The organism is Dyella ginsengisoli LA-4, assembly GCF_000334915.1.
Lineage (GTDB): Bacteria > Pseudomonadota > Gammaproteobacteria > Xanthomonadales > Rhodanobacteraceae > Dyella_A > Dyella_A ginsengisoli_A.
This window is the reverse complement of record NZ_AMSF01000003.1, coordinates 1-57,671: the sequence shown is the minus strand read 5'-3', so window position 1 is coordinate 57,671 and position 57,671 is coordinate 1. Positions and strand designations below refer to the sequence as shown.

Below are 57,671 nucleotides of genomic sequence, written 5' to 3'. Positions count from 1 at the left end.
AGGCGCGCTACATCGGCGCCTCATCGATGTACGCGTGGCAGTTCGCCAAGGCGCAGCACGTGGCCGAGCGCCACGGCTGGACGCGCTTCGTCAGCATGCAGAACCACTACAACCTGCTGTACCGCGAGGAGGAGCGCGAGATGATGCCGCTGTGCCAGGACATGGGGGTGGCGGTGATCCCGTGGAGCCCGCTGGCCCGCGGCCGCCTCACCCGCGCCTGGGACGAAGCGACCGAGCGCACCCGCACCGATGCCTTCGGCAAGACGCTGTACAAGGTGCCCGACGCCGACCGTCGCGTGGTCGAGGCCGTGACCACCGTCGCCGAACGGCGCGGCGTGCCGAAGGCACAGGTGGCGCTGGCGTGGATGCTCACCAAACCCTTCGTCACCGCGCCGATCATCGGCGCCTCAAAGCCGGGCCACCTCGACGACGCCATCGCGGCGCTGTCGCTGCAGCTCTCTGCGGAGGACATCGCCATGCTGGAAGAACACTACGTGCCGCACGCCATCGCCGGGCACTGAGCCCGGCGATGCCTGCCACGGGAAGGCTCAGAACTCCTGCCAGGCCGCTTCACCCGTAGCCGCAACGCTGGCGGGAGCCGGGACCGGGCGCGTGACCTCGCGCATGGGCACCCTGGGCGCTTCCGGCTGAGTCGTTTCGACTGCTGCGCTGGCGGGCGCATCGCCCTCGTCGAGCTGGAAGAACGCCACCTCGCGCAGCAGGAACTGCGCGCGTTCGCGCATGCCGCGGCTGGCGGCGGAGGCCTGCTCCACCATGGCCGCGTTCTGCTGGGTGTCCTCGTCGATCGAGGAGATCGCGTTGTTCACCTGGTTGATGCCCGAGGCCTGCTCCTGGTTGGAGGCGGCGATCTCGGCCACGATGTCGCTGACCCGCTGCACGCCGCTGACGATCTGCTTGAGCGCCTCGCCCGAGCGCTGCACCAGGGCGCTGCCGCTGGCCACCTTGGCCGCGCTGTCCTGGATCAGGCCCTTGATGTCCTTGGCCGCGTTCGCGCTGCGCTGGGCCAGGTTGCGCACCTCGGCCGCCACCACCGCGAAACCGCGTCCCTGCTCGCCGGCGCGCGCCGCTTCCACGGCGGCGTTGAGCGCGAGCAGGTTGGTCTGGAAAGCGATTTCGTCGATCAGGGTGACGATATCGGCAATGCGCTTGCTGGAGGCGTCGATCTCCTGCATGGCATCGATCACCTCACCCACCACCTGCTGTCCCTGTTCGGCGGTGGAGCGGGCGCCGCGGGCCAGCTGATCGGCCTGGGTTGCATTGGCCGCGCTCTGGTGCACGGTGGAGGTCATCTCCTCCATCGAGGAAGCGGTTTCCTCCAGGCTGGCCGCCTGGTTCTGCGTGCGGCGCGAAAGGTCGTCGTTGCCGTCAGCGATCTGCGCGGCCGTGGTCTCGACCTCGTCGGCCACGGTGCGGATGGAGGAGACGATGCGCTTGAGCTCACCCTGCATCACGCGCAGGCGGCCGAGCACGGAACTCTCCGCGGCGTCGGCATGCGAGCCGTCCTCGCTGAAATTGCCGGCGGAGAGCTTTTCCACCACCACGCGCAATTGCTCCGGGTCGGCACCGAGTTCGCGTCGCACGTTGCGCAGGCTCATCCAGGCTCCCGCGCCGAGCACCAGCATGATGACCAGACCCAGGCCGCTGTTGACCATTCGGGTGCGGTCGAGGCCCACGCTGGCACCGCTGATGCGCGCGTCCACCGCATTGCGGGCCTGCTTGAGGCCACCGCCGATCAGGTCTTCCACGGCTTTCTGGCTGGCCTGCATGCTGGCGATGTTGGCACTCATGTCGGCGGCCTTGCCCGACAGCATGGCCGTCGCGGCGGCCCGGGCTGCCGTGACATAGGCGGCGTACTTCTGCTCGATCTCGGCGCTCTGCCGGTCGTGGCCCTCGAGCGCCGCCAGCACCTTGGCCTTGGCGCCGAAGCGCGCGGCGATGCCGGCCACGTCGTCCAGACGCGCGGCATCGCCTTCGGCCGCAGCCGACTGCACGGTCTGCGTGGTGGCCTGTACCAGTGTGTCCAGCTCCTTGAGCGCTTCCAGCGCGGGATAGTCCGTTTCGTGCAACGAGGAGACATCGTGCATGGCATGGGTGGCGACTGCCTGATTGACGGCCCAGCCGGCAGCGAATACCCCGATGGCGATCATCGGGAACATCATGATGCGCGTTTTGAATTTCATGCGAACGGACTCTTGCAATGGAGCGAACGGGCCTGCGGTTACGGCAGGTGGGCAACCACCTTGACCGAACCGTTGGCCGCACCCGAGGCGACGTAACCAACCGCCTGCGGATCGGCCGCGACGGCCTTCACCATGGCAGCATCGTCGTGGACTTCGGTCGGCGGCACCGCGCGGCCGCTGAACACCAGACGCGACCAGACCGCCTTCACCTGGCTGGCCGACTTGCCGGTGGCCGCGGTGTAGAACGCATCGCGTCCGGCATTGCCGTCCGGCAGGTCATACAGCTTGGCCTTGCCGCCGCCAGGCAGGTTCTGCGTGCGCCCCAGGTAGAGCGCACTGACATCGTCCTTGCTCATCGAGGAGGCGTTGCTGTGCGCACTGACGATCACGTCGATGCCGGCCAGCGCAGGGACGGACACCATCATCAGGATCAGTGCGGCGATCGTGTTCTTGAGCATGCTTTTCATCGTCGGCACTCCCTCAGAACACGAAATCGACGACGGCGGAGTACACGTTGACCGCCTGCCCGTGATAGCCCGGCTGCACGTTGGTGAACGTGCCGCCGTAGACGGATGGCATCACGTGGTCGACCTGTGCCTTCAGCGCGATGTTGCTGTGCAGATCCCAGCGCGCGCCCAGCGCGACGTCGTGCTGCGAATCCTGCTGGACCAAGCCCTGCACGCCGACCGACAGCGGCACCAGCGGGCCGACCATCGGCACCGAAGCCTCGTTGCTGTCGTTGCGCTTGTAGTAGCCGGCATAGGTGACGTACGGCATCACGTTGCCGAAGCGATAGCCGCCGGTGACGTACCAGCCATGCGAGTGGCCCAGCAGCAGGCTGGACGAGCGACGGTCGGCGTACTCGCCGGTGATCATCACGTTGTTCGCATCGTAGGTAGCGCCGATGCTGGCAAAGTTGGTGCGCGAGTTGCGCAGGGCCAGCTTGTGGGTGACGTCGCCAAAGCCGGTGAAGTCGAGGCCGGCGTACAGGCCATCGAGCGTCTGGGTGGTGTAGCTCACCTTGCCCGTGCTGATGCCGCCACGCATGCGCAGATTGCCGATCTCGTAGGTCGCGTAGGCACCCATCAGGCTGTTCACGCGAAGCTTGGCGGAATGGTTGGAGCTATCCGGCAGATCGTTCTCGGCATGACCGCCGAGCACCTTCAGGGTCAGGTAGCCGCTACCGACGCTGTGCGTCCAGTCGACGTCCGCGCCCTGGAAGTTGTCCAGCGCAGCGAGGTTGTAGACCTCCAGCGGCGGACGCAGCCAGTTGTTGGCGTAGCCGACATAGCGGAAGTCCGACACCAGGTAGGCCGGCCAACCGAGCTGGCCGACACGCACCGACACGTCATTGGTGAGGTTGTAGCGGACGAAGGCCCACTCCAGTCGCGGCCTGAACTTGCCCTTGGCGTCCTGCAGCGCGATCGCCTGCACGGTGGCGCTCAGGCGCGGATTGAAGGTGAGGTCGAGCTGACCGCCGAGGCGCGAGTCGAGCAGGAAGCTGCCGGACTTGTCTGCGCCCTTGAGCTGCGAGCCGTTGGTCATCAGTACGTCGTTGCTGTCGGTCTGGGCATAGCCCAGGGTGCCGAAGCCGGAAAACCGGTAGGAAAAGTCGTTGTCTGCGGCATGCGCAGAAAAAGCGGCCGACAGGCTCAGTGCGAGCAGAGCCGGGCGAAGGGCGAACTTGGACATGGACTACCTCGGGAGGGGAAGGTGCTGCTTGTGACCGAATTAACGGCGTTTTACGTAATTTCTTGAGTCGCCCGTCGCATGGCAGCCCCGTACGGCCGGTTCGCGGAACCGGAAACAGCCCGCTGGTCACTCGCCCGGCACGCCCGATCGCACCGTCCGGCGCTTCCGATTTTTCTTCCCCCCGCGGCAAGCCGGGAGTAAAATTCAGCGCGTCGAGTCCCTGATTCCATACACGGCCATGAACACCTCCAATCCGCGTTGGGCCATCTTTGCCAGCGGGCTGTTTGCCACGCTGACCGACGTCCCTCCAACGCGCTGACCCTCTCCGCGTCGTGAGTCGCGTCCCCCGGCGAAAGCTCGCCTGATCCGGACGACGGCCGCCCCTCGAACCGCTTGCATGCCGCCCCGGTGCCGACGCGCCGGTGGACCGCGTGCAGTCCATTCCCGCGAGCCCGCCATCGATTCATGCCGCAGCGCCTTGCCGCCGCCGGCGGCGTCACCGCGCGCGAGCCAGTCCCTGCCCCGCGCGCCCATCACCAGGGGAGAAACACCGATGGATCCGCAACCGCGTCACCGCCGCGCCAGCCCGTGGCTGTTCGCCGCCTGCGTGGCGCTTTACCTGGGCCTGGTCGGCCCGTGGCTGATCTCCGCCGCCAGCACGCTGGCGGTCACCGTTGGCCTGGTTTTGCTGGTCGCCCTGCTCGCCTGGGCTTGGCGGCTGTTCGGACACACCTTCACTCAAGGAAAGTGACATGAAGACGATTTTCTCCGCCCGCCTGTTCGTGGGCATCCTCGTACTCGCCCTCGCCTCGCTCTCGCTGACCCAGTGCAGCAAGGTGCCGGCCGGCAACGTCGGCGTGAAGTTCAAGCTGTACGGCGACGGCAAGGGCTCGCTGCAGGAGCTTCCGCCGGGGCGCTACTGGGTGGGTTGGGGCTACGACCTCTATACCTTCCCCACCTTCACCCAGAACTACACCTGGACCCGCAGCCCCACCGAAGGCTCGCCCAATGACGAATCACTGACCTTCCAGACCGTGGAGGGCCTGTCGGTGAACGCGGACGTGGGCATCACGTACCACATCAACCCGGACAAGGTGACCACGATCTTCCAGAAGTACCGCAAGGGGGTGAACGAGATCACCGACATCTACCTGCGCAACATGGTGCGCGACGCGCTGGTGAAGGAGGCCAGCGTGCTCGGCATCGAGTCGGTCTACGGCCGCGGCAAGGCCTCGCTGATCCAGTCCGTGCAGGACGACATCAGCCACGAGGTGGCGTCCACCGGCATCGTGATCGAGAAGATCTACTGGATCGGCGAGCTGCGCCTGCCGGCGACGGTGGTGCAGTCGATCAACGCCAAGATCCAGGCCACGCAGATGGCCGAGCAGCGCAAGAACGAGATCGCCCAGGCCCAGGCCGAGGCGGCCAAGGAAGTGGCGATGGCCGAAGGCAAGGCGAAGGCCCAGCTGGCGATCGCCGAAGCCGAGGCGCAGGCGATCCGCATGAAGGGCGACGCCCTGCGCGCCAACCCCGACGTCATCCACATGACGGCGGTGGAGAAGTGGAACGGCCAGTTGCCGATGTACACCGGCGGCAACTCGGTACCGCTGATCCAGCTGCCGCAGGCGAAGTAAGTCATCGGCGGCGACGGAGCGATCCGTCGCCGCTTTTGTTTCCGGGCGACCCGGCGACCTGTCTCGACTGTGGGAGGGGCTTCAGCCCCGACACCTCACCATGGCGCAGCGGGAGCGTCGTGACTGAAGTCACTCCCACAACCACTCGCACAACCATGCTCGCAACGGCAGTCGCGCGACTGGAGCAGTCTCACCGCGCAAGACCGGCTAGCAGGGACTTGCCGACGGCTTCGGGGCCACCGCCGGAGCGACTCCCCCGCCCCACCACCATCGCGCCCTCCAGCGCCGACAGCATCAGCTCGGCCAGCGCGGCGGGCCGCTGGCCGCTGGCCACTCGCCCGCTCTGCTGGGCGTCGCGAAAGGCCGCGGTGAGCCAGTCGAGGTTGAGCCGGAAGAAGCCGGCCACCGCGTCGGCGACCTCGCCCGGCAGGGCGTCGACTTCGGCGCCGAGCATGCCGCAGACGCACAGGCGGCCGTCCTGCGCATAGGTGGTGGCAAACAGGCGGACATAGGCCCTCAGCCGCGCCATGGGATCGCGGCGGGCCACGTCGATGGCCGCCAGCGCCGACTCGAAGCGCTCGGTGTAGCGGCGGGCGAGCGCGGTCACCAGGTCGGCCTTGGTGCGGAAGTGGTGGTGCACGCTGGGCTTGCGGATGCCCACCGCCTGCGCCAGGTCGTCGAAGGAAAAGCCGCCGTAGCCGCGCTGCTGGATCAGCGACTCGGCCACGTCCATCACCCGCGTCGCGGTGCCGGCCACCGCGCTCACGCGGCGGCCTCGGCGTCGGTGATCAGGTGCCCGGTCTTCACCAGGATGATGCAGCCCTCGCGGCTGAACGGCTTGTGCTGGCTCAGGTGCGGGCTGCGGATCCAGCTGCCGGCCGGATAGCGGCCGTGCTCGTCCTCGAACGTGCCCTCGACCACCAGGATCTCCTCGCCGCCGTAGTGGCGGTGGGGATTGAAATACGTGTTCGGCGCCCAGCGCACCAGCGCGGTATGCGCGGTGCGGAAATCGTGCAGCGGCATCACCGACAGGCCCGGCACCAGGCCGGGGAGCCACGGTTCCTCGCGCGTGTGCACCACCACCCGGGCGAGGTCGTCCGGATCGAAGTAGCGCAGCTTCACGAACAGCACGCAACCGGTGTCCGACCACGGCGCATGCGAGGAGCCAGGCGGATTGCGGATGTAGCTTCCAGGGCCGTAGCGACCGGTTTGGTCGCAGAACTCGCCGTCGAGCACGAACAGCTCCTCGCCCAGCGCGTGCACGTGGCTGTCGAAGCGCGAGCCGGGCGCGTAGCGGACGATGGACGTGGCGCGCGCCACCTCGTCGCCGTCGCGCTCGAGCATCTTGCGCTCGACACCGGCCGCGGGTGACGGCACCCAGTCCAGCGCGGAGGCGTCGACGACTTCCCGGCGGGACCAGTCGGAACGCAGCTGCATGATCGTTTACCTACCTATTGGAAGGTAGGCATCATGCACCCGCATCCACCGGCAGGCAAGCCGACGTATGAACGCCTGTCACCTGTTCTCACCGGTCATTCACCGATCCCCGACGCTCCTCGGAAAACGCTGGAGCGTCCGGAACCTGGAGCCCGCCACGATGATCCGCCACCTGAAAGTCGCCGTGTTCGCCGTCCTCGCCTGTGTCGGCCTGAGCGTGCATGCGGAGCCTCTGCCCAACCGCCCGGTGCCGCAGCTCGACCTGGACCGCTACCTGGGCCAGTGGCACGAGATCGCGCACCTGCCGATGTTCTTCCAGCGCCAGTGCATCGACACCATCACCGCGACCTACACCCGTCGCCCCGACGGCACCGTCGGCGTGCACAACGCCTGTCGTACCGCCAGGGGCATGGATGCGTCCGACGGCGTGGCACGCCGCGTGGACGACCGTTCCGGTGCCCTCAAGGTGCGCTTCGCCCCGGCGTGGCTGGGCTGGCTGCCGATGGTGTGGGCGGATTACTGGGTGGTGGAGCTGGACCCGGACTACCGCTGGGCCGTGGTGGGCAGCCCCAGCCGCAAGTACCTGTGGGTGCTGTCGCGCGAGCCGCACATGGACGCGGCCACGTTCCGCGGCATCCGCGAGCGCGCCGCGGAACGTGGCTATCCGGTCGACAAGCTGGTGATGGCCGCCCCGCTGGATTGACGGCGACTTGATCGGGCTTCCACGGGCATCGCGGCATGCTCGGGTTTTGCACGGAGCCTGCCGATGCCGGAGCGGCTGCACGTCCTCGCCCTCGTCTCGCTTGTCGTCGCCGCGGCCTGCGCGGCACTCATCGCCCTGGACATCGCGCTGGGCCGCCGCCAGCGGATGGCGATCATGAACCTGGTGTGGCCGATCACCGCGCTGTACGCCGGGCCGCTGGGCCTGTGGGCCTATGCGCGTATCGGTCGTGCACCGAAGCACGGCGGACACGGCCACCCGGGTGAACGCCCCTTCGCGCAGAGCGTGATGCTGGCCGCCAGCCACTGCGGCAGCGGCTGCACGCTGGGCGACCTGACCGCCGAGAGCCTGCTGCTGGCGGTGCCATTCACCCTGTTCGGCAGCGCGCTGCTGACCGGCTGGACGCTGGACTTCGTGTTCGCCTTCGTCATCGGCATCGCGTTCCAGTACTTCACGATCAAGCCGATGGGGGAGATGTCCGCGCGGGAGGCCCTGCTGGCCGCGCTGAAGGCCGACACGCTCTCGCTGGTGTCCTGGCAGGTGGGCATGTACGGCTGGATGGCGATCGCCACCTTCGGCCTGTTCGACGGCGCGCTTGACAAGGCCGGGCCGGTGTTCTGGTTCATGATGCAGATTGCGATGCTGGCGGGCTTCGCCACCGCCTGCCCGGTGAACGCGTGGCTGCTCAAACGCGGCATCAAGCATCCGATGTGATGCCGGGCCGCGTACCGGACGCACCCCTCCCCGAGCTGTTCTCATGTCCGAGCATCTGCCGCTGATCCACGGCCTCGACGGTCCCGCCCACGTGCTGGTGACCGGCGCCAGCCGCGGCATCGGGCTGGCGATCACTCAAGCGCTGCTCGCCCACCCGCAGGTGGCCAGCGTGACCGCGGTCGCCCGCCACGCCTCCGGCAGCGCCGCGCTGGCGAGACTCGGCGAAGCCGCACCCGGGCGGCTGCACCGCGCGGACGTCGACCTCACCGACGAGGCCGCGCTCGACGCCCTGGCCGGCGCCCTGGTGACCCGACATCCGTCGCTGGCGCTGGTGGTGAACGCGGCAGGCGTGCTGCACGGCGACGGCCTGCGGCCGGAAAAATCGGTGCGCGAGGTGCGGCGGCAGTCGCTGGAGCGGGTGTTCGCACTCAACGCGTTCGCGCCGGTGCTGCTGGCCCGCGCCCTGCTGCCGCTGCTGGAGCGCGGCCCCGCGGTGTTTGCCTCGCTGTCGGCGCGGGTCGGCTCGATCGGCGACAACCGGCTCGGCGGCTGGTACGCCTACCGCGCCTCGAAGGCGGCGCAGAACCAGTTGATGAGAACGTTCGCGATCGAGTGGTCGCGCCGCAACCGCCTGGGCTGCTGCCTGCTGCTGCATCCCGGCACGGTGGACACGGCGCTGTCCGCGCCGTTCCAGAAGAACGTGCCACTCGCGAAGCTGTTCGAACCGGCACGGGCGGCTCGCCAGTTGCTGGCGATCATCGCCGGCGCCACGCCCGCCGACAGCGGGCGCTTCATCGCCTGGGACGGCCAGGACATCCCCTGGTGAAGGAACGTCCCGGCCGCGACGCTCAGTGCGTCGTGGTCGCGGCGGCCGGTGCGGCGGCTTCCTTGCGCAGGCCGCTGCCGACCAGCCGCGCGCGCAAGTCGCGCAGCTTGGCCTTCACCGCCGCCTCGTTCTCCGCGCCGATGCGCACCATGGTGCGCTGGCCGATCGACAGCGACTGCAGCGACGGATCGGCGTAGGCGAAGCCCTCCTTGTACGGCACCACGGCCAGCGGGCCGGTCGGCTCCGGCGCGGCCAGCAGGTGGTCGATCACCGCGATCAGGCGATCGTTGAAGTACGCATGCGGGTAGCCCAGCTCGCGATAGGCCTGCTGGAACAGCGGGTAGCTGTGCACGTACCAGTCCACCAGCGCCTGGCTGTCCACCGCCTGCATCGCCTTGACGTAGGGCGCGTAGCGCGCGGCGTTCGCCGCGTCGATGACCTTCTGGCCGTTCGCGCCCTGCGTCTTCAGGCTGCCCTTGGCCGGGCGCACCGGCAGGATGAACGGGCTGAGGTCCTGGCGCGGCATCGCGTCCACCGTCGCCACGATGCGCGGAATGATCGACTGGTGCACCAGCCAGCTGCCGACGTCGCTGCCCGGCGCGAGCGCCGCCAGGCCTTGCAGCACGCTGGCATCGCTGTCGCCCAGCGCCGGCAGCGGTGCGGTGCTGGCCGCGGCGGGGGCCGTCTGTGCCTGTTCGATCGGATGCGCGATGACCGGGGCCGTGCTGGCCGGAGCCGGAACCGGTGCCGTGGCAGCCGCGACCGGAGCCGGACGGGCCTGATCGGCCTTGCGGGCACGCTGCACCAGGAACCAGGCAGCGAACGCGATCAGGACCACTGCGATGACGGCGAATACCCAGCCACCACCGGAGGAACGCTTGCTCATGACTTTGACCTTTGGCTGTGACCCGAACCACTCGACCCGGAGCGGCTGGATTCGTTCATTTGCATTCGTATGGAGTGACGGCATCCGGCCGACCTCCTCCCCGGTGCCATGCCCGATGGCGCGCGTGCCGGCCCGGGAAAAGAGCCGCAGCTTTTGTCGCGGGCTTCGGTTATCGTGGCACGGCAGGGGGGAGGCCCACATGGTAACAATCAGGAAGCGCTAGGGCATGGTCGAGGCTGCAGGTCACGCCGTCTTCGGCTACTACACGGCTGCGCTCGTGGCCACTGCCTGTATTGCGGTCACGTCCAGCATCCAGTTCCTGATCATCGGCCTGCGCCAGCAGCGCGATCGCCTGTACCTCTCCTACGCGATGCTGTGCCTGTGCATCGCCGGCCTGTCCTTCTTCAATGCCCTGTTCGGCCTGTCCAGCGACCAGGGGCGCGCCGTGCAGATGCTGCGCGTGATGTGCACCTCGGCAGCAGTGTCGTTTCCTTTCTTCTTCACCTTCGTGGGCACCTATACCCGGCGCGCGCTCGGCGCGAAGACGCTGCTGACGATCACCGCCATCGCCGTCGCGTTCGCCGCCTACAACCAGTTCGCCCCCGGCACGATGTTCTATTCGCACATCAGCGGCATGCAGTCGGCCGAACTGCCCTGGGGCGAATGGATCACCAAGATCAACGGTGTGCCGTCACCGGTCGGCTGGACCTTCCATCTGCTGACCTACCTGGCCTTCGCCTGGGCGCTGCTGATGACCGCGCTGCAGTTCCGTCGCGGCGAGCGCCTGCCGGCCACGCTGCTCGGACTGTGCCTGCTGACCCAGTTCGCAGCGCTGTTGTGGGGCGACATCGTGATCGACCTGATGGGCATGCCCTACCCCTACCTGGATGCGTTCTCGTTCCTCCCGTTCGTGTTGCTGATGGGCCTGTCGATGGCCAGCCAGCTGCACCAGCGCACGCTGCAACTGGAGCGGACCACACGCCACCTGCGGGAAGAGGCGGCGACGCGGGAACAGGCCGAACTGAGCCTGCGCCACCTGGCCTACCACGATCCGCTGACCGGCCTGCCCAACCGCCGCAGCGTGATGGACATGATGGCCGAGATGGCGGCCGAGGCGAGACGGCATCGCGGCTTGTGCGCCGCGATGGTGATCGACCTGGACAACTTCAAGACGATCAACGATGCACTGGGCCACCACGTCGGCGACCGCCTGCTCGAAGCGGTCGCCGATCGTCTGCTCGGAGCCATCCCAGCCGGTTCCGCGCTGGGGCGCCTCGGCGGCGACGAGTTCGTGGTGGTCATCGGCCAGTTGTCGGTGGAGGAAACCACCGCGGCGAGCCACATCGAAGCGGTGGCCCAGCAGATACGCATGCGGCTCACCGCGCCGGTCAGCGTCGACAGCCGCGTGCTGGCCGTGGGCGCAAGCGTCGGCGTGGCGCTGTTCGGCGGCCGCGACGGCGAACCGAACGACGTGATCCGCCGCGCCGACATCGCGCTGTACCGGGCCAAGGCCGCCGGGCGCAATGCGGTTCGGCTGTTCGAGCCGGACATGCAGGTGGCTGCCGACGAGCGGCTGGAGCTCGAGCGCGGCCTGCGCGCGGCGGTCGAACACCTGGACGAGGAGCACTCGTTCCAGCTGCATTTCCAGCCGCAGGTGCGGATGAATGGCCAGCTGATGGGTGCCGAGGCGCTGCTGCGCTGGCGTCACCCCACGCTGGGAGACGTGTCGCCCGAGGTATTCATCCCGATCGCCGAGGAAACCGGACTGATCCATGACCTCGGCGCCTGGGTGGTCCGCCAGACCTGCGAACACATCCGCACCTGGGACGCACAGCGGGTGGATTTCGGCGAGCACCTGGCGGTGAACGTCAGCCCCTGGCAACTCTCCCACCCCGGCTTCGTCGACTCCATGGAACGGCTGGTTCGCGAAGCGGGCGTGCAGCCGGGACGGATCACCCTGGAGCTGACCGAGAGCGCACTGCTGCAGGGCTTCGAGTCGGCCCTGCAGACAATGTACGCGCTGGCCGGCATCGGCTTCCGGCTGGCGCTGGACGACTTCGGCACCGGCTACTCCTCGCTCGCGTATCTGAGCCAGCTGCCGCTGCACGAGCTGAAGATCGACCGCTCGTTCATCTGCGGGCTGCGTCCGGAAGCGCCCAGCCCACTGGCCAGCTTCATCGTCGACGTCGGCCACCGCCTGGGCATGACCACCATCGCCGAAGGCGTGGAAAGCGAGAGCCAGCGCGCCACGCTGGCCGCGCTTGGCTGCGATGGGCTGCAGGGCTACCTGATCTGCCCGCCGCTGCGACACGACGCCTTCGCACAATGGCTCGAGAACCACGAAAGGACACGGCAGGCGGCCGCCCAGCAGACGCCATGAAGCGTCTTCAGTCGATGCTCGCCGCAATCGACAGCCGATTCCGTCCGGACTGCTTGGCCTTGTAGAGCGCTTCGTCGGCGGCACGCACGATGGAGCGGGCCTCGACCGGCGCGGCTCCGACCCAGGCCAGTCCGAGGCTGATGGTGACGTGCAGCGACGCATTCTCCGGCCCCCATGGCAGCGCCGCCACCGCCTCACGCATGGCATCGAGGCGCAGCTGCGCCTCCCGCACGCCGATGCCCTCCATCACCAGCAGCAACTCCTCGCCACCGTAGCGCCCCAGGGAATCGGTCGAGCGCAGATGGCGCAACAGGCATTGCGCCACCCCGTGCAGCACCTGGTCGCCCACCGGGTGGCCATAGCTGTCGTTGACCTGCTTGAAATGGTCCAGGTCGAGCAGCGCCACGGCGACGCCTCGGCTGCGCCGCGCGTCGTCGGCCAGCACGCTGGCAAGCTGCTCGAGAATCGCGCGCCGGTTCAACAGGCCGGTGAGTTCGTCGAAGCGGGCCTGCACGTAGAGGCGCGCCCGCGCCTGCTCCAGTTCCCCCTTCTCCCGCCGCAGCTCGCGCGTGCGCTGGCGCACCATGGTGTCCAGCCAACGGGTGCGGCGCAGCAGTGCACGTACCCGCCAGCGCCACGCCAGCGCAATCAGCACCGCCACCACCAGCGCCCACGACGACAGCGCCCACCAGCGCCACCACCACGGCGGACGCACGCTAAAACTGAAATCAGCCACCGGTGAAAGCGTGCGCAGATCGTCGTCGATCGCCTGGATCTCGAAGCGGTAGTCACCGGCGGGGAGCGCCGACACCACCACCTCGTTGGCATGCGTCTCGACCACGCCGGCACCGGTGCCCCGCAGCCGATAGCGATACCGCGGCGGTGACCCGGAAGCGCCCCCGACGCGGGCGAAGCGGAACACCAGCGGTGCACGCCGTCCGTCCATCGAGATCGACTCGCCCGCAACCAGGCGGTGCTCGCCCATGCTGACGGCGGTGAGCACCACCCGCCGCGGACGCTCGCGGAACAGTGCCTGCGGGATGCGTATGTGACTGACACCGATCGCCGAGCCGATCCAGACCGAGCCGTCGGCATCCTCGAAGAAGGCGTTCTGGTCGGACTCGTCCCACAGCAAACCGGCGTCCTGCGAAACATGCACCCAGCGACGGCCATCGAACACGTCGACACCCGCACTTCCCCCTACCCACAGCCAGTTGCGCCGATCGCGCCGGACGAAATAGGCCAGCGTATTGTCCAGCCAGCGATCGGCGACGCGCCGCAACCGGACCGAGTCACCGTGCACCTCGCCGCGGAACAGCCCGGGTTCGTTCGCCCCCAGCCAGACCGTGCCGTCGGCAGTGGCGGCGACGCCGATATATCCCCCGGGCACCGTATCGCCGTGCGCCGCGAGCAAGGTCCAGCGCCCCTGCGCCAGACGCAGCAGCCCGGCGTTGCAGGCGAACCAGAGCGTGCCGGGGGCCGATTCGGCGATATCCGAGCACTGCGTGGCCGGAGCCCCCTCGGCCGGTTGTGGCCGGTCGTCGCCCGGCGACATCGAAAACACGCCCTTGATCGTGGCGATCCACAGTCGACCGCTGCGGTCGAAGCGGATCGCCTTGATGAAGTGCGGCAAGGTGGCAACCAGCCGCGTGGCCCGCCCGTCGTAGCGGAACAGGCGGCCGTCGTACGAGGCCACCCACATTGCGCCGTCCGGGCCGGCCTGCATGCTAAGGTTCTGCCGCGCCGGGGGGCTCGCGTCGAGCGGCCATGGCGCAAGCCGGGGCGCTCCGGGATCGCGGACATTGCCCCCCATCTCGTTGGCGAACCACATGCGCCCCCGCGCATCGCGCGCGATCGACCAGTTCGGCGCGGTATCCATGCCTTGGGCACGGGACCAGCCCTCGATCGCCCCGTATCCGCTCCACAGCGCCACGCCACGACCGTAGGTGCCCAGCCACAGCTCGCCTTCGCGGTCGAACATCAGCGCGGTGATCCCGACGTCCGGAAGGCCGTTGGCGGGGCCGAACAGCTGCCAGCGCTGTCCGTCCCAGCGGGCAAGCCCATGATCCGTACGGGTCAGTATGTGACCCTGTGGGTCCTCGATCACGCCGATATCGTCGGTGAGGATGTCCGTCGGCGTGCCTGGCACATCGCGCCGAACGAAACGTCCGCCACCTGCCGGCCGCACCCGTAGGACATGGGTGCCGCGCAGCCAGACCGAGCCCCGGCTGTCGCGAAAGATCCCCGACCAGACATCCGCAGGCACGCCGTCGTCGGGGCCATGCACCCGCACGTCCGCCCCCTTCACTTCGCAGACCTGGTGTCCGCAGCCCAGCCACAGCGCCCCATCGATGACCTGCACCGCCGACACATCCTCGAGTCCCGGCCAGGCCCGGCGGAGGGCTCCGGAGAAACGCTCGCCCACACGCCAGCCGCCCTCGCCGTCGGCCCTCACCTCCAGCAGATGTCCCGCGCGCACCAGCAGCACGCCGCCATCCGGCAAGGCGACGAGCCGCCGTCCGGCGTCGGGCACCAGCGGTGCGCCGCCCGGTGCGACCGGGCGGAAATCGAGCCCGTCGCCTACCCGCAACCCGGACTGGGTGGCCACCCAGAGGCGGCCGTCCGGGGCTTCGGCGATCGCATTGACGAACTCGCCGGAGGCAAACCCCTCCGCCCTGGCCATGCGATGGAACTGGGCGCCGTCGAAGCGATACAGCCCCATCTCGGTGCCTACCCAGATGAAGCCCCGCCGGTCCTGCAGCATGGCGTTGACGGTCTGGCTCTCAAGACCGGACTTGCGCCCGTAGTACTGGACCGGGAACTGCTGCGCCGGCACCGGCGCGCAGACCAGCCACCCGCACAGGGCGAGCACGGCGAGCCAGACGAAGCGGGCGTGGCGGAGACGGAAAAACGGCATATGCAGCGATGAAGCACGGAACGCGCCATCGGCCCGGCCCTGCCCCTTTCGCGCGCCCGTGCTACGTTGCATCCACCGCGCCAGCACGGGCGCGTGCACGTGCAAGGAGCCCGACTTGCCCCGCCGTCCCGCCTGCCAACTGGCCGTCCTGATCGTCTCGATCATCCTGCTGTGCGGCTGTGCCACCACCGGCGACCCGCGCCGCCCGATCCCCAGCCGCCTCATGCCATCCCCGACGCGCGCGACGCAGTTGGTCGTGGTGCTTCCCGGCCGCGGTGACAGCATCGACGCGTTGCTGCGTCATCGCGTGGCGGAACTCGTGCAGCGTCAATGGCCCGACGCCGACGTGCTGCTGACCGGCCTGACCCTTCCCTACTACCGTGCCGGGGAGGCGATCCCCCGGCTGGACCAGCAGATCGTCAGGCCGGCGCTCGGCCGCTACCGGAGGGTCTGGCTGGTCGGCATCTCGCTGGGCGGCCTGGGCGCCCTGCTCTACGACCAGGCGCACCCGGGAGTGGTCCATGGACTGCTGCTGTTGTCGCCCTACCTCGGCGACGCACCGATCCACCGCGAGATCGTCGCCGCTGGGGGCCTTGCCTCCTGGAAGCCGGGCCCGGTCCGGCCGGTCGGTCCGCAGACCTTCCAGCGCGAGCTCTGGCGCTCCCTGCAGCAATGGCGGCAACGCCCCGCCCGCACCGCCACGACATGGCTGGCCTACGGCGACCGCGAACGCTTCCGCGCACCGATCGAGCTGATGTCGCCGCTGCTTCGGCCGGATCACGTGCTGATGCTTCCCGGCCACCACGACTGGACGCTCTGGTCGACCGCGCTGCCGACACTGCTGGAACGTGCCGGCGGATCGCCGTGAGGTGAGCTTCGAAAACGGCACGCATCATGCATGCGCCCCCGAGTCCCCGAACAAACCGGCATGCCTCCGACCATGACTCCCCCCGGCTACCTCCCCCCATTGGCCAACGTGATCGATCTGCTGGTCGATGCCGTCTGTGTGGTGAACGACCAGCACGAGTTCGTCTATGTCAGCGCGTCGAGCGAACAGATCTTCGGCTACCGCCCGGAGGAGATGATCGGCCGCCCCATGGCCGACTTCATGCATCCGGACGACTGCGCGCGCACCTTCGCCCAGGTGGCTTCCATCGTGGATGGCACCGCCTCGCCGCACTTCGAGAACCGCTACGTGCGCAAGGACGGCAGCGTGGTCGACGTGATGTGGACCGCCCGCCACTCGCCGGAGGACGGCGTGCGGGTGGCGGTGGCCCGCGATGTCACCGGCCGCAAGCGGTCCGAATTGCTGCAGTCCGCGCTGTACGCCATCTCCGAGGCGGCCCACGCCGCGGCCGACCTGAGCGAGCTGTTCGGCCGCGTGCACGAGATCATCGGCGGCCTGCTGCCGGCGCGGAACTGCTTCGTCGCCCTGTACGACGAACTCGAGGGAACCATCAGCTTCCCCTACTTCGTCGACGAATTCGATGCCCCTCCCGAACCGCGCCGGCTCGATTCCGGAACGCTCAGCGGAGAAGTCATCCGTAGCGGAAGACCCTTGCTGTTCCGATCCGACGATGCCGAACATCCTTGCGAAAGCGTCCGTGCGGTCATCGCCCGCCGCCCGCCCGGCCACGCGCCGCTGGCCTGGCTCGGCGTTCCGCTGATCGCTCCGCGCGGCGTGATCGGAGCGCTGGTGGTGCAGAGCTACAGCGGCGAGGTGACCTACGGGGAAAGCGATCTGCAGCTGCTGCAGTTCGTCTCCACCCAGGTCGCGGCGGCGATCGAACGCAAGCAGATCCAGGCCCAGCTCAACCATCTGGCGCTTTACGACCACCTCACCGACCTGCCCAACCGCACGCTGCTGCGCGACCGGCTGGCGAATGCGCTGTCGCTGGCCCGGCGTGAGGTCAGTCGCGTCGCCATGCTGTTCCTCGACCTGGACTGCTTCAAGGACATCAACGACCAGCAGGGCCACAGCGCCGGCGACCAGTTGTTGCAGGAAGTCGCCAGGCGCCTGACCGGCTGCGTACGCGAATCGGACACCGTGGCGCGCCTGAGCGGGGACGAGTTTGCCGTGCTGCTGCCACGGATCGAGCAGCACGAGGACGCACTGCGCGTGGCCGAAAAGCTGCGCCGCGCGATGCACCAGCCGTTTGCCATGAAAGGCGGACCGGTGCGTGTATCGGCCAGCATCGGTATCGCCCTGTATCCCGACCACGGAGAGAGCGAGGACGCTCTGCTCAGGCTCGCCGACGACGCCATGTATGCGGCGAAACGACGCGGCGGCAATCGCCTGCTGATGAGCATGGTGCCGCCCGCCATGGACGACTAGATCGGGCGCGACAGACGCCATTGTTGACCGACATCAACAAGGCCCGGGAGGCGGGCGCGATAGTGGGGCATCCGACACCCCACATGGAGCTGCCGTCATGCGCCGACCCGTACTGTTCTCTCTCGCAGCCGTCACCCTCTCGCTGGCCTGCAGCCTGCCGTCACCGGCCATTTCCGCTGGACAGCAGGGCCGCCCCGTTGCCGGCAGCACCGCCGGCGGCAACGCCATCTATGGATCGCAGCTGATGACCCCCGCCGAACGCAACGCGTACCGGCAAAAGATGCGCAGCCTCAACACGGTGCAGGAACGTGAGGCGTTTCGATCGCAGCACCACGAGGAGATGCGCAAGCGCGCCCAGGAGCGCGGCATGCAGTTGCCCGACATGCCTCCGATGGGAGGCGCGCGCGGTGGCATGGGACCGGGTATGGGCCCAGGCATGAACAAAGGCATGGGCCCCGGCATGAACAAAGGCATGGGAAGAGGGATGAACCAGGGGATGGGGCCGGGCATGCAGCCCATGCAGACCCAGCAGGAGACCCGTGAGCGCACCCAGCCGCAGACGCCGGCGTCGTCCGGCAAGGGCGATCCGTCGCGCACGCAGACCGAGCAGGAACAGCGCGAGCGCAGCGCGGGTGACAACAGCGGCGGCAACTGAGCACACGCACGCTTTCCCGTCCCACGGTCGGAGGAACGATGTCATGCGATCACTTTCCCTCATCGCGTCACTGGCGCTGGCCAGCCTGCTGGCCGCACCCGCCTGGTCGCAGTCGGACCTGCAGCGGCAGGCCCAGCAGCTGTTCAAGCCGATACCCTCGACGCCACCGGCCCTGCCGGGCAATCCGGCAACGGCGCAGCGCGTGGCACTGGGCAAGATGCTCTACTTCGATCCGCGCCTGTCCGAGAGCCACGCGATCAGCTGCAACTCGTGCCACATGGTGGGCATGGGCGGTGTGGACCTGCAGGAGACCTCGCTCGGCCACCGCTGGCAGCACGGTGGTCGCAACGCGCCCACGGTGTACAACGCGGTGTTCGACGTCGCCCAGTTCTGGGACGGACGGGCCAAGGATCTCGAGCAGCAGGCCGGCGGGCCATTGGTCAATCCGGTGGAGATGGATACCACCGAGGCCCACGTGGTCGAGCAGCTGCGTGCCATTCCGGGCTACGTCCAGGCATTCGCCAGGGCGTTCCCCGGCGGATCCGAGGCGATCACGTTCGACAACATCCGCCGCGCGATCGCGCTGTTCGAAGCCACGCTGATCACCCCGAACGCCCCGTTCGACCGCTACCTGAAGGGCGATACCAAGGCGCTGGACACCGCCCAGCGCGAGGGCCTGGCGCTGTTCATCAACAAGGGCTGTGCCGCCTGCCACGCCGGCATCAACGTGGGTGGCGCCATGTACGCGCCGTTTGGAGTCGTCGAGCGCCCCGGTGCGGAGATCCTGCCGCCGGACGATCGCGGCCGCTTCGCGGTGACCAAGACGGCGAGCGACGCCTACGTGTTCCGCGTACCGTCCCTGCGCAATGTCGCGCTGACGCCGCCGTACTTCCACTCGGGCAAGGTGTGGGACCTGCGCCAGGCCGTCGCGGTGATGGGCAGCAGCCAGCTCGGCGCGAAGCTCAGCGATGCGGAGATCGACAGCATCACCGCTTTCCTCGGCAGTCTCTCCGGCGATCAGCCGCAGGTCACCTTGCCGATCCTGCCGCCCAGTGTCGCCACCACGCCACGCCCCAAACCCTGAGCCCGAGGTCTCCGACCGATGCATGCACCTTCGCGCAACCGCTACTCCGCGACAGTCCGCTGGGCCCATTGGCTGACCGTGCTGGCCGTCGTGGCGGCCTACCTGCTGGTGGAACTGGGGGATGATGACGAGCATGGCGGCAGCACCGGGCTCGCGATGCAGGGCCACTACCTGGCCGGGCTGCTGGTGCTGGGCCTGCTGGTGGTCCGCGTCCTCGGCATGGCACTCGGGCCCCGGCCGCCCATCGTTCCCGCACCCGGCCATCTGTCCGAGCTGGCGGCGCGGATCACGCACCTGGCGCTGTACCTGTTCCTGCTGGCGCAACCGGTGCTCGGCATCCTCGCCGTGAACTACGCCGGCGAGTCGGTCACCCTGCCGTGGTCGGGCACGCCGCTGCCTGCGCTGGTGCATGCCGACCCGGGCGCGCGCGAGTTCGTCGAGGAACTGCACGAGTCGCTGGGCGAGATCTTCTACTGGGTGATCGGCCTGCACGTGGCTGCTGCGCTGTGGCACCACTTCGTGAAGGGAGACAACACGCTGCGCCGGATGCTTTGACCGCCGCCGATCAACCGGCCCGCCGCCGCGCCTCGTACGCCTGCAGATGCACCCAGGCCAGATCCAGCAACGGCGCCCGCTGGCCGGCTGTGCGCGCCCTCCGCAGCATGTCGCCGACGATGTGCGCGCCTTCGGTGCGCTGGCCGCTCTCCAGGTCGCGCAGCATCGATGCGGTGACGCCCGATCCGGGCTGGGTCAGCATGCCCAGTGCCTTGTCGCGCGCCTCGACGGGAATCGGCTGGCCCGCCGCCTCGGCGACAGCAAGGCATTCGCCGTACAGGGCCTCGATGAAGGCACGCCCACCTTCGGCAGCGACGATGTCGCCGACACTCGCCCGCATCAGGCAGGTGGCGCCGGCCAACGCGGTGAGGAAGGCGAACTTGATCCACTGGTCGCGCGCGATGTGTTCCGAATAGTGGTGATCCACCCCGGCTGCCGCGAAGACGTCGGCCAGCGTCTGGCAACGTGCGCTGCGCGGGTCACCGCCCCGTTCGCCGAACGTCACCGAGGCCGGGCGCCCCAGGTGCAGCACCTCGCCACCGTCGCTCTTGGTCGCGCTGATGAAGCACAGGCCGCCGAGCACGCGATGCGCGCCGAAGCGGTCGTCCAGCGCCTCGTAATGCTTCAGTCCGTTGAGGATCGGCCAGACTGCGGTGCCCTCGCCCACCGCCGGCGCGATCGCCTCGATCGAGGAATCCAGGTCGTACGCCTTGCAGCTCAGCAGCACGGCATCGAACGGCCGGGCCGCGGCCGCCTCCGGCAATTGCGGTGCGGTGAGGTGTTGCACCGGGAACTGGGCATCGCCGAGTGGACTGCGGATCACCAGCCCGTCGCGATCCAACTGCGCGGCACGCGCCTCGCGTACGAGGAAGGTCACGTCCGCGCCGGACTGCGCCAGGCGGCCGCCAAAATAACCGCCGGTGCCGCCAGCACCGAGAACGAGCATGCGCATGGGAAACTCCGGGTGGGGGATCAGGGGCCCACCAGTGTAAACGGCGCGCTTGCCGTCGCCCTCGCATCGCCGCCCACATAGACGTCGAAATCGCCCGGCTCGGCGCCCCAGCTGCCGTCACCGCGGCGGAAGGCGAAATCGCCCGGCCGCAGCGTGAAGCGCACTTCCGTCTGTGCACCCGCAGCCAGGCTGATCCGCTGGAAACCCTTCAGCAGCCGCACCGGAGGACTGACGCTGGCGACCCGGTCGTGCACGTACAGCTGCACCACGTCCGTGCCCGGCCGCATGCCCGTATTGCGCACGCGCGCGCTGACATGGAGCACGCCGCCCGATGCCAGCGGGCTGCCTTCGACCCGCACCCGGTCGATGGCGAAGGTGGTGTAGGTCAACCCGTAGCCGAACGGATACAGCGGTGTGTTGGCGACATCGACGTAGTGTGTCGAGTAATGACGTGCAAGCGGGCTGCTGTCGTCGTAGGGGCGGCCGGTTTCGCGATGCGCGTAGTAGATCGGCACCTGGCCGACCGTGCGCGGAAAGCTCATCGGCAACCTGCCGGACGGACTGGCGTCGCCAAACAGCAGGTCCGCCACCGCGTGGCCCGCTTCATCGCCCGGTACCCAGGCCTCCAGGATCGCCGCGGCATGTGCGTCCAGCCACGCAATCGACAGCGGCCGCCCGTTCACCAGCACGGCGACCACCGGCTTGCCGGTGGCGATCACCGCCTCGGCCAACGCCTGCTGCCGCCCCGGCAGGTCGAGCGAACTGCGGCTGTGACCCTCGCCGATCAGGTGGATGTCCTCGCCCAGCACCAGCACCACGACATCAGCTACCCGCGCGGAGGCAACCGCAGCCGGGATACCCGAGGCATCGTCGCTGCTGACGTCGACACCGCGCGCAAAGCTGACGGCGACGGATCCGCCTGCGGCCTGGCGAATGCCATCGAGGATCGGCACCACATCCTGCGGCTGTCCTTCGGCGGCCATCTGCCCGAGCATGTCGGCACGATCGTCGGCCAGCGGGCCGATCACCGCGATACGCCCGCGGCGGGCCAGCGGCAACGTGTCGTGCGCATTCTTCAGCAACACCATCGACTCGCGGGCCGCTTCGCGCGCGAGCGCCCGCTGCGGCGCCGACAGCGGCAGACGCCGCGCCAGCCGGGCGTCGCCATAGCGAAACGGATCGTCGAACAATCCCAGCCGGTACTTCGCTTCCAGCACATGCCGCACGGCCGCATCCACCAGCGACTGATCGACCCGCCCGCTGCGCACCAGCGCCGGCAGCTGGTCGAGATAGGTGCCACTGTGCAGGTCGATGTCCACCCCGGCCTGCAGCGCCAGACGGGCGGCGTCCGCCGGCGTGGCCGCCAGACCGTGCTGCTGCAGCTGGGCCACCGCGTCGAAGTCCGACACCACCAGGCCGCGGAAACCCCACTGCCGTCGCAACACACCCTGCAGCAGGGCGGCATCCGCCGTGGCCGGGACATCGTTGAGCGTACTGAGCGAGGGCATGATCGCAGCGATGCCCGCCTGCACCAGCGCACGGAACGGTGGCAGGTAGACGTCGTCCAGCTCGCCCGCGCTGAGATAGGTGGCGTTGTAGTCGCGTCCGGCCTCCGCCGCGCCGTAGCCGACAAAATGCTTGGCGGTCGCCATCATCGTGTCCGCCGCGGCGAGGTCCCCGCCCTGGAAGCCTTCCAGCTGGGCCACCGCCATCGCGCTGCCGAGATACGGATCCTCGCCGGCCCCCTCTGCCACGCGGCCCCAACGGGGATCGCGGCCGATGTCGACCATCGGGCTGAAGGTCCAGTCGACCCCGGCCGCGGTCGCCTCCCGCGCCGCCGCGCGATGCACGCGACGCACCAGATCGGTGTCCCAGGAGGACGCAAGCGCCAGCGGAATCGGGAAGATCGTGCGGAAGCCGTGGCTGACGTCACCCATGAACCACAATGGGATCTTCAGCCGCGACTGCATCGCCAGCCGCTGCATGTGGTGCGTGTAGGCGGCCACGTCGCGCCCGGGCAAGACGCCATTGGTGCCACCGACCCGGCCCTCGCGGACCAGTGTCTCCAGGTCGCCGTGGTCGGCGCCGAGAATGCTCAACTGGCCGGCCTTTTCTTCCAGCGTCATGCGGGCGAGCAGTCCGTCGACCACACGATGCATTCGCGCATCGCGGGCAGTCGCGACGATGTCGTCGTCGGCCCGCCCCGTCGATGGCGGCGCGGCCAGGACCAACCCCAGCATGAGGGCCGCCATCCCGCGAAGGCGCACGCGCATCATCGACACACTCCATACGATCGTGAACACCGGATGATCCCACAGCATCGGGCGTACTGCCGGATCGCGCGGCATTCACGCCAGCGTGGGCAGTCTGCGACGTCGGGCCGCTCTCCGTGCCGTGCTTCGCGGGGCACGGCGGGCGGCGCCGCAACGAGAGGCCCGTACACCATGCGCCGACACCTGCATCACATCGCCCTGCTGCTGATCGCTGCCGTTGCGCTGGCCGGCTGCGCCACCTTGCGCAAGGATTTCGAAAAGCACCCGTCGACGGCGATTCCTCCGCAGCACGACACGCCCAGCACGCGGTACGTGCACAAGGAGGTCGCGCGGCACAGCGATCTTTCCGGCTTCCGCCTGCTGACCTTCAGCACCAATGCGCTGATGAGCCGGGTGGCGCTGGCCGACCACGCGAAGCACACCCTCGACCTGCAGTACTACATCTTCGCCGACGACGACACCGGCCGGCTGGTCGCGCAGCGCCTGCTCGCCGCCGCCGACCGCGGTGTGCGGGTGCGACTGCTGCTGGACGACATCAACGTGGGCGACGAGATCGACATGCTCGATGCGCTGGACGCCCATCCGAACATCGAGGTGCGACTGTTCAATCCGTTCGGCACTCAGGCCCGTTCCGGCCTGGCCAAGGCCGCGCAGTTCGTGCTCGACGGCAGCCGGCTGAACCATCGCATGCACAACAAGTCCTTCATCGTGGACAACAGCGTCGCGGTGATCGGCGGACGCAACATCGGCGACGACTACTTCGACGCGGGCCAGAACACCCACTTCCGCGATCTCGACCTGATTGCCATCGGCCCGGTGGTGAGGCAGGCGTCGCAGGCCTTCGATACCTACTGGAACTGCGATGCGGCCTATCCGGTGAAAGCCTACAGCGGCACGCACGCAGGCCCGGCCGACCTGGCCCGGCTGCGCGAGCAGCTGGCGCAGCACGCGCGAAAGTTCGCGCAGAGCGACTATGCCCAGGCCACGCTTGACCAGCTGCCGCACGGCCCGTCCGGCGACCGTCCCGGCAAGTGGTTCTGGGGTCACGCGGTACTGGTCGCCGACCAGCCGGCCAAGATCGACACCGACGGCGACGATCCGCAACTGCGCATCGGCCCGGACATCAAGGCGATGATGGACGGTGCGAAACACGACGTGCGGCTGATCTCGCCCTACTTCATCCCCGGCGATGACGGCACGGCGTTCCTCACCGGGATCGCCGCGCGTGGCGTGCGCGTGCAGGTGCTGACCAACTCGCTGGCCTCCACCGACGAGCCGGCCGTGCATGCCGGCTATTCGCGCTACCGCCTGCCGCTGCTGCGCGGCGGCGTCGAGCTGTACGAGCTTCGTCCGCAACCTGGCGCGAAGCAGCCGGCCACGGATGCCGGCAAGTCGTCCGGCGTCAGCCTGCACGCCAAGGCGATCGTGGTGGACTCGCACGAGACCTTCATCGGCTCGATGAACATGGACGAGCGCTCCAGGCTGCTCAACACCGAGATGGGCATCATCGTGGACAACGCGCCGCTGGCGAAGGCGGCGGAACAGTTCTTCGACTCCGCGACGGCGCCCACCCGCGCCTGGCGCGTGATGCTGGATCCGACCAGGCCGCGTCGGCAGGCGCCGCTCGTCTGGCGTGGCATGGACGACGGCAAGATGGTCACCCTGACCAGCGACCCGGACGCGACCGCCGGACGCAAGGTCGAGGTCGGCCTGATCAAGCTGCTGCCGGTGGAGAACCTGCTCTAGGGGCGCGGTTCACCAGCCATAGTCCGCCGGCGATGGCCGCACCGCCCAGCCATTGCGATGGCGCCAGCGTGGTGTGCAGCACCACGAAGCTCAGCAACACCGCGAACAACGGCGCCAGGAACAGCCAGCCGCTGGCATGGGTGGCGCCACCCCGGCGCAGCGCCACGAACCACAGCCCGAACGACCCGGCGGATGCGGGCATCGCCAGCCAGGCGAACCAGCCCCAGTCAGCCAGGGTGAACCCCGCCGGCCAGCGCTCTCCTCCGGCACGCGCCAGCGCCAGCAGTACCAGCGCTCCCACCAGCATCTGCCAGAAATTCAGGGCGAGCCCGCCGATCGGCAACGCGGCCCGCTTGTTCACCGTGGTGGCGGCCGCCCAGCACACCGCCGCCCCCAGACAACACAGCTCGCCGGACAACGCTGCACGCTGCCCTTGCAGCAGCGCCCCCGGACCGATCGCCAGCGCGACGCCGGCCATGCCGAGCAGCAGGCCGGAAAACCGGAGCATCCCCAACCGCTCGCGCAGGAACACCCGCCCAAGCAAGGCCACCCAGATCGGATTGCTGAACAACAGGATCGCCGCCGCGGCCGCAGGGATGGTCCGCATCCCGACGAACAGCAGGCCCATCACGGCGGCGGTCTGCAGCAACCCGATCAGCCCGACCAGCGGCACGTGCCGCCAATGCATGCCCGCGGGCCATAGCGCCCTGCCCAGCGGCCTCCGGCTGGCCAGCAGCAACGGCAAGGTGGCCAGCGCCGCCACCAGGAACCGCCACCCGACCAGCAGGATCGCCGGCACACCCTGCGACAGCAGGATCTTGCCGGCGATGAAACTCGAACCCATCAGGAAGGTGGCGCCCAGCAACAGGGCGTAGAAGCCGGGATCCGGCGCGTGCCGGTGCTGCGGGACGGTCATCGGGAGGCCGGCGGACAGTGCATGGTCCACCACGCTAGCGAGCGTGCGGGCCCGGTGTCGACACGGCCTTGGTCGAACGCGACACGCGCGGGCCCGGCCTCCACCGGGCCCGCGCAATACCGGTGCCGCGGATCAGCGCCCCAGGTCGGACAGGAAACGCTTGCTGTACTCCAGCGAGGTGGTGCCATTGACCGAGTTGCAGACCGGCGACGCATAACCGGTGCTGCCGCCGGCGCACGGTGTATCGCGATCCAGCGACCAGAAGTGCACGCCGACCAGGCCGGCGTTGATCGCGTAGGTGGTCATCGTATCCACGTCGGCCGTGGTGAAGACTTCGCTGCTCACGTCGTTGGTGCCGATCATCGGGGTCAGCTCGATGTGGTTCGCCGGCACGCCGTAGGTGTGCTCGAGGTTGGTCACCGCCTGGATCGCCGACTGCCCCATGTTGCACTGGCCGTTGGCGACCACGCACACGCCGGGGCTGGCCGCGCCGAAGTCCATCACCATCAGGTTGATGGTGTAGTTCTGCAGCGAGGACGCCATGACCGCACGGACCACCATGTCGCCCAGGCTGTTGACGCCGCCGTAGCTGCCGTCGGACGCGGCCAGCGTGGCCAGGGTGAAGGAGAAGCGCAGGTTCGGATACAGGCCCTGGGCGTAGACCGCGCCGGCCACCAGGTTGTTGATGGTGGTCTGGTTCTGGCCACCCTCGATGTCGAAGTCCACGCCGACCATGTGCGAGGTGTAGTAGCGCGAGATGAACTGCGCCATGCCGGAGGGCGAGCCACAGGTGAAGCTGCCCGCCTGGCCACCGGTGGACACCACGTAGTTCACGCCGGCGTCGGCCAGCGGCTGGATGTTGGCCGTGGCGAAGTTCGCCGCCGGGATGCCGCCCCAGCTCTCGCTGCCGCATTCGCCCGAGGCGAACGCCAGGGTGATCGCACCGAGGTTGGGCAGATAATCGGACACCAGGCTGCCGCTGCCGACCACCGGGATCGGCGAGCCGGTGGCCGCCGCCGTGCGCATGGTGTTGGTGTTCCAGTTGAGGTTGATGGTCACGTCCTTGTACGGACTGAACAGCAGCGTGCCCGGCGCAGGCCCCCCGGTGCCGCCACCACCGGTGCCGCCGCCCGAGCCACCGCCGGAACCGCCACCGCTGCCACCACCCGAACCGCCACCGCCCGTGCCGCCACTGCCCGAGCCATCGCAGCTGTCCTGCGAGGTCCACGGCTGCGCCGAGCCGGTGGGACCGTTGTGGGTGGCCGGATCGTCACCCTGGGTCCACCAGTTGGCCACGTAGTTCACGCCGTTCTCGCTGGCGGTGTTGCCGCCGGTGTAGACGGTGCCCGCGCTCCAGGCGGTGGCGCAGGTCGAGCCGGACCCACCGGTCCCGCCACCCGAACCGCCGCTTCCGCCGCTGTCGCCGCAGGCGCCCTGCGACGTCCAGGGTTGACCGGAACCCGAGCCGCCGCTGTGGGTGGCCGGATCGTCGCCCTGGGTCCACCAGTTGGCCACATAGTTCACGCCGTTCTCGCTGGCGGTGGCGCCGCCGGAATACGCTGTGCCGGCGGCCCATGGGGCGGCACACGCCGCGACGGACTGCGCATGCACCGGCTGCACCGGCAAGGCTGCCAGCAGCCCAGCCGAGATCACCGAGCCACCAAGGCTTCCGAGCACGCCGAGGGCGAGCCGGGAAAGGGAATTCGATCGCTTCACAAGCATGGGATTTCCTCCAGATTGAAATTCATCGCTGCATGGAATGACCTGGCGATGCCACGACCGGCTCCTTCCGGTCGACGGGGAAGCTCGCCGCCGCGTCCTTGCTGCTACCGCATGTCTGAGGTGTTGCCCGTCCTTGGTACCCCCGAAATGACAACGTTGTCTATATGACTTTTTCCGAACTGTGACCGAACGCCTTTTCGACCGAGCCCACCCAGGCCGCCAGGTGCAGATGCACCATGCGTGATAGCAAGGCCATACGGGAAAGCTGCGGATACTTGCGCTGCGATGCGGAATTTCTGCACACAGCCTCACCGGCATGCAGGCTGGAGGACCTCACCTTGTTTCTCCCATGCCGGAATGACAACGATTGTCCTGATTGACCCAATCACATCGCCACGCTGCCGGTACCGAGCGTGAGGGCACCACTTCCACGAGATGACCCGGGCACCTGGCGAGACGCAGATGGATGTCCGGCGAGCGGCCGTCTGGACGTCCGTAAGGCCGCGCCTGCTTGACTTTGCCGACGTCGCCCGCCACGGTCGAAGCCCGTCTTCGAGGGGATGCCACGGGTGTCTGCAGCGACGGTTTTCGACGAGATGGGCTGGCCCGACGACGTACGCACGCCGTACGCGCTGATCGATGCCTGGCTGCGCGACACCCCACCGGACCAGCTCGCACTCAAGCGTCGCGAGGCCGAGGTGCTGTTCCGCCGCATCGGCATCACCTTCGCCGTCTACACCGAGGGTGGCGATGCCGAGCGGCTGATCCCGTTCGACCTGATCCCCCGCGTGCTGGCCCAGGCCGAGTGGCGCAACCTGCGGCGCGGTCTGGAACAGCGAGCGCGCGCGCTCAACGCCTTCCTGCACGACGTCTACCACGACCGCGAGATCATCCGTGCTGGCCGCATCCCCGAGCGGCTGGTGCTGCACAACAGCCAGTTCCGCCCGGAGATGTGCGGGCTGGACCTGCCGGGCCAGATGTACGCGCACATCTGCGGCATCGACATGGTGCGTACCGGTCCGGACGACTACTACGTGCTGGAGGACAACTGCCGCACGCCCTCCGGCGTCTCCTACATGCTGGAGAACCGCGAGGTGATGCTGCGGCTGTTTCCGGACCTGTTCCGCCGCAACACGGTGGCGCCGGTGGCGCACTATCCCGACGAGCTGCTGGCCACGCTGCGCTCGCTGGCGCCGCCGAACTGCCCGGGCGAGCCGACCATCGTGTTGCTCACCCCCGGCATCCACAACAGCGCGTACTACGAGCACGCCTTCCTCGCCGACGAGATGGGCATCGACCTGGTCGAGGGCGCCGACCTGGTGGTCAGCAAGGACGTCTGCTACCAGCGCACCACGGCGGGACTGCAGCGCGTGGACGTGATCTACCGCCGCGTCGACGACGACTACCTCGATCCGCTGGTGTTCCGCCCCGACTCGATGCTCGGCGTGCCCGGCCTGCATTTCGCCAACCGCGCCGGCAACCTCACCCTCACCAATGCCGTCGGCACCGGCATCGCCGACGACAAGGCGGTGTACATCCATGTGCCGGAGATGGTGCGTTTCTACCTCGGCGAGGAGCCGCTGCTGAAGAACGTGCCGACCCACGACTGCAGCAGGCCGGACGAGCTGGCCTACGTGCTCGACCACCTCGACGAGCTGGTGGTGAAGGCGGTGCACGGCTCCGGCGGCTACGGCATGCTGGTCGGTCCGCACGCCAGCCGCGACGAGCTGGCCGCCTTTCGCCAGCAGCTGGTCCAGCGGCCGCACGACTACATCGCGCAGCCGACCCTGTCGCTGTCCACCGTGCCGACCTTCGTCGACGACGGCATCGCACCGCGCCACGTCGACCTGCGCCCGTTCGTGCTGTGCGGCGCCGACCAGGTCCGTGTGGTGCCTGGCGGACTGACCCGGGTCGCACTGAAAGAGGGCTCGCTGGTGGTCAACTCCTCCCAGGGCGGGGGCACCAAGGACACCTGGATACTGGAAGACTGATGCTCGCACGCACCGCCGAAAGCCTGTTCTGGCTGGCGCGCTACATGGAGCGCGCCGACTACGTCGCCCGCCTGCTGCAGGTGGCCGGGCACATGAGCGCGGTGCGGGTGGACAGCGACCGGCGCAGCGAGTGGGAGTCGGCGATCATCGCCTCCGGCGGCAGCGTGCCCTACTTCGCCAAGCACGCGACGATCGACGAAGTCTCGGTGATCGACTTCCTCGCCTTCGATCGCGACAACCCGTCCTCCATCGCCAACTGCATCGACACCGCCCGCCGCAATGCGCGCGCCGTGCGCACGGCACTGACCACCACCATGTGGGACGCCGTGCAGGGCGCGTGGCAGGAGTTGCCGCGCTTCCGCGATGCGCCGAAGAACGCCGATCTGCTGAACGATTTCCTGGAATGGGTCCGCGTGCGGGTGGACCTGTTCCACGGCGTGTGCTCGAACAGCATGCTGCGCCGGGACAGCTTCTACTTCCTGCGCACCGGCCAGTTCCTCGAGCGCGCGGACAACATCGCGCGCCTGCTCGACGTGAAGTACCACGTGCGCCTGCCGCAGGTGAGCGACGTGGGTGGGGTGATCGACTACTACCAGTGGCTGGCGATCCTGCGCGTGGTCGGCGCCCGGCGCGCCTACCGCGTGCTGTACAAGGGCCGGGTGGAACCGGCGCAGGTGGCGGAGCTGCTGATCACCCGCAGCGTGTTCCCGCGCTCGCTGGCGTTCTGCTACCAGCAGATCACCCACCACCTGGACGCGATCGAGGACCAGGACCCGGCCCGCGTGGCCGAGGCCAAGCGCTGCGCCCACTCGCTGTACGCGGACCTGCGCTACGCCAGCGTCGACCGCATCATCGAAAACGGCCTGCACGAGTTCCTCACCGACGTGATCGAGCGGACCGAGGCACTCGGCACGCAGATCGCGGTGGGCCACCTTTTCTAGACGGACGCCATGCCATGCAGCTGCACATCCGCCACGAGACCACCTATCGCTACGACCAGGCTGCCTCGCTGATCGTGCAGGCGTTGCGGATGTGGCCGGCCCCGGCCGACGGCCAGCGCGTCCGCGACTGGCAGGTCAGCGTGGACGGCCGCAAGCTGCAGCCGACCTGTACCGACGGCTTCGGCAACCCGGTCGCCACCCACACCATCGACCGCAGCGTCGAGACGGTGCGCATCGCCGTGCGCGGCCACGTCGAGACCCGTGACCTGCACGGTGTGCAGAGCGATGCCGCAGACACCCTGCCGGCGACCTTCTATCTGGCCTCGACCGCGCTCACCCAGGCCAGCCCGGCGATGGTGGCGATGGCCAGGGAAGCGGCCGGCGATGGCGGGCAGATCGAGCGCCTGCACCGCCTGTGCGGCGGGGTGCGCGACCACGTCGACTACCTGCCCGATGTCACCGATGCCGAGACCACCGCGATCGAGGCATTCGCTGCCGCGCGCGGGGTCTGCCAGGACCATGCCCACGTGATGATCGCCTGCGCCCGTGCACTGGGCTTCCCGGCCCGCTACGTCAGTGGCTACCTGTGCCCCCGTGGCGAGTCCGCGGCGGCGAGCCATGCCTGGGCGGAGATCCTGGTCGACGACCTCGGCTGGGTCGGCTTCGATGCCGCCAACCGGCAATGTCCGGACGAAAGCTACGTGCGCATCGCCTGCGGGCGCGACTACCGCGACGCTGCCCCGGTCCGTGGGGTACGCCGCGGCGGCATCGCCGAGACACTGGAAGTGGACGTGTGCATCGCCGAGACCGCGCAGCAGGCACAATAGGCATCCCGGCCCCGGCCGGACCGGATCAAGCCAGGAGTTTCATGTGACCTACTGTGTCGGCCTGTTCCTCGACGAGGGCCTGGTCATGCTCGCCGACACCCGCACCAATGCGGGTCTGGACAACATTTCCACCTTCACCAAGCTGCAGTCGTTCCACCGCCCGGGCGAGCGCATGATCGCCGCCATGACCGCAGGCAACCTGGCCGTGTCGCAGGCGGTGATCAACCTGATCCAGGACGGCCTGCCGCATCCGGAAACCGGCAAGCCGGAGACCATCCACACCGTACCGACGATGTTCGCCGCGGCCGGGCTGGTGAGCGCCGCCGTGCGCAAGGTCTATGAGACCCACGGCGAGGCGATGAAGGCACAGGGCGTGGCGTTCGACGTGTCGATCCTGCTCGGCGGGCAGATCGCCAACCGCACCATGCGGCTGTTCGAGATCTATGCGGCCGGCAATTTCATCGAGGCGACCCGCGACACCCCGTTCCTGCAGATCGGCGAGCACAAGTACGGCAAGCCGATCCTCGACCGCGCGGTGACCAGCGCCACCTCGCTCACCGACGGCGTGAAGCTGGCGCTGATCTCGATGGACTCCACCCTGCGCTCGAACCTCAGCGTGGGCATGCCGCTGGACCTGCTGGTCTACCGCAACAACAGCATCGACGGCGTGGAGACGCACCGCGTGGAAGACGGCGATGCGTATTTCCGGATGATCCGCGAGCGCTGGTCGGCCGCCCTGTCCGCCGCACACAAGGCGATCCCGGCGCCGGACTGGCTGCACACCGACGCCGGCTGAGTCCCGATGCGAAAACGGCAGCCCTTCGGCTGCCGTTTTCCGTTGCGACGCTGCAGCGATCTCAGGGCGTCACGTCGAAATCCGCCTGCTGGTCGGCCAGCGAACTGCCGCCCACCCACACGGTGTAGTGCGTCGGCTCGATCACCTGCTGGCTCTTCACGTTCCAGAAGCTCAGCTCGGGGAAGCCGAGGTGGAAGGTCACCTGCTTCGATTCGCCCGGCTTGAGCGACACCCGCTCGAAGCCCTGCAGGCTGCGCACCGGCTGCTCGACGCTGGCGCCGAGGTTGCGCACGTACAGCTGCACCACCTCGGTGCCGGCACGCTCGCCGGTGTTCTTCACGGTGGCGGTGACAGTGACCAGGTCCTTCGCATCCGGGCGGTTCGCTTCGGCCAGCGGCACCCTCGCACGCGACACGTGCACGCCGGAATACGCGAAGGTGGTGTAGCTCAGGCCCCAGCCGAACGGATACAGCGCGCTGTTGGGCACGTCGATGTAGCGCGAAATGAAGCGCGTGGCGCCCTCCGGCGGCTTGCTCAGGTCGGCGTCGCCGGCCGGACGGCCGGTCGGGAACTGGTTGTAGTACAGCGGCTCCTGACCCACCGCGCGCGGGAAGCTCATGGTCAGCTTGCCGCTGGGGGCGACGTCGCCGAACAGCACGTTGGCCACCGCGTTGCCGGCCTCGGTGCCGGGGAACCAGGTCTCCATGATCGCCGGCACGTGCCGGTCGGCCCAGTCGAGCACCAGCGGGCGACCGGAGAACACCAGCAGCACCACCGGCTTGCCCGTCGCGACGACGGCCTCGAGCAGCTTCTGCTGATTGCCCGGCAGGCCGAGATGCGCGCGCGAACCGGCCTCACCGCTCATGCTGGAAGACTCGCCCAGCGCCATCACCACCACGTCGGCCTGCTCGGCTGCCTGCTTCGCCGCGGCGAACCCGGCTTCCGAATCGGTCAGGATGTCGGTGCCCTGGGCGTACAGCAGCTCCCCGCCCCGCTGCTTCATCCGCGCGGCCAGGCCGTTGCGCAGGGTCACCACGTCCGGCTGGTGCTGCGCACCGCCCCAGGCGCCCTGCATCTCGGCCGCGTTGTCGGCAAGCGGGCCGATCAGCGCCAGCTTCTTCACGCCGGAAGACAGCGGCAGCACCGGCGCGGCACCGTGGCCGCCGTTCTTCAGCAGCACGAACGACTCCTCCGCTGCGCGACGCGCCAACGGCCGGTGTGCAGCCACCGCGCGGGTCACCTCGGTGCCGCGGGCATACGGATGCTCGAACAGGCCCAGCGCGAACTTCACCCGCAGCACGCGGCGCACAGCCTCGTCCACGGTGGCCATGGAGAGCTTGCCCTCCTTGAGCAGCGTCGGAATCTGGGTGTCGTAGAAGTGGCTCATCATGTCCACCTCCACGCCGGCATCGAGCGCCTTCTGCGTGGCGGTGGCGGCATCCAGCGCGATGCCGTGGTGGGTCAGCTCCATCACCGCGGTGTAGTCGCTGACCACGAAACCGTCGAAACCCCATTCCTTGCGCAGGATGTCGGTCATCAGGTACGGGTCGGCCGTCGCCGGAACGCCGTTGAGCGCATTGAACGAGCTCATCATCGTGGCCGCACCCGCCTCCACGGCCGCCTTGTACGGCGGCAGGTAGACCTGGCGCAGGCGGATGTCGGACATGTCGGTGGTGTTGTACTCGCGACCGGCCTCGGCCGCGCCGTAGGCGGCGAAGTGCTTGACCGAGGCGGCCACGCTCTCGGGCTTCGACAGGTCGGTGCCCTGGTAGCCGCGGATGTAGGCCCGCGCCATCGCCGAGCCGAGGTAGGCGTCCTCGCCCGCGCCCTCGGTGGAGCGGCCCCAGCGCGCGTCGCGCGAGATATCGACCATCGGCGAGTAGAACCACTTCACGCCGGCGGTGGTGGCCTCGACCGCCGCCATGTGCGAGACGTCCTGCACCAGCTGCGGATCCCATGAGGCGGACAGGCCCAGCGGCACCGGATAGATCGTGCGGTAGCCGTGGATCACGTCCGCACCGAACAGGATCGGAATCCCCAGGCGGCTGTGCATCGCCGCCTCCTGGAAACGGCGGGTCTTGGCCGCGCCGATCACGTTGAGCATCGAGCCCAGCTCACCCTTGCGGGCCAGTTGCAGCGCATCGACATGGTCGCGGGTCTCGGGATTGACCGCGATCGCGCTGTCGGCGTCGGCGGCAGTGGGCGCCGACGAGCCCTGGTCGTTGTACTGCACCAGTTGCCCGATCTTCTCGGCCAGCGTCATCTTCGCCAGCAGCGCATCGACCTTCTGCTCGATCTGCGGCGTGACCAGTTGCGGATTGGACGGCGGCACCGGCTGGCCGAGCTCGGCCGGGGCCGCACAGGCGACGCCCGCCGCAGCGAGCGCGATGGCGGAACTCAGGAACAGCGAGCGGGGACGCAGGCCGGAGCGGAACTGGGGCTTCATCGATTCTCCACGGGGACGGCAGGTCCGGGCCCCCTGGCCCGGGTGGGTGACGCGGCAATGTAAACGTTTACAGGCATTGCCGTAAACGTGCACCGCAATATCGCCGACAGCGCTTCCCGCCGGAGCCGCGAAGCTCCGCAGCGGCGGCTCAACGCAGCTGGCTGTCCTTGCTGCCGCGACGGTTGAACAGCGCAGCGGCCTGCCCCTGCCGATCCTGCCCGGACTGGCACGTCACGCACAGGCGCACGCCGGGCACCGCCTTGCGGCGGGCCTCGGGAATGGGTTCGCCGCACTCCTCGCAGTGGGTCAGGCCCGGGCCCTGGTGGAGCTGGCGCCGGGCGCGCTGCACGGCGGCATCCACCGTCGCGTCGATCTGGTCCTGCACGGCGCCGTCGCCGGCCCAACCGGTAGCCATGGCCTGCCTCCTCGTATCTCCGGCGGATGGCGATGCCGATCCGCGACTGCAGGCCCTCCAACATGGCGGCGCCTAGCCACCGGGGCAAGCCTCAATCGCCCCGCGGATCGCGCGCGGTGAATTTGTGCGCGTACATCGCCCGATCGGCGGCGGCCAGCAGGCCGGCTTCATCCTCGCCGTCTGCCGGGTAGAGCGCCACGCCGATGCTGGCCTGTACCACGATGCGCTCGCCCTCGATCTCGAAGCCCGCGCGCAGCGCCGACAGCAGCCGATCGACCTGACTGGCAATCGCTTCGTCCGGACCGGGCTCGGGCAGGATCGCAGCGAACTCGTCGCCACCGAGCCGCGCCAGCGTATCGGTGACCCGCAGGCGCGACTGCAGTCGCGTCGCTGCCGCAGCGAGCACGGCGTCCCCGGTGGCGTGGCCGCGGGTGTCGTTCACCTGCTTGAAATCGTCCATGTCGATGACCAGCAAAGCGATGCGCCGGCGATCGCGGCGCGCCCGCTCCAGGGCGGCATCCAGCCGCTGGGCGAACAGTCGGCGGTTCGGCAGGCCGGTAAGCGGATCGTGCAGCGCCGCGTGCTTGGCCACGCCCAGCTGCTCCTCCAGCACGGTGAAGATCATGCCGGTGGCCACCATGAACTTGGGCAGGTTCCACGCCTCGTTCTGGATGCCCAGCCCCGGCAGCCAGCGATCGAGCGCCGCGGCCACCGGGAACACCAGCGACCAGGCCACGAAGCTCAGCGTGGTGAAGGACACGCCCAGGGTGGCGCGGTCCGAGCCCCGCCAGAAGAAATAGGCCACCAGCGCGTAGTGCCAGAACAGCATCCAGATCAACGCCGGAACCAGCGCGCCCCGCGCCACCAGCACCGCCTGGACCGCGTAGGCCAGCAGCACCACGCTCCCCAGCAGGCGACGTTCGCGCGGTCGCGCGCCGCGTCGATCGGAATGAAACAGTCCCATCGCTGTGCATGCGGCAAGACCGGTCAGCGACAGGAAGACCGTACGATCACCCACGTCCCAGGCGAGCAGCACCACGAACACCACGTCCGGCATCGCGGCCAGCAGGCTCCAGGCGAATCCGTTGACCCAGCCCGAGCGACGGTCGTGTCCAGCCCATATGAACGAAACGCTGGTCAGCAACAGCATGCTGAGCGAGAGCGCCTCGCCGGCGTGCTCCAGCGCCGGAACGTTGAGGGAGACCAGCTGGGCGATGATGTGCACCAGGATCATCACCCAGCCCACCAGCCAGTAACGCAACCGGGTCTGACGCGTGCGCCGCAGCAGCGACGCGAACACCAGCACCAGGCCGCCAATGGCCAGAAAGTCGGGAAATACGGAGAGATTCAACATGGACGACCCGGGAGCTCAGCGCCATCGCGGCCGATGGCGCTGACAACCTGGCGCGAAACAGACCGCCCAGGCCGGCATGCCCCTGCCTCTGGTACCAGCGACCCCTGGGACGACCACGACGGACTCATGCCGGACTATCGGCGGCACGCACGATTTCTTGAGACCGGTCCGCGCCGTCATGCGCCGGCGGGACCGCGGCAAGCGCCGCCAGCGTGATCGCTGCCGCGGTGGCCAGATAGAGCCCGACCCAGGTCAGTCCGTGGTGCACGGCCAGCCAGGTCGCAAAGTACGGCGCCAGCGACGCACCGAAGATGCCCGCCAGATTGAAGGCCAGCGATGCGCCGGTGTAGCGCACCGCCACCGGGAACATGTGCGCCAGCACGGTGCCGAGCGGGCCGTAGGTCAGCCCCATCACCGCCAGCCCCAGGGCGAGGAACGCAAGTACGTGCCAGACACTGTGCGCCGTGAACAACCATGGCATCGCCAGCCCGAACAGCAGGATCAGCACCGTCGCCACCACCATCACGCGACGCGCACCGGTGCGATCGGCCCAGGCCGCGGACAGTGGAATGGTGACGGCGAAGCACAGCACGCCGAGCATCTGCAGGCCGAGGAAACCCTCGCGCGAGTAGCCCAGCCGGCTGGTCGCCCAGCTCAGACTGAACACCGTCATCAGGTAGAACAACACGAAGGTGGCCAGCGCCGCGAACGTTCCGGCCAGCAGCGCACGCGGATGGCGCAGCACCACCTCCAGCATCGGCAGGCGTACCCGTTCCTGCTGCGCCATGGCGCGCGCGAACGCCGGTGTCTCGGTCAGGCGCAGGCGCATCCACAGGCCGACCGCCACCAGCACCGCGCTGGCCACGAACGGCACGCGCCAGCCCCACGCGAAGAACGCCGGTTCGCCGATCGCCCGGGTCAGCCAGAGAAACAGCCCCGTCGACAGGAAGAAGCCGATCGGCGCGCCCAGTTGCGGGAACATGCCGAACCAGGCCCGTCGCCCCGGCGGCGCGTGTTCCACCGCCAGCAGCACCGCCCCGCCCCACTCGCCGCCCAGGCCCAGGCCCTGGCCGAAGCGGCACAGCGCCAGCAGCGCCGGCGCGGCCACGCCGATCGACGCGTAGGTGGGCAGCACGCCGATCGCCACGGTCGACAGCCCCATCGTCAGCAGCGCCGCGACCAGGGTCGCCTTGCGCCCCACCCGGTCGCCGAAGTGGCCGAACAGCGCCGACCCGACCGGCCGCGCGAAAAACGCCAGCGCAAAGGTGGCCAGCGACTGCAACGTGGCCGAGGTCGCATCGGCGGAAGGAAAGAACAGCGCCGGAAACACCAGCACCGCGGCCGTCGCGTAGATGTAGAAGTCGAAGAACTCGATGGTGGTCCCTACCAGGCTGGCCAGCAGCACGCGGCGCGGAGATCGGGCTGGCTCGGTTCGTGCCTGGGACATGCTCAAGTCTCGTCTGGACGGATGGACGGCCGATTCTGCCAGAGCCGGACGATCGCGCGAGCATCGCCGGCGCGACCCGCGATCCGCCGCGCCCGGCGCTACCCGCGCTAGGATGCGCCATCCGTGGACGGAGACAGATCATGGCGATCGAACTGACGCGGTTCCTGCAGGTGATGGCCGGGCGCAAGGCATCGGACCTGTTCTTTTCCGTCGGCGCCACCCCGCACATCAAGATCGACGGCGAGACCTACCATCTCGACGGCGAGCCCCTGACGGCGGAGAACCTGCATGACCTGGCCTACTCGATCATGAGCGACCGCCAGCAGCGCGAGTTCGAGGCCACCATGGAGATGAACCTCGCGCTGGGCCTCTCCGGCACCGGGCGGTTCCGCGTCAACGTGTACCGGCAACGCGGCCATGTCGCCCTTGCGGTGCGCTTCATCACCGGGGAGATTCCGTCGATCGAGGCACTGAACCTGCCGCCGATCCTGCACGATCTGATCATGCTGCCGCGCGGACTGATCCTGATGGTCGGCGCGACCGGCTCGGGCAAGTCGACCACGCTGGCTTCGATGATCGACTACCGCAATGCCCGCAGGACCGGCCACATGCTCACCGTCGAGGAGCCGATCGAGTACCTGCATTCGCACAAGCAGTCGATGGTGGACCAGCGCGAGGTGGGGCTGGACACGATGAGCTATGCCGCCGCTCTGAAGAACGCCATGCGGCAGGCCCCGGATGTGATCATGATCGGCGAGATCCGCGACCGCGAGACGATGCAGGCGGCGATCGCCTATGCCGAGACCGGTCACCTGTGCCTGTCCACCCTGCACGCCAACAACGCCAACCAGACGCTGGATCGCATCATCAATTTCTTCCCCGACTCGGCCCACCACCAGCTGCGCATCGACCTCGCACTCAACCTCAGGGCGGTGGTGTCGCAGCGGTTGCTGCGTGGTGTCGACGGCAAGCGCCTGCCGGCCGCGGAGATCCTGCTTTCCACACCCTACGTCGCCGACCTGATCGAGAAAGGCGAGGTCCTCGCACTGAAGGAAGCGATGAAGCAGGGGCTCGATCACGGCATGCTGACCTTCGACGAATCGCTGTACCGGCTCTATGCGGCCGGCCGCATCGGCTACCGGGAGGCGCTTGCACACGCCGACTCGCAGACCGACCTGGCGCTGCGCGTCCGCCTGCAGGGACCGGAGCCGGACGATGGTGGCCACGAGCTCGACAGCGCACACATCGATGGCCTGGAGTGAGGTTCAAGCAGCCGACAGCCGCAGTGCCGGACAATGCGTGTTTTCCCGGCCAGCCCCGCCCTTGATGACCGCCAGCCACCCGCCCGCCCAGGCACGCACGTCCCTTCGGCATCGCCCGTGGTCCGCCCGCCTGTTCACGCTGGCCGTGGTTGCCCTGGTCGCCGGCTGCACCACGCCGAAGGTGCAGTCCCCCGGCTACGATCCGGCCCGGGTGCAGGCGCGCATCGCCCACGTGCTGCCCGCGAACACCGACGACCGCACAGACTGGGCCCGCGACATCACCGCGGCGCTCGCCGCGCAGCGGATCGAGCCGGACCGCAGCAACCTGTGCGCAGTGATCGCGGTGGCTGGCCAGGAATCCAACTTCCAGTCCGATCCGACCGTACCCGGCCTCGGCCGGATCGCCCGCGCCGAGATCGATCGTCGTGCCGCCCGGCATCACGTTCCGCAGTTCCTGGTCCGCGCGGCGCTGGCGCTGCATGGCCCGGACGGCCGCAGCTACGCCGATCGCATCGACGCGGTGCGCAGCGAGCGCGAGCTGAGTCGCGTGTACGAGGACTTCATCGGCATGGTTCCGCTGGGCAAGCGGTTGTTCGGCGACGCCAATCCGATCCACACCGGCGGCCCGATGCAGGTCAGCGTGGCCTTTGCCGAGCAGTACGCAAAAGACCATCCCTACCCGTACCCGGTCGAAGGCTCGATTCGCCACGAAGTGTTCACGCGGCGTGGCGGCCTGTATTTCGGCATCGCCCACCTGCTCGGCTACCCGGCCGACTACCCCTCGCCGATCTACCGCTTCGCCGACTACAACGCCGGCTTCTACGCCAGCCGCAACGCGGCGTTCCAGAATGCGGTGACGCGCGCGTCCGGCATTCCGCTCGATCTCGATGGCGACCTGGTGAACTACGGCAGCTGGAGCGAGGTGGGCAAGACCGAACTGGCCCTGCGCACCCTGGCCGGCCGACTGGACCTGGGCCAGGACGAGATCCATCGCGCGCTGACCCGGGGCGAACAGGCCGACTTCTCCAAGTCCGAGGTCTACACCCGGGTCTTCGCCCTCGCCGACCGCCTCAACGGCCGGCCGCTGCCGCGCGCGATGCTGCCGAGGATCCGGCTGGAGAGCCCGAAGATCACCCGCCGGCTCACCACCGCCTGGTTTGCCCAGCGGGTCGACAGCCGCTACCGGAGCTGCATGGAACACATGCGCTGATGCTCAGCGCCGCTGGGCTCTCGACGGCAGCGCGGCCGGCAGGAACTCCACCCGTGCCACGTCGCCGTCCAGGCACAGCCGATAGCCGGCGGCCTGCCGCAGCGGTGTCGCCATGCAACGGGCGAGTGCAGCGGCCTCTTCCGGCCGGGTGCGGATGCTGTCCGGCTTGCGGGCGTCCACCCAGTGCGGCAGGTAGTCCATCAGGAAACCGCTGGTACCGAACAGGTCGGCATCGGTGAGATAGCCCGGCACCAGGGTCCGCAGCAGCGGAAACTCGACCGCCGCATGCTCGGCCAATGGCGCGAACCCGGTCGAACCGGATACATGCAGCGCCACGATGGAGTGGCCGGAGGCCAGTACCGACAGGTCATCGGCGAGCAGCGCCGCGACGTGACGCTCCATGCGCTGCTGCGCGGCCGTGGCATTGCCGTACACACTGGCGACGACCAGCATCGCGGCGGCCAGCACGCCTGCCAGGACCGCACTCACCCGCGAGCCCCGGCGCCAGCCGGCGAGCAGTTCGTGCAGGGCGATCAGTCCGGCCACCAGCAACGCACCCAGGCCGATCAGCACGCGCGGCCGGATCTCGGGCTCGCGCAGCACCAGCATCGGCCCCAGCGCCGCCACCATGACCGCCAGCGGCATGGCCAGCGCAGCCAGGCCCAGCGCGACCGTCGCCAGGGGGGGGCGGCCGCGCGCGTGCCGCAGCCCGATCGCGACCGGCGCCAGCGCCAGCGCGACCAGCACCGGCAGGAACACGCTCCACCAGTGCGCATTGAACGCATCGGCGGCGAAGCCGTAGAACAGGACGAAGTTGTGACCCAGCAGCGGCAGCTCGTGCAGCCCCTGGATCGGCGTGGCCTGGCGCCGCACCCAGCCGCTGATGTGCATCCCCACCAGCAACTCGTAGACCACCATCGCCACCAGCCACTGCAACGCACGCAGGCCGAGCTGGCGCAGCCACACGGCCGGCGAGCGGTCGCGGTCCTGCAGTTGCCACGCCTCCAGCAGCGCGAGCACCAGGAACACATTGGTGGCTGGCTGGTACAGGCACAGGGCGGCAAACAGACACAGCACGCCACGCTGCCAGGGCCTGCGACCGTCCGGCAGCAAAAGCGGCCAGGCCGCCAGCAGCACGGCCAGCGCCATGCTCAGGGCGTCGAAGCGGTAGGACAGGTTCTCGAGGAAGAACGGCTGCGCGCCCAGCGGGAACACCAGCAGCGCCGCAAGCCAGGGCGAGGCGCGGGTGTAGCGCACCGCCACACGCGCGCCGATCCACGCCAGCAGCAGCGCCGCACCGATCTGCGGCAGCGGCGCAATGTCGACCATGGTGTGGTCGTAGGCCTGCAGTGCGCGCATCAGCAAGGTGGTCAACGGGCGGCCGTTGGAATCCCAGCTCGCCCGTCCCAGCAGCGCGCGCTTCAGATCGTCGTTGTAGGGTCGATCCGCGTGCAGGATGGGATAGAGCACGAGCAGCAGCAGGCCGGCCAGTCGCCAGAACACGGCGCGGAACCGCTCGATATCCAATTGCACTTCCCTCTGTCCTGCTGTCGCCATCCGCAAACCTTGAGCCTCGCTGCCATTGAAAATGATGGGCGGCACCCGCTTGCATGCCGCTTTCGGGTCGATGCCGACCGGGACGTACTAGACCACCGGACGGTCGAAACGGTAAGGGGTCGCCCCTGCCGATGGCCGCTGCGCGAATCCGCTGGCGAAGGCACGCAGCCTCGGATGATCGACCCAGTCGACCGTGGGTCGGAAATCCAGATGTTCGAGCAGGCAGAACAGCGTGATCTCGAACAGGCTCACCCCGCGCGGCGGCAGTGCGGCCAGCACACTGTCGATGTGCCCATCCAGCCAGGCCAGCACCTGGGCCATACCCTCCGCCGCCTTCGCAAAATAGAGATTGCCGGCAGGCAACCCGGCCGCCTGGGTACCGAACACCAGTTGCACCTGTGCCGCCATCGCGTGCCAGACCATTTCCTGCGCATTGCGTGTGGCCGCCCCGGGCAATTGCTCGGTCCAGAGGATGCGGGCTTCGCCCGGAAAGCGCTCGGCCAGGGTACGGCAGATGTTCTCGGTGCCGAACACCGTCTCGGTGCCGAGCCGAAGCACCGGCAGCTTCATCGCCGGGTTGCCGCCGTAGTCGGCGCTGTCGCGCGAACCGAGGTCGTAGACCGGCTGGAAGGCCAGCTCGACGCCAAGCTCGGCCGCGACGATGCGCGCGACGCGCGTGAAGTGGGAACTGCTGCGACCGATCAACAGGGGCGGGGCTGGATTCACGTTCGGCTCCGGAAAAAGACGCGCGATGGGTCCATCACGGCTCGGCGGGCCGACGACCGGCCCACGGCGCAGCCTGCTCGAGCTGGGCGGCCAACTGCAACAGGGTCGCCTCGTCGCCGAATGGCGCGATGAACTGCACCCCGAACGGCAGCGCCGGACCGCCCTCCTCGGCGACCGCCCAGTGCAGCGGCACCGACATGCTCGGCGTGCCGGTGAGGTTGGACAACTGGGTGAACGGCACGCGCGACAGGCTGGTTTCCACCAGTTCGTCGACCATGCCGGTGAGCATCAGCAGGCGCCCCGCACGCAACGCAAGTACCAGCCGCGCCAGTCGCCGCTGGCCAGGCGGCGTGTCGAGCTCGCCGATACGGTTGGGTGGCTGGGCGGTGGTGGGCGTGAGGTACAGGTCGTAACGCTGGTGGAAGTCCGCCAGCGCATGGCTGAAGCCGTTCCAGCGGGCATGCCGGCTGACGTACTCCCCCGCGCTCACTGCCCTTCCGAGCAGGCCGAGGATCCGTGTCTCCAGTTCGAAGCCGTCGTCCCCGGCACCGGTCAGCGCCCGCGCCCGGGCCATCGCCGCCGCGGTCTGGCCGAAGTACATGGTGACGTAGCAGCGCGCCAGGTCCGGGCCATCGACTGCGGGCGCGGCCTCCTCCACGTGGTGCCCCAGATCCGCCAGCAATGCCGTCGCGCGCTGCACCGCCGCCACGCACTGGGCATGTACCGGCGTGCCCAGCGGCGAGCGCGTACTGAAGCCGATGCGCAGACGCCGGGGTGGCCGGGCGATCGCGTCGGCCCAGGACTGCGGGGGCGGGGCGATGACGAAGGGCGCGCCGTGCTCCGCACCGGCGATGGCGTCGAGCATGCGGGCCGAGTCGCGCACGCTGCGGCTGATCACATGGTGGCTGGAAGCCCCCTCCCAGTGCTCGGCTTCGTCGGGCCCGTTGGGCACGCGCCCGCGCGACGGGCGCAGCCCGAACAGGCCGCAGTAGGACGCCGGGATGCGGATCGAGCCGCCGCCATCGGAGGCACCGGCCACCGGCACGATGCCGGCAGCGACCGCCGCGGCCGCGCCGCCCGACGAGCCGCCCGGCGTGCGCGCGGGATCCCACGGGTTGCGTGTCGGCTGAGGCCATACGCGCGGCGCGGTCTCGGCCTTCAGCGCGAACTCCGGCGAGCTGGTCTTGCCGAACACCACCAGGCCCGCATCGAGGAAACGCCGAACCACCTCGCTGTGACGGTCCGGCACCCAGTGACGCAGTGCTCGGCTGCCGGATGGACTGGGTACGCCGGCGTAGTCCTGCGCCATGTCCTTGAGCAGGAATGGCACCCCGGCGAACGGACCATCGAGCGGCCCGGCTGCCCGCTCGCGCGCCATCGGCTCCATCGGCAGGCAGATCGCCGCCAGCGTGGGATTCACCCTCGCCGCCCGTGCCAGCGCCGCGTCGAGCACTTCGCCGGAGGAGACCTCGCGGCGGGCGATCAGCGCGGCCAGCGCGGTGGCGTCGTGCTCTGCATACTCGTCGAACATGGGGCGCCCCCGGTGGAAAGTCCCCATCCTAAGGCCGCACCGGGACCCGTGCTCGCCTCAGGGCGCGGCGACATCGACCCGCAACGAACTCCACGCACCCCTTGCACTGAGCGCGGTGATGGTGTGCCCCCCGGGCTGGCCGAGCTGCAGCAGAATGCTGTGCGCATCCTGCGTGGTGCCTTGCAGGCGGCCGTCCAACAACCACTGCACGTTGCCGCTGGCACCCAGCGCACGCAGGGTGACCCGCAGTGGCTCGCTGCTGTTCGGCGCACGGCGCAGCCGTGTGCCGTCGGCGATGCCGGCAATGCGGATCGGTTCGGCGTCGTCCAGCGAGTCTGCCGGACAGCCCGGCGCCAGCGGCGGCAGGGCGGACGCTGCGCGATCGTCGGCATCGAGCCAGGGCGAGGCCAGCGCGGGCCAGCGCGCGACGCGCTCGACATGCTCGCCCTGCCCCCGGCAGGTCGCGCTGAGGCGCCGCCCTTTGCCATCCACCCGCAAGGTGGCCAGGCCGGCCGACCAGGCGCCCAGCCCACGCTCGGCGAACGTCGGAGGAACCGCGCCATCGAGCACCCAGGCCGTGCGCCGCTGCCGGCACTGGGCAGGATCGGTGTCGGCCTGCGTGCCGCCGAGCGGCCAGCAGATCACCTGCGCGCGCACGCTGGCCGGCTGGGCGAAACGTACCGCTGCGCCGCGTACGGGCAGCATGTCGGCGATCCGGAACAGCAGCGGCAAGGCCGTGACCGCACCGTACTGCCCGGGCGACGGCGTGCCGTCGGGCCGGCCGATCCATACGCCGATGGTGAACTGGTCGGTGACGCCGATCGCCCAGGCGTCGCGGTAGCCGTAGCTGGTGCCGGTCTTCCACGCCACCGCGGCGTGACGGTTCACGGCTCCGGCCAGTGGTGCACCCTCCACGTCCGCCGGGTTGTGCGCGAGGATATCGCGGATGATCCACGCCGCCCCCGGCGACAGCATGCGTCGCGGCTGCAACGGTTGCTGCGGGGTGTAGCGCGGTGGCGCTGCGATGCCCCGATCGGCAAACGCCGAGTAGGCGCCCACCAGGTTCTCCAGCGTGGTCGCCGCGCCACCGAGGATGATCGACAGGTTCGGCTTCGCGCCCGCCGGCAGGCCCAGGTCCACGCCACCGGCGGCCAACCGTGCCACGAAACGGTTCGGCCCGACCCGGTCGAGCACGTCCACCGCCGGCACGTTGAGCGAGCGCTGCAGCGCCTCGGCCACGCCGACCGGGCCGGAAAACGCCTCGTCGAAATTGCCCGGCTGGTAGCCGTCGAAATCCTGGGGGGCGTCGACCAGCAGGCTCTCCGACGTGATCAGCCCGTCGTCCAGCGCCAGCCCGTAGAGGAACGGTTTGAGCGTGGAGCCCGGCGAGCGCGGCGCCTGCACCATGTCGACGTAACCGTGGCGGTCCGGATCGGCGAAGTCGCTGGTACCCAGGTAGACCCGCGCCTCGTGGGTCGCGTTGTCCACCACCAGCAGAGCCGCCGTGGTGTGGCGCGGCAGGCGCGAGAGGTAGTCGCTGACGCGGTCTTCTGCCGCGCGTTGCAGGTCCGCATCGATGGTGGTGGTGATCCGCCGCGCCCGCGGCTGTTCGCGATGCAGGCGTTCGGCCAGCAGTGCGGCCGACAACGGCGCACGCAGCGAACGCGCGACCACCGGCTCGATCCGTGCCGCACGCACCTGTGCGGCGCTCCAGATGCCTTCGTCGCGCAGGCGCCCCAGCACCTTGTCGCGGGCGGCCCGCGCCGCCTGCGGATGTCGATCCGGCCGCAACCGGCTGGGCGCCTGCGGCAGCACCGCCAGCAGCGCCGCCTCCGCCCGCGACAACTGTGCCGCCGGCTTGCCCAGGTAAGCCCACGAGGCGGCCTCCACACCCTGGATCGGCCCGCCGAACGGCGCGTGGTTGAGGTACAGCTCGAGGATCTGCCGCTTGCTGAGGTGGGCCTCCAGCTGCAGCGCGCGCAGGATCTGGATGAACTTGCCGCCAAACGTGTGCGGGATCGGCTCGATGATCCGCGCCACCTGCATGGTCAGCGTCGAGCCCCCCGAAACGATGCGCCCGTGCAGCAGCCCGCCGGCTAGGCCACGCGCCAGGGCGTAGGGGTTCACCCCCGGATGACGGTAGAACCAGCGGTCCTCGTAACCCATCAGTGCGGTGAGGTACAGCGGCGACACCGTGTCTACGGTCACCGGGTAGCGCCACACGCCGTCACTGTCGGCGAACGCGCGCAGCGGCGTGCCGTCGCGGGCCAGCACGACCGTGCTGCCGCCGTCGGGCTTCGGCAGCGGCAACGGGAACAGGCGATCGAGGATCGCGGCCGTGAGCAGCAGGACACCGAAGACGATGCCGATGCGACGCAGCCAGCGCCAGAGGCGCCGGCGGCGCCCCGGCAGGAGGGTTTCGATCTGTTCGGTCATCCCGTCAACGTTGTCCCGTCGCCTCGTACTGGGCGTGATGCGGTGTCTCCGCGGGAACCGCGGAGACACCGCTCGACCGGCGGCTCACGCCTCGTCGGTCACGGCTCCACCACCTTGATCTGCACCGGGTCGGACTTGCCGATGCCGCGGATCGCCGGGCGGTACATGTCCTCCACCTGCGGCGGCGGCACGGTGTAGGTGCCCGGCGTCACCGCGCGCACCAGGTAGAACACGTGGGCTGCGTCGCCGCGATCGAGCTTCAGCGCGGCGGCGTAGCGGTCGTCGCGATACTCCTCGTGCTGCACCTGGGCGGCCGAGTCGTGCTGCTGCAGGTCGATCCCGTCGATCACCACGCCGGCCCACTGCTGGGTGCCGCTGAGGTTGAGGTTCTCCACCTCCAGGCCACCGGGCAGCAGGTCGGTCACCATCGCGTCGGGCATGAACGTCCGTGCCTCGATGGTCAGCTCCACGATCAGCGTGTCGCCCTCCTTCAGCGTGTCGCCATCCCATGGCTTGCCGTCGGTGGTGAAGTAGCTGCGGCGCACGTCGACCTGGCTGTCGTCGGGCGGCGGCGGCGCCTTGGTGATGCCGGCCGTGTCCAGCGTCGCGAACACGGTGGCGTCGCCGGTCGGCTGCAGGCGCACCCCCGAGGCCAGCTCGGCCGCGTCGAGGTCGCGCGTCCACACGCGCGCCTCCGGCGCCTGCTCGGTCTTGCCGCCGACGGTGATCGAGGCGGCCAGCGGCGCCGAACCGGCGGCACCGAAGGCCTTGGCCACACGGGCGATCGCCACCTGCTCCTGGGTGCTCAGGTAGGACCAGGACCAGAAGAACAGCGGGTCCTCCTGTTTGCGGCCGCGCACGTAGGTGTCGACGTTGCGCGCCCAGTCGATCAGCTTGGCGTCGTACTCCGGCTTGTTCAGGCCGTAGGTGTGGGTGAGCGCCACCATCAGGGCGAGATCGCGCAGGTCCGAGCCGTAGTCGCCGACGTACCACGGGCGCTCCTTGTTCCAGGCGAAGGCCTCGGCGATCGCCTTCTGCGCGCGCTCGTTGTCGCCCATCAACTTGAATGCGATGCCGAAGTGGACCAGCGGCAGCGGACCGACCAGCTTGCTGCGCTCGTTGTCGAAGATCGCCCGCAGCGTGCCCAGCGGCGCGCGGTTCACGCGGGCCAGCACGAAGCCGGAATAGGCCTCGTCGGCAATGCGCATGTGGTCGTGGTGCTCGTAGCCGTAGTAAGGGTGGCCGCCGGCCAGCAGGTCGTCGCTGAGCCGCTGCAGCGCTTTCTGCAGCACGTCCTGGGGTACGGCAAAACCGGCATCTCGGGCATCGAGCATGAAGTCCACCACGTACGGCGTGGTGAAGGTCATGATCGGGCTGGTGCCGCCCCAGAAACTGAAGTGCCCGTTCGCGGCCTGGAACGAGGCGATACGCGACAGCGCCCCTTCCACCGCGGCCTGACGCGTGGCTGGCGCCATCGGTGGCAGCCCCAGCGCCTTCGCCGTGTCGCCATCCAGGATCAGGGCCGCATAGCCCTTGCTGGTGGTCTGCTCGATACAGCCATACGGGTACCTGAGGATGTCACGCAGCGCCGAGCCATAGGGCAGCGGCGGCAACGTGCTCAGGCTCAGCCGCGCATGCACCGTGGCCGGAATCAGCCCGGCGAGCTGTTCGCTGCCCAGCGTGACCGCCTTGCCGCCCTCCAGCGCCATCGGCCGGGTATGCAGCACCTCCGGCCAGGCCGGGCGCACGGCAAACTCGAAGTGACGGTCGACCTGGTAGTCGTTGAGCTGGGCATGGATGTCCACGCCGGCCACCGCGGCGCCGGGCAAGGCCGTCACCGGCAGCGTGAGCGTGGTGCCGGCGCCGTCCTTCAACGGCACGCTCTGCTCGCCGTGCTCCAGCCGCACCGGCCCGGTGGTGGTGACCTTGACCCGGGCGGTGCCGTCCTTGCCCGAGAGGTTCTTCAGGTCGAGGCTGACCACCGCCTTGTCCCCGGCCGCCATCACGCGCGGCGTGCTGGGCTCGACCACCAGCGGTGCCCGCACGGTGATCGCGCCATCGGCGTTGCCGAAACGGTCGGCGGTGAAGGCCAGCGCGCTCAGCCGCAGGCTGCCGTTGAAATCGGGGACGTCCACATGCAGCTGCGCCCGCCCCTGCGCGTCGAACGCCACCGGGCCGGCGAACAGGTCGACGATCTTCACCTTGGGGTTGATGCGCGCGGCCTTCGGCAGCGCCGGTCCGCTCATGTCGCCGCCGTAGCGCAGGCGCCCGGTGTCGCCGTCCATCGCCTCGATCAGGCGGCTGTAAAGGTCGTATGCCTCGGTCGCCAGCGCGCGCTTGGCGAACATCCATGACCAGGCGTCGGGTACCGGGTAGTCGGTGATGTTGATGACGCCCTGGTCGACTGCCGACAGGGTGACGTAGCCCTCCTTGCCGGCCAGACCGGTGGCCTGCACCGTCACGTCCAGCGGGTTGCCCGGACGCATCAGCGAGGGCGCCTTGAGCGTGAGCGGGATGCGCCGGTCGTTGCGGTCCATCGTCACGTATTCCACGCCCATCGCGCGCGCGGGTGTGGTGCGCTCGGTGGCCTCGCCGCCGCGGAACACCAGCGCGACCACGTACACGTCGTGGCGCTCCCAGTCCTTGGTGACGGGGATCGAGAAGGTCGATCCGGCCTTGGCATCGATGTCCTTCAGGTACAGCAGGTGATCGGACTCGACCATCAGCACGCCGGGGCCGTCATGCGGCGGCGTGACGGTGACCTTCATGGTGTCGCCGGCGCGATAGCGTGCCTTGTCCAGCGCCAGCTTCACCTTGTCCGGACGCGCCTCCTTGCCCAGGTTCTCGTCATCCCAGCTGTAGCCGGCGAAGAACGGGAACACCGTGGTCAGCTTCGTGTCCGGGTCGTACACCTCGATGCGGTAGCTGCCCCACTGCACCGGGAACTCGACGCGGGTGGTGCCGCTGGCACCGACGTCGACGTCCTTTTCGTCGACCAGCTGCAGGCTGGCATTGGCGTCGGCCTTCCAGCCGCCGTTGCGCTCGTACAGCCAGTAGAAATCGCGCAGCTCGCGCTGCAACCGCACCTTCAGATGGTGACCGGCGATGCGCTGCCCCTCGGCGTTGACGCGGACGATCTCGAAACCCGCTGGCGCCTCGCTCTCCGCGCCCTGCTTCGGATCGAACTCCGGCCGCACGCCGACCAGGCGGTCCGCCGGCCAGTAGGTGCGCTTGAGCAGGCGGGTGACGGCGCGGCCGCCGGTCTCGTAAACGCTGCCGGACAACGTCACCGCCAGCGGCGCGACCGGCTTCACGTCGTCGGGAAGTGGCACATCCTGGTCCAGTGCGCCCTGGGCATCGAGCTTGGTGTCGACGACGTCATCCGCCGACTTGGGCAGGTCCACCGTGGGATCGCCGAAGAAGGTGTCCTTCATGCTGGCGACCGGGTGCACTTCCGGCGACACCAGCAGCTTGGCGGTAAAGCGGTTGCCGGCGGCCGGCGCACCGTACAGGTAGCTCGAGGCCACTTTCAGCTGCAGCGGCTCGTCCGGCGCCAGCCGCGCCTGCGGGCTGTCCAGCGTCACCTTCAGGCGCTCGGGCAGGAACTCCTCCACATGGAACGGGAACGCCTGCACCGACTCCTTGCTGGCCGGGTCGAGGCGGAACTCCAGTTGCCACAGCCCGGTGGCGGCATCGGCCGGGATCGCCTCGCTGAGGTCGTAGTAGTTGAGTGCCTTGGGCTCCAGCCGGGTATCGGCCAGCGTGCGCCCATCAGGCTGGCGTACGCGCACGAACAGCGACTGCGCCTTCATCGGCTTGCCGTCCGCATCGCGCAACAACGCCGAGGCGTGCAACGTCTCGCCGGGGCGGTAGAGATCTCGCCCCGACCACGCGTACACCTCGAACGGCGCCTGCTTGCGCCCGGTGATGTCGAAGTTCGAGACGTCCAGTGCCGGGCGGTTGAACGGCAGCACCGACACATCCTTGCCGTGCCGCGCCACCAGCACGTCGGCCGGGCGTACCCGGTAGGCCATCAGCGCGTTGCCACCGTCGTCGGTGGTGGCCTTCAGCGTGGTGTGGCCAGAAGCGTCCTGCACCGTGACGTCGACGCCGGCCACCGGCGTACCGTCGCGCAACGAGGCGACGTGCAGCAGCACGTTGTCCTTGTAGACACGCAGGTGCAGGCCCAGGTCGCTGACGAAGAACACCGCGGTGTCGTAGCCGCCGCGGAAGGTGCCACCGGCCTTCACCACGGCCATGTAGACGCCCGGCTGCGACAGCTCGGGGACGTCCTGCACCGGGATGTAGGTGACCGTGCGCTCGTTCGGCGCGCCCTTCAGCGTGTAATGGTTGGCATAGACCGAGTCGGCCATGTCGGTGATCGACCGCTTGGCGCGCTTGTCCTTGCTGCAGGTGTCGTACCAGTAGGGGTCGTGGTCCAGCTCGTAGTTGTCACGGTGGCCATTGCGCGGATAGGCGCAGAACAGGTCGGAGAGTTCGTCGTCGTGGACCCGGAAGAACTCGATGTCGGCATCGTGCACGTTCACCGACACCAGCGGCAGCCCGCGGGTGCCACGCGCCGGCAGCACGCTGCCGTGGGAGGCGAATCCGACCGCCCCCGGCAGATTGCCGGAATAGATGTCCTTGTGAACCGTCTCGCCCAGCGAGCGCCCGTCCGCGGCCAGCAAGCCGGGCTTGACCTCGACGGAGTAGCGGCGGTCCGGATTGACGAACGGAAAGCTGAGCGTGGTGCCGTCGCTGCCCAGGCTCCAGCTGCCACTGACGGTCTCTCCGGACGGGCCATTCACCGCAACCAGCTGGTCGAAGCTCTGCGCCGCCGCCAGCCGGGTGTCGAACACCAGGTCGAGCTGGCTGCGGCCATCTTTCACCGAGGCGCTCGCCGACGACAGCCGGAAATGGGCGGAATGGGTCTTTCCCGCACTCGCCGCCGGTGCCGGCGTGCTCTGCAGCACGGGCTCGTCGCCCTGTGGATGGCCGCTGCAGGCAACCAGCAGGACACCCAGCAGGGGTGCCAGCAGACGCGCGGGCGACAGGATGGAGCGACGATGCATCATCGACGGACGTGACATGAGAACCTCTCCCTGGATACAGCCGAAGTATGGCTTCCTTTGGTGGCAATGCGGTGGCGCAGCGCGGGCAGCCACCCCGCGGATTCTGTCATGCCCGGGCGAACACCCGGCGCGAATCCGCCGCGCTGTCGATTTCCGCCAGGGCCAGGCGTCGTCGACACGGACATCCCGCCCGGAGCTTCGCATGCCCCTTCCCCGCCTGTACGCCCACCCGTTCTCGTCCTACTGCCAGAAGGTGCTGCTCGCGCTGTACGAGCAGGAGGCGCCGTTCGAGTACCGCCATCTCGAATCCCCCGGCGCAATGGACGAGCTCACCCGGTTATGGCCGATGAAGCGGTTTCCGCTGCTGCATGACGGCGAGCGCACCGTGATCGAGGCCACCTGCATCATCGAGTACCTGCAGCAGCGGCACCCGGACCGCCCACAGCTGATCCCGGACGATCCCGACATGGCACTGGAGATACGGCAGCTGGACCGATTCTTCGACAACTACGTGTCCACACCGCAGCAGAAGATCGTGTTCGACCAGTTGCGCCCGGCCGACCGCCGCGATGGGCACGGAGTGGAGGAAGCGCGCGCGATGCTCGATACCAGCTACCGCTGGCTGGAGCAGCACATGGCCGGGCGTACCTGGGCCGCCGGGGACGCGTTCAGCCTGGCGGACTGTGGCGCCGCGCCATTCCTGTTCTATGCCGACTGGACACACCCGATCCCAGCCGCCTGCACCAACGTCCGCGCCTATCGCGCCCGCCTGCTGGCCCTACCGTCGATGATCCGCGCAGTGGACGAAGCACGCCCCTATCGCCAGTACTTTCCGCTCGGCGCGCCGGACCGGGACTAGGGCTGCGAAGACATCGCGGAGCCATGGACGGCGGCAAGCTTCGACCCGTGCGTCACTCCGACGGCCCCGAAACGAAAAGCGGCAGCCGAAGCTGCCGCTTTCCTGGCGTCCGCTCCAGCGGAGCGATCAGGGCTTGCCGCTGTGCCCCGCAGACGTGCAGTTCGCCTTGGGCGCCGGCGGCGGGTTGCGCGGCGCCGACAGGCCCGGCGGCGGCGCGAACCAGCCGTTGTTGGTCCAGCGATGCTTGAACTGGTTGCGGATCATTTCGCTGTTCACCAATGCCAGACGATGGCCATCCTCGTGCTGCCAGATCCACCGGCCGGCGGGGACCGGCTGGGCACCCACGTAGAAAAAGCTCGCGTCGTACTTGCCATCGCTCCGCGGCTTGGCCTGCAAGCCAAGCTTGATGACGAACTGGCTGGCCACCGGCTTGCCGTGGTCGGACGCCGGCTTGGTGATCATCTCGTCGAGCGTTGCGCGCAACAGGCGCTCGTAGTGCGGGGTCAATTCCACCGCAGACGAGACATCGGTTACCTTGCCGTGGGAATCCACCCGCACCAGCACGGGCAGGACGTGATTGGGGAAGCTGTTCAATGATTGGCTTTCGGCGTGTACCGCCGCGCTGCCGATTGCCAGGCATCCCGCCAGGGCGATGGGGAGAGCAAGTTTCATGACGACCTCCTTGAGTCAGGGGTGCCAGTCGCACATGGTTCGAGATGGAACGAAGCCATCGGCGAACGTCCTATTCCTCGACTGGCCAGTTCAGATTAGCACCAAATCCTCCCGTCGATCGGGTTCCGGGACGGCTGTCCCGGCATGATGCCTGGTCCAGGCAGTCAGGCTCACCCACCGCCTCAGAACAACCACGACATGTCCGACACCGCCACCGTCTACCGTCACCAGCCCCGCACCCGTCGCGTGGCGCTCGCCGAACCGCCGGTGCGCCACATCGCCGTCGTCGGCGGCGGCACCGCCGGCTGGATGACGGCCCTGCTGCTGGCGAACTCCGGCTACGGCGAACGCATCGAGGTGACCGTGCTGGAGTCGCCGCAGGTCGGCGCGATCGGCGTCGGCGAGGGCTCCACGCCGTGGATGCGCGGCTTCTTCGAGGAGATCGGCATCGAGGAGTCCGAGTGGATGCCGGCCTGCGACGCCACCTACAAGGCCGGCATCACCTTCGATGGATGGTCGACCCGGCCGGGCTTCGAGCGCTATTTCCACGCCTTCGCCTCGATGCTCGACAACCTGACGATGACCCAGTTCGTCGACAACGTGCACCGCCGGCTGGACCGCGAGGACGTCCACGCGCATCCGGACCGCTACTTCATCGCCGCCCGGCTCGCCCGCGATTGCAAGGCGCCGCGACCGCGCCATGAGTTCCCGTTCGACGTCTGGTACGGCTACCACTTCGATTCGGTGAAGCTGGGGCAGTTCCTGCAGCGCAAGGCGCTGGAGCGGGGCATCCGCCACCTGCCCCGCCACGTGGACGCGGTGCAGTGCGACGAACAGGGCAATATCGCCAGCCTGCAACTGGAGGGAGACGAGTGTTTCGAAGCGGACTTCTTCGTCGACTGCACCGGCTTCAGCGGGCTGCTGATCGAGAAGACCCTGAAGACGCCGTACGCCTCGTACGCCGATGCCCTGTTCAACGACGCCGCCGTGGCCCTGCCCACGCCGCTGCACGGCCCGATCATGTCGCAGACCATCTCCACCGCACTGCGCCACGGCTGGGCCTGGAAGATCCCGCTCACGGCCCGCTACGGCAACGGCTACGTCTACAGCACCGCGCACTGCACGCCCGAGCAGGCCGAGACCGAGCTGCGCCAGCACCTGGGTCTGCTCGATGCCGACGTCCCTGCCCGCCACCTGCGCATGCGCACCGGCCGCGTCGAGCGCCACTGGCACCGCAACTGCCTGGCCGTCGGGCTGGCACAGGGCTTCATCGAACCGCTGGAAGCCACCGCGCTGATGCTGGTGCAGCGCACGGCCGGTCTGTTCGTGGCGGCGCTGGAGAAGGGCGACCTCGGCGAATCGGCGCAGGCCGCGTTCAACACCGCGGTGAACGCGCAGTTCGACGGTACCCGCGACTACATCGTGGCGCACTACAAGACCAACACCCGCACCGACACCGACTACTGGCGCGCCAACGCGGCCAACACCCACCTGTCCGAGCCGCTGGTGCGCCTGCTCAGGACCTGGCTGGCGAGCCGGCCGATCGTCGGCGGCATCCGCAGCGGCGCCTTCGGCCAGGGCTATCCGGTGATGTCCTGGTACAGCCTGCTCGCCGGCATGGGCCTGTTCCCCGATGACGTCGGCTCACATGCCTCCGGCGATGCGCCGCACAGCCTCGCCGCGATCGACAACCTGATCGAACGCAGCGCGCGCAACTTCCCCGACCACCGCGAACTGCTCGGCGCCATTCCGCCGCGGCCACGCGAGGAATCGCTGCAGGTCTATTTCTGGTGATCGGGACCCGGCCGATGCGATCGCCTCACGGCGTCGCTTCCGGCCCTGCCACGCGATCGATGTATTTCAGTTCGCCGAGCGACCTCGGCTCGCCGGGAATCAGCGCCAGGCACTTCCGGTAGGCCGCACGCGCCTCGGGGTAACGATGCAGCTCGACCAGGTCGTAGCCCTCGCCGCGCAGCGCCTTGCAGGTCATGTCGGTCACATTCTTGTCGTCGGCCGTCAGCCTGGCGAAACGCTCGGCCACTTCGTAGTGCTTCAGCGATTCCTCCCACGCACGCTTGCGCTGGTAGGCGAACCCGATCTCGATGTTGTACTGCGTGTCGAACGGCGCCAGTGCAAGCGCCTTGTCCAGTTCGACGATGGCGTCGTCGTAACGGGCCATCTCGTTGTAGGCGTAGCCACGTCCCCAGTACGCCATCGCCCAGGCCGGGCCGATCACCCGGGACGAGGTGATGTGCTTGTCCTTGGCCGCCACCGTCGAATACAGCAGGGCGTCGGGCATGCCACGGGCGCTGAAGATCGTGTCGGTGTGTCCCCGGTATTTCTTCTCGTAATACCCGGCCACCTCGTCGAACGGCCCGTCGATGGCCGCCTGGACGTGGCCCTGCTGGATCATCCGCACGCCCTCGACCACGCGCTGCACCTGCGCGTCCTCGGCAGCCTGCTCGGCCGGATCCGGCTGCACGATCCGCACGTCCTGCCCGGCCGGCTTGTCCGGATGCGTGGCACAGGCGGCCAGCCCCATGGCAATCGATGCGATCGCCGCGTACTTCCATTTCATCCTCGTCTCCCCTTGCGCCCCGTACCTGCTCCACGCGGTGCCGCGGCACCGCCCGCTGGCTCCGGTATGCCAGCGCCGCGCGCGGTCCGCAAGTCACGCATCAGGCAGGCGCCATCCGCCGGTGATTGCCCCTTGCGGCGGCAGCACCTAATGTCGGCAGGTCCGACACACCCCGGGGAGAGTCACCATGCGACCGTTGCGCACGCTCACGCTGTCCGCCGTCATCGCCACCACGCTGCTGGTCGGCTGCTCGCAGGACAAGGCCCCACCGACCAGCCAGGCCACCGCGCCGACGCCGGCGGCCACCACGGCGTCCAGGCCGGTCGCCCACCGCGACGCCGAACTGGCCACGGCGGTGGACGGCTTCATCCAGGGCATGTTCGAGCATGACCCGGTGTTCGCCGCCAACGCCGGCAAGCACGAGTACGACGGCAAGCTCCCCGACTACAGCGCCGACGGCCTGAAGGCGATGGCGACGTGGCTGCACGACGAGCGCAGCACCTTCGCCGCCTTCACCGACGACAGCCTCGACGCCGAGGGCCGCTTCCATCGCGACTACGTGCTGGCGGTGATCGACGGCCAGCTGTTCTGGCTGGAGCAGTCCGGCTTTCCCTATTCCAACCCGGCCTTCTACACCGACCATCTCTCGCCGAGCATGTACGTGACGCGGCCCTATGCGCCGCTGGCCGACCGCATGGCGGCCTTCGTGCGCTACGAGGAGGCGCTGCCGACCGCGCTGGCGCAGGTGAAGGCGAACCTGAAGCTGCCGCTGCCGGCGAGCTACATCGACCTGGGCGTCAATTCCTTCGGCGGCTACGCCGCGTTCTTCCGGAAGGACGTACCGGGCATCTTCGCCAGCGTGAAGGACCCGGCCCTGCAGGCGCGCTTCAAGACCGCCAATGCGGCGGCGATCAAGGCCGCACAGGACCTGGCCGACTGGCTCAAGGCGCAGAAGCCGCACGCCACCCAGGACTTCGCGCTGGGCGCGGACAAGTTCGCCGCCATGCTCAAGGCCACCGAGCGGGTCGACCTGCCGCTGGACCAGCTCAAGGCCGTCGGCGAGTCGGACCTCAAGCGCAACCTCGCCGCGCTCAAGAGCGCCTGCGACCAGTTCGCCCCCGGCAAGTCGCTGGCCGCCTGCGTGGCCAAGGAGGCCGCGGACAAGCCCACCGGCGGTGCGGTCGAAGGCGCGCGCAAGCAATTGGCCGGGCTGCGCCAGTTCATCGTCGACAAGAACCTGGTGACGATTCCCGGCACCGAGCAGGCCAAGGTGGAGGAAGCCCCGCCGTTCAACCGCTGGAACTTCGCCTACATCGAGATCCCCGGCCCGTACGAGAAGAACCTGCCGTCGGTCTACTACATCGCCCCGCCCGATCCGCACTGGAGCAAGGCCGACCAGGCCGCCTACGTGCCGGGCAAGGCGGCGCTGCTGTTCGTCTCCTCGCACGAGGTGTGGCCGGGCCACTTCCTGCAGTTCCTGCATGCCAACCGGGCCCAGTGGATGTTCGGCCGGCTGTTCGTCGGCTACGCCTATGCCGAGGGCTGGGCGCACTACGCCGAGGAGATGATGTTCGACCAGGGCGTCGACGGCGCCACGCCGGAAGTGCACATCGGCCAGCTCACCAACGCGCTGCTGCGCGACGTGCGCTACCTCTCGGCGATCGGCCTGCACACCGGCGGCATGACCATGGCCGAGTCGGAAAAGATGTTCCGCGAACAGGCCTTCCAGGACCCGGGCAGCGCCCGCCAGCAGGCCGCGCGTGGCACCTACGACCCGGCCTACCTCAACTACACGCTGGGCAAGCTGATGATCATGCAGCTGCGCCAGGACTGGATGGCCAGGCACCCGGGACCGGACGCGCTGAAGGCCTTCCACGACCAGTTCCTCAGCTACGGCGGGCCGCC

General features: G+C 68.9%; 44 protein-coding genes (1 of these 44 running past the window's edge). 22 read left to right on the top strand and 22 right to left on the bottom strand.

Going from position 1 to position 57,671, the window contains the following annotated elements:
• On the top strand, positions 1-521 hold the 3' portion of the coding sequence (locus tag C693_RS0100785) for an aldo/keto reductase (RefSeq protein WP_017460337.1). Its footprint begins 454 nt before the window's first position; the window shows 521 of its 975 coding nt (coding positions 455-975); its start codon lies beyond the left edge, outside the window; it ends in the stop codon at positions 519-521.
• 27 nt (positions 522-548) lie between these two features.
• On the opposite strand, the gene C693_RS24460 is transcribed toward C693_RS0100785, so the two are convergent.
• From C693_RS24460 to C693_RS0100770, 3 genes are read right to left on the bottom strand one after another with little or no spacing between them, the layout of a single operon-like run.
• Positions 549-2,201, bottom strand: a complete 1,653-nt coding sequence (locus C693_RS24460; RefSeq protein ID WP_017460336.1) for a methyl-accepting chemotaxis protein — start codon at positions 2,199-2,201, stop codon at positions 549-551.
• A 38-nt stretch (positions 2,202-2,239) separates the two neighbouring features.
• Entirely contained in the window at positions 2,240-2,668 is a 429-nt protein-coding gene (locus C693_RS0100775; protein WP_017460335.1) for a hypothetical protein, read from the bottom strand.
• A gap of 13 nt (positions 2,669-2,681) precedes the next feature.
• On the bottom strand, positions 2,682-3,893 hold the full coding sequence (locus tag C693_RS0100770; protein WP_017460334.1) for a porin: 1,212 nt from the start codon (positions 3,891-3,893) through the stop codon (positions 2,682-2,684).
• Positions 3,894-4,446: 553 nt separating this feature from the next.
• On the opposite strand from C693_RS0100770, the gene C693_RS0100765 reads away from it, so the two are divergent.
• A complete protein-coding gene (locus C693_RS0100765) occupies positions 4,447-4,644 on the top strand; it encodes a hypothetical protein (protein WP_017460333.1) in 198 nt (65 codons plus the stop codon).
• A 1-nt stretch (position 4,645) separates the two neighbouring features.
• Positions 4,646-5,527 carry an SPFH domain-containing protein gene (locus tag C693_RS0100760; protein WP_017460332.1) on the top strand — a complete coding sequence of 294 codons (882 nt, stop codon included), beginning with the start codon at positions 4,646-4,648 and terminating at the stop codon, positions 5,525-5,527.
• Positions 5,528-5,717: 190 nt separating this feature from the next.
• Here the strand turns inward: C693_RS0100760 and C693_RS0100755 are convergent, their stop codons facing one another.
• Positions 5,718-6,293: a TetR/AcrR family transcriptional regulator gene (locus C693_RS0100755; protein ID WP_017460331.1), complete on the bottom strand. Its 576-nt coding sequence runs from the start codon at positions 6,291-6,293 to the stop codon at positions 5,718-5,720.
• The gene (locus C693_RS0100750) at positions 6,290-6,964 is read right to left on the bottom strand and encodes a cupin domain-containing protein (protein ID WP_017460330.1); all 675 of its coding nucleotides are present in this window, start codon (positions 6,962-6,964) and stop codon (positions 6,290-6,292) included. The genes C693_RS0100755 and C693_RS0100750 overlap by 4 nt, the downstream gene beginning before the upstream one ends.
• A 160-nt stretch (positions 6,965-7,124) precedes the next feature.
• Here C693_RS0100750 and C693_RS0100745 point away from each other — a divergent pair, with 160 nt between their 5' ends.
• The 3 genes from C693_RS0100745 to C693_RS0100735 all read left to right on the top strand — a co-directional run bounded on the left by C693_RS0100745 (position 7,125) and on the right by C693_RS0100735 (position 9,225).
• Positions 7,125-7,667, top strand: a complete 543-nt coding sequence (locus tag C693_RS0100745) for a lipocalin family protein (protein WP_017460329.1) — start codon at positions 7,125-7,127, stop codon at positions 7,665-7,667.
• Positions 7,668-7,730: 63 nt separating this feature from the next.
• Positions 7,731-8,399, top strand: a complete 669-nt coding sequence (locus tag C693_RS0100740) for a DUF4396 domain-containing protein (RefSeq protein WP_017460328.1) — start codon at positions 7,731-7,733, stop codon at positions 8,397-8,399.
• 43 nt (positions 8,400-8,442) lie between these two features.
• A complete protein-coding gene (locus C693_RS0100735) occupies positions 8,443-9,225 on the top strand; it encodes an SDR family NAD(P)-dependent oxidoreductase (protein WP_017460327.1) in 783 nt (260 codons plus the stop codon).
• A gap of 22 nt (positions 9,226-9,247) precedes the next feature.
• Here C693_RS0100735 and C693_RS0100730 read toward each other — a convergent pair whose 3' ends face one another.
• Positions 9,248-10,111 carry a DUF3014 domain-containing protein gene (locus C693_RS0100730; RefSeq protein ID WP_017460326.1) on the bottom strand — a complete coding sequence of 288 codons (864 nt, stop codon included), beginning with the start codon at positions 10,109-10,111 and terminating at the stop codon, positions 9,248-9,250.
• A gap of 226 nt (positions 10,112-10,337) precedes the next feature.
• On the opposite strand from C693_RS0100730, the gene C693_RS0100725 reads away from it, so the two are divergent.
• The gene (locus C693_RS0100725; RefSeq protein ID WP_017460325.1) at positions 10,338-12,491 is read left to right on the top strand and encodes a putative bifunctional diguanylate cyclase/phosphodiesterase; all 2,154 of its coding nucleotides are present in this window, start codon (positions 10,338-10,340) and stop codon (positions 12,489-12,491) included.
• Positions 12,492-12,498: 7 nt separating this feature from the next.
• Here the strand turns inward: C693_RS0100725 and C693_RS0100720 are convergent, their stop codons facing one another.
• Complete coding sequence (locus C693_RS0100720) at positions 12,499-15,480, bottom strand: ligand-binding sensor domain-containing diguanylate cyclase (RefSeq protein WP_241762609.1); 2,982 nt, start codon at positions 15,478-15,480, stop codon at positions 12,499-12,501.
• Positions 15,481-15,523: 43 nt separating this feature from the next.
• On the opposite strand from C693_RS0100720, the gene C693_RS0100715 reads away from it, so the two are divergent.
• The 5 genes from C693_RS0100715 (at position 15,524) to C693_RS0100695 (ending at position 20,037) form a co-directional block, all read left to right on the top strand.
• Positions 15,524-16,276, top strand: coding sequence for an alpha/beta fold hydrolase (locus C693_RS0100715; protein ID WP_017460323.1), 753 nt, complete (start codon positions 15,524-15,526; stop codon positions 16,274-16,276).
• Positions 16,277-16,336: 60 nt separating this feature from the next.
• Entirely contained in the window at positions 16,337-17,743 is a 1,407-nt protein-coding gene (locus tag C693_RS0100710) for a sensor domain-containing protein (protein WP_241762608.1), read from the top strand.
• Positions 17,744-17,840: 97 nt separating this feature from the next.
• Positions 17,841-18,398, top strand: coding sequence for a hypothetical protein (locus C693_RS20755; protein WP_017460321.1), 558 nt, complete (start codon positions 17,841-17,843; stop codon positions 18,396-18,398).
• A gap of 43 nt (positions 18,399-18,441) precedes the next feature.
• Positions 18,442-19,482: a cytochrome-c peroxidase gene (locus C693_RS0100700; RefSeq protein WP_017460320.1), complete on the top strand. Its 1,041-nt coding sequence runs from the start codon at positions 18,442-18,444 to the stop codon at positions 19,480-19,482.
• Positions 19,483-19,500: 18 nt separating this feature from the next.
• Positions 19,501-20,037 carry a cytochrome b gene (locus C693_RS0100695; RefSeq protein WP_017460319.1) on the top strand — a complete coding sequence of 179 codons (537 nt, stop codon included), beginning with the start codon at positions 19,501-19,503 and terminating at the stop codon, positions 20,035-20,037.
• A 10-nt stretch (positions 20,038-20,047) separates the two neighbouring features.
• Here the strand turns inward: C693_RS0100695 and panE are convergent, their stop codons facing one another.
• The gene (gene panE / locus C693_RS0100690) at positions 20,048-20,989 is read right to left on the bottom strand and encodes a 2-dehydropantoate 2-reductase (RefSeq protein ID WP_017460318.1); all 942 of its coding nucleotides are present in this window, start codon (positions 20,987-20,989) and stop codon (positions 20,048-20,050) included.
• A 20-nt stretch (positions 20,990-21,009) separates the two neighbouring features.
• Positions 21,010-23,229, bottom strand: coding sequence for a glycoside hydrolase family 3 N-terminal domain-containing protein (locus tag C693_RS20750; RefSeq protein ID WP_241762607.1), 2,220 nt, complete (start codon positions 23,227-23,229; stop codon positions 21,010-21,012).
• A gap of 204 nt (positions 23,230-23,433) precedes the next feature.
• Between C693_RS20750 and C693_RS0100680 the strand changes: the two genes are divergently transcribed.
• Positions 23,434-25,008 carry a phospholipase D family protein gene (locus tag C693_RS0100680; protein ID WP_017460316.1) on the top strand — a complete coding sequence of 525 codons (1,575 nt, stop codon included), beginning with the start codon at positions 23,434-23,436 and terminating at the stop codon, positions 25,006-25,008.
• On the opposite strand, the gene C693_RS0100675 is transcribed toward C693_RS0100680, so the two are convergent.
• Together C693_RS0100675 and C693_RS0100670 are read right to left on the bottom strand one after the other, a co-directional pair.
• Positions 24,977-25,924, bottom strand: a complete 948-nt coding sequence (locus C693_RS0100675; protein WP_043598256.1) for a DMT family transporter — start codon at positions 25,922-25,924, stop codon at positions 24,977-24,979. The genes C693_RS0100680 and C693_RS0100675 overlap by 32 nt on opposite strands.
• Before the next feature lie 132 nt (positions 25,925-26,056).
• A complete protein-coding gene (locus tag C693_RS0100670) occupies positions 26,057-27,646 on the bottom strand; it encodes a carbohydrate-binding protein (protein ID WP_026107074.1) in 1,590 nt (529 codons plus the stop codon).
• Positions 27,647-28,242: 596 nt separating this feature from the next.
• On the opposite strand from C693_RS0100670, the gene C693_RS0100665 reads away from it, so the two are divergent.
• The 4 genes from C693_RS0100665 to C693_RS0100650 are packed head-to-tail and all read left to right on the top strand — an operon-like array spanning position 28,243 to position 32,201.
• Positions 28,243-29,637 (top strand): circularly permuted type 2 ATP-grasp protein, encoded by a 1,395-nt coding sequence (locus C693_RS0100665; RefSeq protein WP_017460314.1) that lies wholly within the window; start codon positions 28,243-28,245, stop codon positions 29,635-29,637.
• Positions 29,637-30,578, top strand: a complete 942-nt coding sequence (locus C693_RS0100660) for an alpha-E domain-containing protein (RefSeq protein WP_017460313.1) — start codon at positions 29,637-29,639, stop codon at positions 30,576-30,578. Before C693_RS0100665 ends, C693_RS0100660 begins: the two co-directional genes overlap by 1 nt.
• Before the next feature lie 14 nt (positions 30,579-30,592).
• Positions 30,593-31,405 (top strand): transglutaminase family protein, encoded by an 813-nt coding sequence (locus tag C693_RS0100655; RefSeq protein ID WP_017460312.1) that lies wholly within the window; start codon positions 30,593-30,595, stop codon positions 31,403-31,405.
• A gap of 43 nt (positions 31,406-31,448) precedes the next feature.
• Positions 31,449-32,201, top strand: coding sequence for a hypothetical protein (locus C693_RS0100650; protein WP_017460311.1), 753 nt, complete (start codon positions 31,449-31,451; stop codon positions 32,199-32,201).
• A 61-nt stretch (positions 32,202-32,262) separates the two neighbouring features.
• On the opposite strand, the gene bglX is transcribed toward C693_RS0100650, so the two are convergent.
• The 4 genes from bglX to C693_RS20740 all read right to left on the bottom strand — a co-directional run bounded on the left by bglX (position 32,263) and on the right by C693_RS20740 (position 37,863).
• Positions 32,263-34,647: a beta-glucosidase BglX gene (gene bglX / locus C693_RS0100645; protein ID WP_017460310.1), complete on the bottom strand. Its 2,385-nt coding sequence runs from the start codon at positions 34,645-34,647 to the stop codon at positions 32,263-32,265.
• A gap of 148 nt (positions 34,648-34,795) precedes the next feature.
• Complete coding sequence (locus C693_RS0100640) at positions 34,796-35,062, bottom strand: DksA/TraR family C4-type zinc finger protein (protein ID WP_017460309.1); 267 nt, start codon at positions 35,060-35,062, stop codon at positions 34,796-34,798.
• A 91-nt stretch (positions 35,063-35,153) separates the two neighbouring features.
• Positions 35,154-36,416 (bottom strand): GGDEF domain-containing protein, encoded by a 1,263-nt coding sequence (locus tag C693_RS22420; RefSeq protein ID WP_026107073.1) that lies wholly within the window; start codon positions 36,414-36,416, stop codon positions 35,154-35,156.
• Between the two features lie 124 nt (positions 36,417-36,540).
• A complete protein-coding gene (locus C693_RS20740) occupies positions 36,541-37,863 on the bottom strand; it encodes an MFS transporter (protein WP_083868192.1) in 1,323 nt (440 codons plus the stop codon).
• Between the two features lie 140 nt (positions 37,864-38,003).
• Here C693_RS20740 and C693_RS0100625 point away from each other — a divergent pair, with 140 nt between their 5' ends.
• Both C693_RS0100625 and C693_RS0100620 read left to right on the top strand, forming a co-directional pair.
• Positions 38,004-39,125 (top strand): PilT/PilU family type 4a pilus ATPase, encoded by a 1,122-nt coding sequence (locus tag C693_RS0100625; protein ID WP_017460307.1) that lies wholly within the window; start codon positions 38,004-38,006, stop codon positions 39,123-39,125.
• A 64-nt stretch (positions 39,126-39,189) separates the two neighbouring features.
• Positions 39,190-40,335: a DUF1615 domain-containing protein gene (locus C693_RS0100620; RefSeq protein ID WP_017460306.1), complete on the top strand. Its 1,146-nt coding sequence runs from the start codon at positions 39,190-39,192 to the stop codon at positions 40,333-40,335.
• A gap of 3 nt (positions 40,336-40,338) precedes the next feature.
• Here C693_RS0100620 and C693_RS0100615 read toward each other — a convergent pair whose 3' ends face one another.
• The 5 genes from C693_RS0100615 to C693_RS0100595 all read right to left on the bottom strand — a co-directional run bounded on the left by C693_RS0100615 (position 40,339) and on the right by C693_RS0100595 (position 51,675).
• The gene (locus C693_RS0100615; protein ID WP_157798522.1) at positions 40,339-41,868 is read right to left on the bottom strand and encodes a glucosyltransferase domain-containing protein; all 1,530 of its coding nucleotides are present in this window, start codon (positions 41,866-41,868) and stop codon (positions 40,339-40,341) included.
• A 111-nt stretch (positions 41,869-41,979) separates the two neighbouring features.
• Positions 41,980-42,618 (bottom strand): glutathione S-transferase family protein, encoded by a 639-nt coding sequence (locus C693_RS0100610; protein ID WP_026107071.1) that lies wholly within the window; start codon positions 42,616-42,618, stop codon positions 41,980-41,982.
• 34 nt (positions 42,619-42,652) lie between these two features.
• The gene (locus C693_RS0100605) at positions 42,653-44,149 is read right to left on the bottom strand and encodes an amidase (protein ID WP_017460303.1); all 1,497 of its coding nucleotides are present in this window, start codon (positions 44,147-44,149) and stop codon (positions 42,653-42,655) included.
• Between the two features lie 57 nt (positions 44,150-44,206).
• Positions 44,207-46,585: a penicillin-binding protein 1C gene (gene pbpC, locus C693_RS0100600; RefSeq protein WP_017460302.1), complete on the bottom strand. Its 2,379-nt coding sequence runs from the start codon at positions 46,583-46,585 to the stop codon at positions 44,207-44,209.
• A 98-nt stretch (positions 46,586-46,683) separates the two neighbouring features.
• On the bottom strand, positions 46,684-51,675 hold the full coding sequence (locus C693_RS0100595) for an alpha-2-macroglobulin family protein (RefSeq protein WP_017460301.1): 4,992 nt from the start codon (positions 51,673-51,675) through the stop codon (positions 46,684-46,686).
• 184 nt (positions 51,676-51,859) lie between these two features.
• On the opposite strand from C693_RS0100595, the gene C693_RS0100590 reads away from it, so the two are divergent.
• Positions 51,860-52,516: a glutathione S-transferase family protein gene (locus tag C693_RS0100590; RefSeq protein WP_017460300.1), complete on the top strand. Its 657-nt coding sequence runs from the start codon at positions 51,860-51,862 to the stop codon at positions 52,514-52,516.
• Positions 52,517-52,642: 126 nt separating this feature from the next.
• On the opposite strand, the gene C693_RS0100585 is transcribed toward C693_RS0100590, so the two are convergent.
• Positions 52,643-53,188 (bottom strand): hypothetical protein, encoded by a 546-nt coding sequence (locus C693_RS0100585; protein ID WP_017460299.1) that lies wholly within the window; start codon positions 53,186-53,188, stop codon positions 52,643-52,645.
• A 198-nt stretch (positions 53,189-53,386) separates the two neighbouring features.
• On the opposite strand from C693_RS0100585, the gene C693_RS0100580 reads away from it, so the two are divergent.
• Positions 53,387-54,982 carry a tryptophan halogenase family protein gene (locus C693_RS0100580; protein ID WP_017460298.1) on the top strand — a complete coding sequence of 532 codons (1,596 nt, stop codon included), beginning with the start codon at positions 53,387-53,389 and terminating at the stop codon, positions 54,980-54,982.
• Positions 54,983-55,007: 25 nt separating this feature from the next.
• On the opposite strand, the gene C693_RS0100575 is transcribed toward C693_RS0100580, so the two are convergent.
• On the bottom strand, positions 55,008-55,766 hold the full coding sequence (locus C693_RS0100575; protein ID WP_017460297.1) for a tetratricopeptide repeat protein: 759 nt from the start codon (positions 55,764-55,766) through the stop codon (positions 55,008-55,010).
• A gap of 187 nt (positions 55,767-55,953) precedes the next feature.
• On the opposite strand from C693_RS0100575, the gene C693_RS20735 reads away from it, so the two are divergent.
• Positions 55,954-57,671: DUF885 domain-containing protein (locus C693_RS20735; protein WP_017460296.1), on the top strand; the 1,718-nt coding region annotated here is incomplete at its 3' end.

Excerpts from the sequence above, each read along its gene's own strand:
- C693_RS24460 (WP_017460336.1), bottom strand. The coding sequence starts at position 2,201 with ATGAAATTCAAAACGCGCATCATGATGTTCCCGATGATCGCCATCGGG.
- C693_RS0100775 (WP_017460335.1), bottom strand. The coding sequence starts at position 2,668 with ATGAAAAGCATGCTCAAGAACACGATCGCCGCACTGATCCTGATGATG.
- C693_RS0100770 (WP_017460334.1), bottom strand. The coding sequence starts at position 3,893 with ATGTCCAAGTTCGCCCTTCGCCCGGCTCTGCTCGCACTGAGCCTGTCG.
- C693_RS0100765 (WP_017460333.1), top strand. The coding sequence starts at position 4,447 with ATGGATCCGCAACCGCGTCACCGCCGCGCCAGCCCGTGGCTGTTCGCC.
- C693_RS0100760 (WP_017460332.1), top strand. The coding sequence starts at position 4,646 with ATGAAGACGATTTTCTCCGCCCGCCTGTTCGTGGGCATCCTCGTACTC.
- C693_RS0100750 (WP_017460330.1), bottom strand. The coding sequence starts at position 6,964 with ATGCAGCTGCGTTCCGACTGGTCCCGCCGGGAAGTCGTCGACGCCTCC.
- C693_RS0100745 (WP_017460329.1), top strand. The coding sequence starts at position 7,125 with ATGATCCGCCACCTGAAAGTCGCCGTGTTCGCCGTCCTCGCCTGTGTC.
- C693_RS0100740 (WP_017460328.1), top strand. The coding sequence starts at position 7,731 with ATGCCGGAGCGGCTGCACGTCCTCGCCCTCGTCTCGCTTGTCGTCGCC.
- C693_RS0100735 (WP_017460327.1), top strand. The coding sequence starts at position 8,443 with ATGTCCGAGCATCTGCCGCTGATCCACGGCCTCGACGGTCCCGCCCAC.
- C693_RS0100730 (WP_017460326.1), bottom strand. The coding sequence starts at position 10,111 with ATGAGCAAGCGTTCCTCCGGTGGTGGCTGGGTATTCGCCGTCATCGCA.
- C693_RS0100725 (WP_017460325.1), top strand. The coding sequence starts at position 10,338 with ATGGTCGAGGCTGCAGGTCACGCCGTCTTCGGCTACTACACGGCTGCG.
- C693_RS0100720 (WP_241762609.1), bottom strand. The coding sequence starts at position 15,480 with ATGCAACGTAGCACGGGCGCGCGAAAGGGGCAGGGCCGGGCCGATGGC.
- C693_RS0100710 (WP_241762608.1), top strand. The coding sequence starts at position 16,337 with ATGCCTCCGACCATGACTCCCCCCGGCTACCTCCCCCCATTGGCCAAC.
- C693_RS20755 (WP_017460321.1), top strand. The coding sequence starts at position 17,841 with ATGCGCCGACCCGTACTGTTCTCTCTCGCAGCCGTCACCCTCTCGCTG.
- C693_RS0100700 (WP_017460320.1), top strand. The coding sequence starts at position 18,442 with ATGCGATCACTTTCCCTCATCGCGTCACTGGCGCTGGCCAGCCTGCTG.
- C693_RS0100695 (WP_017460319.1), top strand. The coding sequence starts at position 19,501 with ATGCATGCACCTTCGCGCAACCGCTACTCCGCGACAGTCCGCTGGGCC.
- panE (WP_017460318.1), bottom strand. The coding sequence starts at position 20,989 with ATGCGCATGCTCGTTCTCGGTGCTGGCGGCACCGGCGGTTATTTTGGC.
- C693_RS20750 (WP_241762607.1), bottom strand. The coding sequence starts at position 23,229 with ATGCTGGGGTTGGTCCTGGCCGCGCCGCCATCGACGGGGCGGGCCGAC.
- C693_RS0100680 (WP_017460316.1), top strand. The coding sequence starts at position 23,434 with ATGCGCCGACACCTGCATCACATCGCCCTGCTGCTGATCGCTGCCGTT.
- C693_RS0100675 (WP_043598256.1), bottom strand. The coding sequence starts at position 25,924 with ATGACCGTCCCGCAGCACCGGCACGCGCCGGATCCCGGCTTCTACGCC.
- C693_RS0100670 (WP_026107074.1), bottom strand. The coding sequence starts at position 27,646 with ATGCTTGTGAAGCGATCGAATTCCCTTTCCCGGCTCGCCCTCGGCGTG.
- C693_RS0100665 (WP_017460314.1), top strand. The coding sequence starts at position 28,243 with ATGGGCTGGCCCGACGACGTACGCACGCCGTACGCGCTGATCGATGCC.
- C693_RS0100660 (WP_017460313.1), top strand. The coding sequence starts at position 29,637 with ATGCTCGCACGCACCGCCGAAAGCCTGTTCTGGCTGGCGCGCTACATG.
- C693_RS0100655 (WP_017460312.1), top strand. The coding sequence starts at position 30,593 with ATGCAGCTGCACATCCGCCACGAGACCACCTATCGCTACGACCAGGCT.
- bglX (WP_017460310.1), bottom strand. The coding sequence starts at position 34,647 with ATGAAGCCCCAGTTCCGCTCCGGCCTGCGTCCCCGCTCGCTGTTCCTG.
- C693_RS0100640 (WP_017460309.1), bottom strand. The coding sequence starts at position 35,062 with ATGGCTACCGGTTGGGCCGGCGACGGCGCCGTGCAGGACCAGATCGAC.
- C693_RS22420 (WP_026107073.1), bottom strand. The coding sequence starts at position 36,416 with ATGTTGAATCTCTCCGTATTTCCCGACTTTCTGGCCATTGGCGGCCTG.
- C693_RS20740 (WP_083868192.1), bottom strand. The coding sequence starts at position 37,863 with ATGTCCCAGGCACGAACCGAGCCAGCCCGATCTCCGCGCCGCGTGCTG.
- C693_RS0100625 (WP_017460307.1), top strand. The coding sequence starts at position 38,004 with ATGGCGATCGAACTGACGCGGTTCCTGCAGGTGATGGCCGGGCGCAAG.
- C693_RS0100620 (WP_017460306.1), top strand. The coding sequence starts at position 39,190 with ATGACCGCCAGCCACCCGCCCGCCCAGGCACGCACGTCCCTTCGGCAT.
- C693_RS0100605 (WP_017460303.1), bottom strand. The coding sequence starts at position 44,149 with ATGTTCGACGAGTATGCAGAGCACGACGCCACCGCGCTGGCCGCGCTG.
- pbpC (WP_017460302.1), bottom strand. The coding sequence starts at position 46,585 with ATGACCGAACAGATCGAAACCCTCCTGCCGGGGCGCCGCCGGCGCCTC.
- C693_RS0100595 (WP_017460301.1), bottom strand. The coding sequence starts at position 51,675 with ATGTCACGTCCGTCGATGATGCATCGTCGCTCCATCCTGTCGCCCGCG.
- C693_RS0100590 (WP_017460300.1), top strand. The coding sequence starts at position 51,860 with ATGCCCCTTCCCCGCCTGTACGCCCACCCGTTCTCGTCCTACTGCCAG.
- C693_RS0100585 (WP_017460299.1), bottom strand. The coding sequence starts at position 53,188 with ATGAAACTTGCTCTCCCCATCGCCCTGGCGGGATGCCTGGCAATCGGC.
- C693_RS0100580 (WP_017460298.1), top strand. The coding sequence starts at position 53,387 with ATGTCCGACACCGCCACCGTCTACCGTCACCAGCCCCGCACCCGTCGC.
- C693_RS0100575 (WP_017460297.1), bottom strand. The coding sequence starts at position 55,766 with ATGAAATGGAAGTACGCGGCGATCGCATCGATTGCCATGGGGCTGGCC.